Annotated in this window: 39 protein-coding genes; 18 read left to right on the top strand and 21 right to left on the bottom strand. The window is 66.6% G+C overall.

Features of this window, described 5'->3' with window-relative positions; genetic code table 11:
• Positions 1–41: 41 nt before the first annotated feature.
• From glpK to H9658_RS16470, 5 genes are all read right to left on the bottom strand, one after another.
• Positions 42–1541: a glycerol kinase GlpK gene (gene glpK / locus H9658_RS16490; protein WP_191826185.1), complete on the bottom strand. Its 1500-nt coding sequence runs from the start codon at positions 1539–1541 to the stop codon at positions 42–44.
• 94 nt (positions 1542–1635) lie between these two features.
• The gene (locus H9658_RS16485) at positions 1636–2454 is read right to left on the bottom strand and encodes an MIP/aquaporin family protein (RefSeq protein ID WP_179569331.1); all 819 of its coding nucleotides are present in this window, start codon (positions 2452–2454) and stop codon (positions 1636–1638) included.
• A 181-nt stretch (positions 2455–2635) separates the two neighbouring features.
• Positions 2636–4150, bottom strand: coding sequence for a glycerol-3-phosphate dehydrogenase (gene glpD, locus H9658_RS16480; protein ID WP_191826184.1), 1515 nt, complete (start codon positions 4148–4150; stop codon positions 2636–2638).
• A 320-nt stretch (positions 4151–4470) separates the two neighbouring features.
• Entirely contained in the window at positions 4471–5325 is an 855-nt protein-coding gene (locus H9658_RS16475) for a DeoR/GlpR family DNA-binding transcription regulator (protein ID WP_191826183.1), read from the bottom strand.
• Between the two features lie 58 nt (positions 5326–5383).
• On the bottom strand, positions 5384–6046 hold the full coding sequence (locus H9658_RS16470) for a hypothetical protein (protein ID WP_179569337.1): 663 nt from the start codon (positions 6044–6046) through the stop codon (positions 5384–5386).
• A 247-nt stretch (positions 6047–6293) separates the two neighbouring features.
• Between H9658_RS16470 and H9658_RS16465 the strand changes: the two genes are divergently transcribed.
• Together H9658_RS16465 and H9658_RS16460 are read left to right on the top strand one after the other, a co-directional pair.
• Positions 6294–6767 (top strand): YehS family protein, encoded by a 474-nt coding sequence (locus H9658_RS16465; RefSeq protein WP_179569339.1) that lies wholly within the window; start codon positions 6294–6296, stop codon positions 6765–6767.
• A 46-nt stretch (positions 6768–6813) separates the two neighbouring features.
• On the top strand, positions 6814–7245 hold the full coding sequence (locus H9658_RS16460; protein ID WP_225210053.1) for a hypothetical protein: 432 nt from the start codon (positions 6814–6816) through the stop codon (positions 7243–7245).
• 71 nt (positions 7246–7316) lie between these two features.
• Here H9658_RS16460 and H9658_RS16455 read toward each other — a convergent pair whose 3' ends face one another.
• Positions 7317–7811: a hypothetical protein gene (locus tag H9658_RS16455; protein WP_191826182.1), complete on the bottom strand. Its 495-nt coding sequence runs from the start codon at positions 7809–7811 to the stop codon at positions 7317–7319.
• Between the two features lie 625 nt (positions 7812–8436).
• Between H9658_RS16455 and H9658_RS16450 the strand changes: the two genes are divergently transcribed.
• On the top strand, positions 8437–9255 hold the full coding sequence (locus tag H9658_RS16450) for an HDOD domain-containing protein (RefSeq protein ID WP_191826181.1): 819 nt from the start codon (positions 8437–8439) through the stop codon (positions 9253–9255).
• A gap of 135 nt (positions 9256–9390) precedes the next feature.
• On the opposite strand, the gene H9658_RS16445 is transcribed toward H9658_RS16450, so the two are convergent.
• The 3 genes from H9658_RS16445 to H9658_RS16435 all read right to left on the bottom strand — a co-directional run bounded on the left by H9658_RS16445 (position 9391) and on the right by H9658_RS16435 (position 12613).
• Entirely contained in the window at positions 9391–10779 is a 1389-nt protein-coding gene (locus tag H9658_RS16445) for an FAD-containing oxidoreductase (RefSeq protein WP_191826180.1), read from the bottom strand.
• Positions 10776–11240 carry a DUF4126 domain-containing protein gene (locus H9658_RS16440; protein WP_191826179.1) on the bottom strand — a complete coding sequence of 155 codons (465 nt, stop codon included), beginning with the start codon at positions 11238–11240 and terminating at the stop codon, positions 10776–10778. Before H9658_RS16440 ends, H9658_RS16445 begins: the two co-directional genes overlap by 4 nt.
• Before the next feature lie 152 nt (positions 11241–11392).
• Positions 11393–12613 (bottom strand): exodeoxyribonuclease III, encoded by a 1221-nt coding sequence (locus H9658_RS16435; RefSeq protein ID WP_191826178.1) that lies wholly within the window; start codon positions 12611–12613, stop codon positions 11393–11395.
• A gap of 76 nt (positions 12614–12689) precedes the next feature.
• Between H9658_RS16435 and H9658_RS16430 the strand changes: the two genes are divergently transcribed.
• The 3 genes from H9658_RS16430 to H9658_RS16420 all read left to right on the top strand — a co-directional run bounded on the left by H9658_RS16430 (position 12690) and on the right by H9658_RS16420 (position 14665).
• Positions 12690–12887, top strand: coding sequence for a hypothetical protein (locus tag H9658_RS16430; RefSeq protein WP_191826177.1), 198 nt, complete (start codon positions 12690–12692; stop codon positions 12885–12887).
• 146 nt (positions 12888–13033) lie between these two features.
• Positions 13034–13519 carry a hypothetical protein gene (locus H9658_RS16425; protein ID WP_191826176.1) on the top strand — a complete coding sequence of 162 codons (486 nt, stop codon included), beginning with the start codon at positions 13034–13036 and terminating at the stop codon, positions 13517–13519.
• A 789-nt stretch (positions 13520–14308) separates the two neighbouring features.
• Positions 14309–14665, top strand: a complete 357-nt coding sequence (locus tag H9658_RS16420; RefSeq protein WP_179569355.1) for a DUF1428 domain-containing protein — start codon at positions 14309–14311, stop codon at positions 14663–14665.
• Positions 14666–14770: 105 nt separating this feature from the next.
• Here H9658_RS16420 and H9658_RS16415 read toward each other — a convergent pair whose 3' ends face one another.
• Together H9658_RS16415 and H9658_RS16410 are read right to left on the bottom strand one after the other, a co-directional pair.
• Positions 14771–16921 carry a TonB-dependent siderophore receptor gene (locus H9658_RS16415; RefSeq protein WP_191826175.1) on the bottom strand — a complete coding sequence of 717 codons (2151 nt, stop codon included), beginning with the start codon at positions 16919–16921 and terminating at the stop codon, positions 14771–14773.
• Positions 16922–17211: 290 nt separating this feature from the next.
• Complete coding sequence (locus H9658_RS16410; protein WP_191826174.1) at positions 17212–17601, bottom strand: ribonuclease domain-containing protein; 390 nt, start codon at positions 17599–17601, stop codon at positions 17212–17214.
• Between the two features lie 264 nt (positions 17602–17865).
• On the opposite strand from H9658_RS16410, the gene H9658_RS16405 reads away from it, so the two are divergent.
• The 4 genes from H9658_RS16405 (at position 17866) to H9658_RS16390 (ending at position 21296) form a co-directional block, all read left to right on the top strand.
• The gene (locus H9658_RS16405; RefSeq protein WP_191826173.1) at positions 17866–18699 is read left to right on the top strand and encodes a lysophospholipid acyltransferase family protein; all 834 of its coding nucleotides are present in this window, start codon (positions 17866–17868) and stop codon (positions 18697–18699) included.
• A 341-nt stretch (positions 18700–19040) separates the two neighbouring features.
• On the top strand, positions 19041–19277 hold the full coding sequence (locus H9658_RS16400) for a hypothetical protein (RefSeq protein WP_191826324.1): 237 nt from the start codon (positions 19041–19043) through the stop codon (positions 19275–19277).
• Between the two features lie 15 nt (positions 19278–19292).
• Positions 19293–20735, top strand: a complete 1443-nt coding sequence (locus H9658_RS16395; RefSeq protein ID WP_191826172.1) for a DUF692 domain-containing protein — start codon at positions 19293–19295, stop codon at positions 20733–20735.
• A 150-nt stretch (positions 20736–20885) separates the two neighbouring features.
• A complete protein-coding gene (locus tag H9658_RS16390; RefSeq protein WP_191826171.1) occupies positions 20886–21296 on the top strand; it encodes a hypothetical protein in 411 nt (136 codons plus the stop codon).
• A gap of 466 nt (positions 21297–21762) precedes the next feature.
• Here H9658_RS16390 and H9658_RS16385 read toward each other — a convergent pair whose 3' ends face one another.
• Complete coding sequence (locus H9658_RS16385) at positions 21763–22497, bottom strand: hypothetical protein (protein WP_191826170.1); 735 nt, start codon at positions 22495–22497, stop codon at positions 21763–21765.
• Positions 22498–22720: 223 nt separating this feature from the next.
• On the opposite strand from H9658_RS16385, the gene H9658_RS16380 reads away from it, so the two are divergent.
• From H9658_RS16380 to H9658_RS16370, 3 genes are all read left to right on the top strand, one after another.
• Entirely contained in the window at positions 22721–23440 is a 720-nt protein-coding gene (locus H9658_RS16380) for a ThuA domain-containing protein (protein WP_179569367.1), read from the top strand.
• Positions 23441–23538: 98 nt separating this feature from the next.
• Positions 23539–24039, top strand: a complete 501-nt coding sequence (locus tag H9658_RS23330) for a PepSY-associated TM helix domain-containing protein (protein ID WP_191826169.1) — start codon at positions 23539–23541, stop codon at positions 24037–24039.
• A 2-nt stretch (positions 24040–24041) separates the two neighbouring features.
• Positions 24042–25367, top strand: a complete 1326-nt coding sequence (locus H9658_RS16370) for an alpha/beta hydrolase family protein (protein ID WP_191826168.1) — start codon at positions 24042–24044, stop codon at positions 25365–25367.
• A 131-nt stretch (positions 25368–25498) separates the two neighbouring features.
• Here the strand turns inward: H9658_RS16370 and H9658_RS16365 are convergent, their stop codons facing one another.
• From H9658_RS16365 to H9658_RS16350, 4 genes are all read right to left on the bottom strand, one after another.
• On the bottom strand, positions 25499–26161 hold the full coding sequence (locus tag H9658_RS16365) for a CPBP family intramembrane glutamic endopeptidase (protein WP_191826167.1): 663 nt from the start codon (positions 26159–26161) through the stop codon (positions 25499–25501).
• Positions 26162–26217: 56 nt separating this feature from the next.
• The gene (locus H9658_RS16360) at positions 26218–26832 is read right to left on the bottom strand and encodes a pyridoxamine 5'-phosphate oxidase family protein (RefSeq protein ID WP_191826166.1); all 615 of its coding nucleotides are present in this window, start codon (positions 26830–26832) and stop codon (positions 26218–26220) included.
• Between the two features lie 306 nt (positions 26833–27138).
• A complete protein-coding gene (locus H9658_RS16355) occupies positions 27139–27552 on the bottom strand; it encodes a hypothetical protein (protein WP_191826165.1) in 414 nt (137 codons plus the stop codon).
• Between the two features lie 25 nt (positions 27553–27577).
• A complete protein-coding gene (locus tag H9658_RS16350; protein WP_191826164.1) occupies positions 27578–32152 on the bottom strand; it encodes a DUF6531 domain-containing protein in 4575 nt (1524 codons plus the stop codon).
• Positions 32153–32398: 246 nt separating this feature from the next.
• Between H9658_RS16350 and H9658_RS16345 the strand changes: the two genes are divergently transcribed.
• A complete protein-coding gene (locus H9658_RS16345; protein ID WP_191826163.1) occupies positions 32399–32698 on the top strand; it encodes a hypothetical protein in 300 nt (99 codons plus the stop codon).
• Between the two features lie 67 nt (positions 32699–32765).
• Here the strand turns inward: H9658_RS16345 and H9658_RS16340 are convergent, their stop codons facing one another.
• Positions 32766–32972 (bottom strand): SymE family type I addiction module toxin, encoded by a 207-nt coding sequence (locus H9658_RS16340; protein WP_318241397.1) that lies wholly within the window; start codon positions 32970–32972, stop codon positions 32766–32768.
• Between the two features lie 153 nt (positions 32973–33125).
• Between H9658_RS16340 and H9658_RS16335 the strand changes: the two genes are divergently transcribed.
• Entirely contained in the window at positions 33126–34037 is a 912-nt protein-coding gene (locus tag H9658_RS16335) for an alpha/beta hydrolase (RefSeq protein WP_191826309.1), read from the top strand.
• 235 nt (positions 34038–34272) lie between these two features.
• Here the strand turns inward: H9658_RS16335 and H9658_RS16330 are convergent, their stop codons facing one another.
• On the bottom strand, positions 34273–34668 hold the full coding sequence (locus H9658_RS16330) for a SymE family type I addiction module toxin (RefSeq protein ID WP_191826308.1): 396 nt from the start codon (positions 34666–34668) through the stop codon (positions 34273–34275).
• A gap of 449 nt (positions 34669–35117) precedes the next feature.
• Between H9658_RS16330 and H9658_RS16325 the strand changes: the two genes are divergently transcribed.
• Positions 35118–36071: a toll/interleukin-1 receptor domain-containing protein gene (locus H9658_RS16325; RefSeq protein WP_191826162.1), complete on the top strand. Its 954-nt coding sequence runs from the start codon at positions 35118–35120 to the stop codon at positions 36069–36071.
• Positions 36068–36859 carry a hypothetical protein gene (locus H9658_RS16320; protein ID WP_191826161.1) on the top strand — a complete coding sequence of 264 codons (792 nt, stop codon included), beginning with the start codon at positions 36068–36070 and terminating at the stop codon, positions 36857–36859. Before H9658_RS16325 ends, H9658_RS16320 begins: the two co-directional genes overlap by 4 nt.
• 288 nt (positions 36860–37147) lie before the next feature.
• Here the strand turns inward: H9658_RS16320 and H9658_RS16315 are convergent, their stop codons facing one another.
• From H9658_RS16315 to H9658_RS16305, 3 genes are all read right to left on the bottom strand, one after another.
• The gene (locus H9658_RS16315; RefSeq protein ID WP_191826160.1) at positions 37148–37987 is read right to left on the bottom strand and encodes a TSCPD domain-containing protein; all 840 of its coding nucleotides are present in this window, start codon (positions 37985–37987) and stop codon (positions 37148–37150) included.
• Between the two features lie 91 nt (positions 37988–38078).
• Positions 38079–38783, bottom strand: a complete 705-nt coding sequence (locus tag H9658_RS16310) for a hypothetical protein (RefSeq protein ID WP_191826159.1) — start codon at positions 38781–38783, stop codon at positions 38079–38081.
• Between the two features lie 194 nt (positions 38784–38977).
• The gene (locus H9658_RS16305; RefSeq protein WP_191826158.1) at positions 38978–41131 is read right to left on the bottom strand and encodes an adenosylcobalamin-dependent ribonucleoside-diphosphate reductase; all 2154 of its coding nucleotides are present in this window, start codon (positions 41129–41131) and stop codon (positions 38978–38980) included.
• Between the two features lie 473 nt (positions 41132–41604).
• Here H9658_RS16305 and H9658_RS16300 point away from each other — a divergent pair, with 473 nt between their 5' ends.
• Positions 41605–43050, top strand: coding sequence for a Do family serine endopeptidase (locus tag H9658_RS16300; RefSeq protein ID WP_191826157.1), 1446 nt, complete (start codon positions 41605–41607; stop codon positions 43048–43050).
• Positions 43051–43196 lie beyond the last annotated feature (146 nt).

Raw genomic sequence — 43196 nt, 5'->3', positions numbered from 1 at the left:
CCCCCCGCTCCTACAGGAAGCAACGGAAGGGTTGGCGACTGTTAGCGAATGCGGAACCCCATCGTCGCTTCCACCGCCTGCTGCCAGCCAGCGTACAGTTCCTCGCGGCGGTCGGCCGGCATGCGCGGTTCGAAGCGGCGGTCCACCGCCCACTGCTGCGCGATCTCCGCACGGTCCTTCCAGAAACCCGTCGCCAGGCCGGCCAGGTAGGCAGCGCCCAGCGCAGTGGTTTCCGCCACTTCCGGGCGCAGCACGGGCACGTCGAGGATGTCGCTCTGGAACTGGGCCATGAAGTCGTTGCTGATCGCGCCGCCGTCGGCGCGCAGTTCCTTCAACTCGATGCCCGAATCGACCTGCATCGCGGCCAGCACGTCGCGGGTCTGATACGCCATCGACTCCACCGCGGCGCGGATGAAATGTTCCTTGGTGGTGCCGCGGGTCAGCCCGAACACCGCGCCGCGGATGTCGCTGCGCCAGTACGGCGCGCCCAGGCCGACGAACGCCGGCACGAAGTACACGCCGTCGTTGTCGCCGGCGCGCTCGGCGTACTCTTCCGAGTCGCTGGCCTTGCCGAGCATGCGCAGGCCGTCGCGCAGCCACTGCACCACCGAGCCGGCGACGAAGATCGCCCCTTCCAGCGCGTACACGACCTTGCCGTCCACGCCCCAGGCGATAGTGGTGAGCAGGCCGTTCTTGGATTCCACCGCTTTCTCGCCGGTGTTCATCAGCATGAAACAGCCGGTACCGTAGGTGTTCTTGGCCATGCCCGGCTCGAAGCAGGCCTGGCCGAACAGCGCCGCCTGCTGGTCGCCGGCGATGCCGGCGATCGGCACTTCATGGCCGTAGAAATACTGGCCCTGGGTGGTGCCGTAGATCTCGCTGGAAGAGCGCACCTCCGGCAGCATCGAGGCGGGGATGTCGAGCATCTGCAGCAGCTCTTCGTCCCAGCGCAGTTCGTGGATGTTGTACAGCAGCGTGCGCGAGGCGTTGGTGTAGTCGGTGACGTGGACCTTGCCGGCGGTGAGGTTCCAGATCAGCCAGCTGTCGATGGTGCCGAACGCCAGCTCGCCGCGCTGCGCGCGTTCGCGCGCGCCCTCGACATGGTCGAGGATCCACTTGACCTTGGTGCCGGAGAAATACGCATCGATCAGCAGGCCGGTCTTGGCCCGCACCATGTCCTCGTGGCCGGCGGCCTTGAGCTGCTCGCAGATGTCCTTGGTCTGCCGCGACTGCCAGACGATGGCGTTGTAGATCGGCTGTCCTGTGGCGCGGTCCCACACCACCGCGGTCTCGCGCTGGTTGGTGATGCCGATGCCGGCGATCGCGCTGGCGTCCACCTGCTGGTTGTTCAGCAGTTCGGTGATCGTGGTGTAGACGCTGGTCATGATCTCGCGCGGGTTGTGTTCCACCCAGCCCGGTTGCGGGAAGATCTGCCCGAACTCGCGCTGCGCCATGCCCACGATGTGACCCTTGCGATCGAACAGGATCGCGCGCGAACTGGTGGTGCCCTGGTCGATGGCCAGGATGAATTTCTTTTCCATCGGTGACTCCTGCGGGGTCGTAAGGCGCGCGCCGCGGCGCCCGGAATGATTGGGAAGGTGCCGGCGACGCCGGCACCGGATACCGCGCGCCGGCTCAGGCCCGGCGCGACGCCGCTTCTTCCTCGAGCGCTTTCACCCGCGCCGGCAGGAACGGATAGATCAGCCACTGGTAGGCGGCGCCGCCGATCACGCCGCCGACCAGCGGGCCGACGATCGGGATCCACCAGTAGTTGTCGGCCGACGGCAGCGCCGAGGACCCCCAACCGGCGAAATAGGCGAACAGGCGCGGCCCGAAATCGCGCGCCGGATTGATCGCCCACGCCTCCAGGTAGCCCATCGAGGCGCCGATGGTCGCCACCAGCAGGCCGATGATCAGCGCGCCGGCATTGGCGCCGGGCGCGGCCTCGTTGTAGCGCTCGGTGATGGCGAAGATGCCGAAGATCAGGAACGCGGTCATGATCACCTGGTCGCGCAGCGCGTGCATCGGCGTAATCGCCAGGCCCGGCGCGGTGAAGAACACGCCGGCCGCCCCGCCCGCCGCGCGGGTCAGGTGCTGGGTCTGGTTGTAATGGTCGATCACCGGCGCGAACAGCAGATAGACGATGGCCGCGCCGAGGAACGCGCCGACCACCTGCGCCGCCCAGTACGGCAGCACCTTCTTCCACGCAAAACCGCGAAACAGCGCCAGCGCCAGGGTCACCGCCGGGTTGGCGTGGGTGCCGGAGACCGACGCGGTGACGTAGATGGCGATCGTCACCGCCAGGCCCCAGGCCATGCACACGCCCCAGTAGGCGTGCTGGTAGGGGCTGGGGTCGTACAGCACGTACATGCATGCCACCGAGCAGCCGAAGGCGATGATGATCACCATCGCCACCGCTTCGGAAATCAGCTCGCCGAGCAGTTGCCGGTTCATGGCCGCGGCTCCCGTGTCGCTGTCGTCGCATTGCCGGCGATGCCGGTCGTCGGTTTGCACATGCCTGCCACCCTCCACGGTCGTTTCCAGGTTCGCGCGCGGCGGCGATGGCCGATGCGCGCGGCGATTGTGCACGCACGGCCGGCGCCCGATGGCGGGCGGGCCGGCCGCGGTGCGCGGCTCATGCGGGCGCGGCGGCCACCGCGGCCGGCGCCTGCTGCAGATAGTCGATCAGGCGCTGGCGGCCGGCGGCGTCGATGCGCAGGCCCAGCTTGCTGCGGCGCCACAGCAGGTCGTCGGCCTGGGTCACCCACTCGTGTTCGCGCAGGTAGTCCACTTCGGCCTGGTACAGATCGGCGCCGAAGTGTTGGCCCAGTTGCTGCACCGATGCCGCGTCGCCCAGCAGCTGCACCGCACGGGTGCCGTAGTTGCGTGCCAGCCGCCACGCGGTCGCCTCGCTCAGCCACGGCCGCGCCGCGCGCAGCTCCTGCGCCAACGCGCGGATGTCGCGGCGCTCGCCGCCGGGCAACGGCGCGCCGCGCGCGGTCCAGGCCGGCGCCTTGCGCCCGGCCTGCGCGACCAGCCGGTCCACCGCCTCTTCGGCCAGCTTGCGATACGTGGTGAGCTTGCCGCCGAACACGTTGAGCAGCGCCGCGCCGCCGTCCGTGTCCAGTTCCAGCAGGTAGTCGCGGGTGACCTCGGCGGCGTTGTCCTCCTCGTCGTCGAGCAGCGGGCGCACGCCGCTGTAGCTCCACACCACGTCGCTGGGCGCGATCTGCTTGAGGAAATAGCGGTTGGCCGCCTCGCACAGGTAGCGAGTCTCCTCGGCATCGATCTTCGGCGCGGACGGATCGGCGCGGTAGTCCACGTCGGTGGTGCCGATCAAGGTGAAGTCGTGCTCGTAGGGGATCGCGAACACGATACGCCGGTCGGGCTGCTGGAAGATGTAGGCATGGTCGTGCTCGAACAGCCGCGGCACCACGATGTGGCTGCCCTTGACCAGGCGCAGCGCGTGGTCGTGGCCGACCTTGGCCACGTCGTCCAGGAACTGCACCGCCCACGGCCCGGCGGCATTGACCAGCGCGCGCGCCTGCACGTCCTGGCGGTGCCCGTCGGCATGCTCCAGTTGCACCTGCCATACGCCGCCGACGCGGCGCGCCGCGACGCAGCGGGTGCGGGTCAGGATGCGCGCGCCGCGTTGCGCTGCGTCCATCGCGTTGAGCACCACCAGCCGCGCGTCCTGTACCCAGGCGTCGGAATACACGAAGCCGGTGCGGAATTCCTCGCGCAGCGGCGCGCCGACCGGATCCGAACGCAGCGCCATGCGCCTGGAGCCCGGCAAGGTGCGACGGCCGCGGCCGAGATGGTCGTACAGGAACAGGCCGGTGCGGATCATCCACGCCGGGCGCAGATGCGGCTGGTGCGGCAGCAGGAAGCGCAGCGGCCAGATGATGTGCGGGGCCAGGCGCAGCAGCACTTCGCGCTCGGCCAGCGCCTTGCCGACCAGCGCGAACTCGTATTGCTCCAGGTAGCGCAGCCCGCCGTGGATCAGCTTGGTGCTGGCGCTGGAGGTATGCGAGGCCAGATCGTCGCGCTCGCACAGGCACACCGACAGGCCGCGGCCAACCGCGTCGCGGGCGATGCCCACGCCGTTGATGCCGCCACCGACCACCAGCACATCGTAGATCTCGCGCATTGCCTGACTCCGGAAGCGTCGTGTCCCCGGGCGAGCGAACGCTCGGGTCGACGACGAAGGACGAAAAGATCGTAAAAGAACATTTTCGAACATAGCACGCTGCAGCGCAGCGTGGAGTCAACGCAAAGCCTTGCCGTTCGCGGCATAGGCGCATGCAAACCGCCCCATTTCCGGCACCAGACCTCCCGCCGACAGCGACTTTCGGCAGAGTTTAACGTCATAGTAACGAAACAATACGAACATAAACGCACACGAAATACGGGGTCGCCGTGTCGTTCGCCGCGGTCGCTGGGCCGCCCGGCCTCCTCCCGATGCGGCGCTCAGTCCGGATCGGCCTGGCTGCCGGCCGCCACATCCGCTTCGGCCTCGCCGTCGGCGCCCCCCTCGGCGACGAACACGCGGGTGCCGGCCTCGGCCAGCACCGCGGCGAGTTCCGGCGGCGGCGCACGGTCGGTGAACCAGGCCTGGACCCGCGCGATCGGCCCGAGCCGGACCATGGCGTTGCGGCCGAGCTTGCTGTGGTCGGCGGCCAGGAACACCTGCCGCGAGTGCTCGATGATGGCCTGCGCCACCCGCACCTCGTGGAAATCGAAATCCAGCAAGGTGCCGTCCGGATCGATGCCGGAAATGCCGATCACCCCGAAATCCACCTTGAACTGGCGGATCAGCTCGATCGTCGCCTCGCCGGTGACGCCCTGGTCGCGGCCGCGCACGCGCCCGCCGGCCACCATCACCTCGAAGCTCGGATTGGCGCTCATCATCACCGCCACGTTGAGGTTGTTGGTGATCACCCGCAGCCCGCTGTGCCCCATCAGCGCGCGCGCCACGTCCTCGTTGGTGGTGCCGATGTTGATGAACAGCGACGCGTCGTCGGGGATGTGCTGCGCCAGCAGCGTGGCGATGCGCCGCTTCTCCTGCGCCTGCAGCGCCTTGCGCGCGGTGTAGGCCAGGTTCTCCACGCTCGACGGCAGGCTGACCCCGCCGTGGTAGCGGCGCAACAGGCCGGCCTCGCACAGCAGCGCCACGTCGCGGCGAATGGTCTGCGGGGTCACCTCGAAACGCGTGGCCAGCCCTTCCACTTCGGCATAGCCCTGCTGCCGCACCAGCGCCACCAGCTGTTCCTGGCGCGGATTGAGCGCCGGCATCGCGCCCGGCTTGGGAATCGTGTTGTCCATGCGCCGATGATGGGGCGCATGCGCGCGCGGATGCAAACGCCGCCGGCGATCCAGCGGATCAGCGCACGAAGCTGGTGACCTCGTCACGCTCCATGCCCAGGAAGCGCGCGAGCGCACCGCGGTGCGCGCTGCTGGTCTTCAGCGTGCATGGCGTCGGCGGGTCGATGCTGAGGTCGAAACGGGTCAGATGCGTCGCGTCCTGGATGACGTGGTAGCGCCAGACGATGCCCTGGTCGTACACCTCGCCGCTCGCAAGGTCGACCAGATAGTTGGCGAAGCGGGTTTCGGTCGTGCCGCTGAAGCGGCCGGCCTCGATCGCGGCGTTGAACTCGCGCGGCGTGTCGATCAGGCTGCACTCGGTGGCGCCGGTACTGCGCACGGGCTGGCCTTCATAGTAGGCCGAATGCGGGCCGACCAAGTGGTCCGGCTCGCCGTACAGGCAACGCAGCATCGGCCGCTGCGCCGGATCGGCCGCGCGCTTGTCCACGTTCCAGCTTCCGATCACGGTATGGGTGAACACCCGGGTCTGCGGAAGAATCAGCTGGATCAGCCCCAATTCCCCACTCTGCGGCGCGGCACGGCTGAAGCGCAGGCGGAAATCGGCGCCGTATTGCAGCGCCGCGAGTGCCTCGAACACGTTGTCCGGCGGGGCCACGTAGGGATACACCTCCAGCTCGAACTTGCCCTGGCGGTAGCTGCGCTGGGGGAGATAATTGCTCATCGTCGACTCCTGCGATCCATGGGGACGGAGCGCATTCGCTCCAGCCCTAAAGACGCAGCCCGGCCACGCCTGTGAAACAGCGGGCTGTGGAAACGCGGAGATGCGGCCACGTGCGGGCAAGGGCGCAGCGGGGACGCCAGCGACCACGGCGCGCGGATCGGTCCCGGCAGATGGCGGCCTGCCCGCGATGGATGACACGGCTAGACTACGCACCCAGCCGGACGCGACCGGCAGCACCGGACCGGCCATGATCAACAACGACGTACTGCGCTCCATCCGCTACATGCTCGACCTGAGCGACCAGATGATCGTGGACACGGTCCACCTCGCCGATCCCGCCTTCCCGATCGACAAGAGCGAAGTGCCGGCCTACCTGAAGAAGGAAGACGAGGACGGCTTCGTCGAATGCAGCGATCTGGTGCTGGCGCACTTCCTCGACGGGCTGGTGTTCCACTACCGCGGCCGCGACGACAGCCTGCCCGCGCGCCCGGTGGAAACCCGGGTCACCAACAACGTGGTGCTGAAGAAGCTGCGCGTGGCGTTCCAGCTCAAGGACGTGGACATGCACCAGATCTTCGCCGACGCCGGCTTCCCGGTGTCCAAGCCGGAGCTGTCGGCGCTGTTCCGCCAGCCCGAGCACAAGAACTTCCGCCTGTGCGGCGACCAGCTGCTGCGCAACTTCCTCAAGGGGCTGACGCTGCGCATGCGCGCGGCGGGGTGAGCCAGGTCGCGCCGCGGCCGATGGCAGGACACCACCCGGAGCCAGGATGAAGAAGGTGGCCGCCTACAGGATCGAGGGAACCGTCCTGCTTCAAGCGATGTCGTTGACCGACACCGGCCTGTGGATCGCGCATGGGGAGGTTCTGTCCATCCGTGCGGACGATCCAGCGGGGCTGGCGCGCGCGATCAGGCAAGCGCTGGAACATTCGATCGAAGGCGTCGCGCATCCGCCGCAGTCCGAATGGAAGCGCATCCAGCGGCCGATCCTGCACGCCGCCGGCGTCAAGCATTGGGCCGCACTCGGCAAGAAGGCAACAGCCGTGGGCGTCGAATGGACCGGCGATACAGTGGCCTTCATCCCATCCGTCGATTTCCGCCACCACGGCGGGGAGGACAGCGACGAGCACACCATCCACTGCGGCATGGATGACGCGCGGCTGGGCGCCAAGCTGCTCGAGGCCTTCGAACACGCAACTTGATGGCGATGTCGCTGGGTCCCTCCAATGCCGGCACGCCCAGCCAGGCGCCGCGTGCGGTACGCCGCAGGCGCTCAGCGGATCCGGTAGACCCGCGCCTTCGGCAGGTCTTCGTCCACCTGCAGGAACCAGCGTCCGGCGATGCCGGGCACGACCTTGATCGCCGGCGAGGCCAGCGCGGTGCGCAGGGTCATGCTGCCCTTGAGCACCTTCCACTGCTGGCCGTTGTCCAGCACGAACACGGTGCCCGGCGCCCAGCCGGCGACTTCGCCCTGCACGCGGGCGCTGATCGGGCCGTCGTCCAGGCCGATCATCATGCCCTGCCCGGCCTGAGGATCGCCGGCGACGGCCGCTGCAGGCGCCGACGCGGGCCGCGCCGGGGCCTGTGCCGCCTCGCGCGTCTCGGCGTCGCGCAGCAGGCGGTTGAGCGTGGCCAGTTGCGCCGGAGTCAGCCCGACCTCGCGCAACTGCTCGGCGCTCAACTTGCGCTCGATCTCCACATACCCCGACTGCGCCAGCGCCGCCGGTGCCGCCAGGGCGCATGCCAGCGCCAGCACTATGTATTTCATCGTTCGATCCTGCCGCGTTCGCGGATGAGAAAGGCCGCACGGTCGATGGGACCTGCTCCCCAGTTCGGCAAGTTTGGGTCAATTCGGTGACACTTGGATGACGCGCCGCACCGGCCGCCATCGTGGACCGCCTGCTCGGCAGCGAACGATGCGGCCGGCCGCCGCCGCTCGGCGAATCGTGTTCACGACCGGCCACGGCGATCGCATCGTGGCGCTGCCGGTGTTCGCGCCCGTGCCAGCCCGACCCCTGGGCACTCGTGTCGCGACGGGCGAGAAGCACCGCCACGGGGGACTACCGGACGACCGACGCTCGCGGTCCGGCGCGGGCGCACGCACGCGTTCGAGCGCCACGCGACGCGCATCTTCCGGTCCAGGCATCGACGGTCGGCGCCCGCTTGCAGCGGCTAGCAACGGAAACGCTTGCCGAGGCCGCCCAGCGCCGCTCCCGCAACGCGTTGTCCACACGTCTTGCGGCATGTCCAGCCGGCGCCATCAGGACGGACCATACCCCCAGGTGTGCACGCCGCTCGGCGCGATTCGGTCTACGATGCGCGGGATTCGCTCCCATGGCGAGCGCCGCCGCCCGCGCGGATGGCGCCCCCTCCTGTTCCGTTTTGAGGTCCCCATGAAACTAGAGGTGCTGTTCGACCAGTTGCACACCCTGCCGACCATCCCCAAGGTGGCGCAGGAGCTGATCCTGCAATTCGACAATCCCACCACCAGCCTGGACAGCGTGGCGCGCAGCATCGAGCGCGACCCGGTGATCGCCGCCAAGGTGCTGCGCCTGGCCAATTCGGCGCGGTTCCGCGGCGCGCGCGATTCGACCAGCGTCGAGGACGCGGCGCTGCGCCTGGGCTTCAACACGCTGCGTACGCTGGTGCTGGCCTCGTCGATGACCGACGCGTTCCATGCGCCGGCCCATTTCGACCTGCGCGCGTTCTGGCTGCACAGCTTCGAGGTCGCCGGCGTGTGCCGGCTGCTGGCCAGGCAGAAGGGCCTGGATGCGGAGACCGCGTTCACCTGCGGGATGATGCACAACATCGGCGAGCTGCTGATCCAGACCGGCGCGCCGGACTATGCCGCGCAGCTGCATCCGGATGCCTCGTCCAGCGGCCGCGCCGCCGACGAGACCGTGCAGTTGGGCTTCGGCTACCCGGAAGTGGGCGCCGAGCTGGCGCGGCGCTGGCACCTGCCGGAGGTGATCCAGACCGCGATCGCCTTCCAGGCACGGCCGCTGCAGGCGCCGGAAGACCAGCCGATGCCGCGCGTGGTGGCACAGGCGGCGCTGGTCGCCGATGCGCTGGAGCGCCACGGCGGCGCGACCCCGGAAGCGCGGCAGGCGGTCAGCGGCCCGCTGCTGGACGACGTGGACCTGGACGCGCTGTTCGCCGCGCTGCCGGACGTGATCGAGGCCGACCGCGCGTTCACCGAGATGCTGCGCTAAGCGTTTCTCGTCGCGCCTTCGGCAACGAAGGCGATCGGATCCCCTGTAGGAGCGGCTTCAGCCGCGACCGGACGTTAGGGTAACGCCCGGTCGCGGCTGAAGCCGCTCCTACAGGTTTGATGGCGGGCGCGTGCGCTACGCGCTGGCCGCCTCGGCCTGCAGCGCGCCAACCACGGTCGGCCACAGTTCCGACACGGTCGGGTGGATCGGCACCGCCCATTGCAGCGTCTCGAACGGTTGCCCGGCGTTGATCAGGTCGAGCACGCCATGGATGGCTTCGTCGCCGTTGATGCCGAGAATCGCCGCGCCGAGGATGCGGTGGGTCTGCGCATCGGCCACCAGTTTCATGAAGCCGGCGGTCTCGCCGTTCTCGCGCGCGCGCCCGACCTGGGTCATCGGCCGCTTGGCGAACAGCAGCGGACGGCCGCTGGCGCGCGCCTGCGCCTCGGTCATGCCGACCCGGCCCAGCGGCGGATCGGTGTACAGCGCATAGCCGGGCACGCGCTGCGACACCCGGCGCTGGCCGCCGTCGAGCAGGTTGGCGGCGACGATCTCGTAGTCGTTGTAGGCGGTGTGGGTGAACGCGCCGCGGCCGTTGCAGTCGCCCAGCGCCCACACGCCCGCGGCACTGGTCGCCAGTTGCTCGTCGACGACGATGTAGCCGCGTGCGTCGGTGGCGATGCCGGCGTGCTGCAGACCCAGATCGTCGGTATTGGGCTGCCGCCCCATCGCCAGCAGCACATGGCTGGCGATCACTTGCGGCGCACCTTCGTGGCAATCCACCTGCACCGCCACGCCCTGCGCATGCGGCGCGAACGCGATGCACTGCGCGCCGGTCCGCACCGTCACGCCCTCGCCTTCCAGCACCGTGCGGATGCATTCGGAGACGTCCTCGTCCTCGCGCGCGATCAGGCGCGGCTGCTGCTCGACGACTGTCACCTGCGCGCCGAGGCGGCGGAAGATCTGCGCGAATTCCAGGCCGATGTAGCTGCCGCCGATCACCGCCAGGTGCCGCGGCACGTCCTGCAGCTGCAGGATCGAGGTATTGGTCAGGTAGTCGATCCGTTCCACGCCCGGCAGCGCCGGCACATGCGCACGTCCGCCGACGTTGAGGAAGATCTTCGGCGCACTGATGCACTCCTCGCCCACGCGCAGCCGCTGCGGCGCCTCGAAGCGGGCATGGCCGCGCAACACGGTGAGCCCGGGCATGCCGCCGAGCCACTGCTCCAGGTTGTCGCGCGCGCTGTGCGTCACCGCATGCGCGCGCGCCATCACCCGCGCGATGTCGATGCCGACCTCTCCCTGCACCTGCACGCCGTAGTCGGCGGCGCGCCGCGCCAGGTGCGCCACGCGCGCGCTGGCCACCAGGGTCTTGGTCGGCATGCAGCCGGTGTTGACGCAGGTGCCGCCGAGCAGCTGCCGCTCGACCAGCGCCACCTGCATGCCAGCCGCGACCAGCCGTCCGGCCAGCGACGGTCCGGCCTGGCCGGCGCCGACCACGATCGCGTCGAAGGGACGGCTCATCGCAGCAGCGCCATCGCCAGCACGCCCAGGCCGATCGCCGCCGCGTCTTCGAGCAGCGCGGCGGGAAGATCGCGCCCGAAACGCTGCGCCATCGCCGCACGCGCCGCGGCACCGCCATAGGTGCCCAGCACCGCACCGAGCGCACCGGCGACCATCGCCGCCACCCACAGCCCGCCGCCCATGCCCACCGCCGCGCCGCACAGGCCGCCGGTCACGATGCGCGTGCCGAACTGCAGCGGCACCTTGCGGCTGGGTGTGCCCGGCAATTGATCGGTGACGAGTTCGCCGATGGCCAGCAGCGAGACGATCCACGGCGTGAAGCGCCAGCCCAGGAACGCCAGCGGCGTGCCGATCAACGGCAGCACGCCCAGGCTGGCGGCCCAGCTGACCACGGCCGGCGCGGTCATCGCGCGCAGGCCAGCGACGATTCCGATCAACAGCGCGACGACGAGCAGGCTCATGGCGGCGACTCCGGAAAGTGGCAAAAAGAAACCCGGGACAACCTGGCAAGCGCGGCGTACCGCACGGCAGGCGGCAGCGGCCCTCGAGTATAGGCAGCCCTGCACCGCGCCCGCCATGCCGGGCCGATTTGCGCACGCACATGCAATGCCGGTCAGGGCGTTCGGGCCGGCCTTGCTCGCTTGGTTGGATTTGCTCGCTTGGTTGGGTTCGCTCGCTTGCCCGGCTTCGCCGGCTTGGCCGCCTTGGCTGCCTTGGCTGGCGTGCCTGCATTGGGGGCTTTGGCTGGTTTCGCTGGTCTGGCCTGCCCGGCCCGCTCGACCGTTTTGCTGGCCTTGGGCAACTGCACGGCTTTGGCCGCCCCGGTCGCTTTCGCTTTGGTCGCTTTGGTCGCTTTGGTCGCTTTGGTCGCTTTGGTCGCTTTGGTCGCTTTGGTCGCTTTCGTCGGCGCGAGCGGCTTGGCGATTTTCCCGACTTTCGCCGGCTGCGTTGGCTTGGCCGGCTTCGTCGCCTTCGCGGTCTTCGCAGACCGGCCGGTTTTCGCCGAGCCGGTTGCCTTGTCGGTCGAAGCGGCGACGCCGCCGCGCGGCGCATCTGTCTTCAGCGCGATCCAGGTCGGCGCGTGATCGCTGGCATGCGCCAGGTCGCGCACCCACCGGTCCACGCCGGCGTCGTGCAGGCGCGCGGCCAGCGGCGGGTTCAGCAGCAGGTGATCGATGCGCAAGCCGGCATCGCGCTTCCAGTGCTGGCGGAAGTAATCCCAAAACGTGTAGATCCGGCGCTCGCCGTGTACCTTGCGCAGGCTGTCGGTCCAGCCCTGCGCAAGCAGGTCGGCGTAGGCCTGGCGGCTTTCCGGCTGCAACAGCGCATCGCGGCGCCACGACGCCGGGTTGTAGATGTCCGCGTCGGTCGGCACCACGTTGAAGTCGCCGATCAGCGCCACCGGATGCGGCAGTGCGACCAACTGCTGCGCATGCCGCTGCAGCCGCGCGAACCAGTCCAGCTTGTAGTCGAACTTCGGTCCCGGGCGCGGATTGCCGTTGGGCAGGTACAGGCAGCCGACCAGCACGCCATGCGCCATCGCCTCCAGGTAGCGGCTCTGCGTATCGCGCGGATCGCCCGGCAGGCCGCGCCGACTCTCCACCGGATCGCTGCCCTTGGCCAGCACCGCCACCCCGTTCCAGGCCGACTGCCCCATCCACAACGCGCCATAGCCGGCAGCGTGGAGTTCCGCGAGCGGAAAGCCCGCATCCACGCTCTTGAGTTCCTGCAGCCCGACGATGTCCGGCGCCTCGCGCTGCAGCCATTGCAACAGCTGCGGCAGGCGGCTGCGGATGCCGTTGACGTTGTAGGTGGCGATCTTGAGCGTCTTCATCGCATGCGCCGTTGCAGAACCGGCCATCACCTTGGCCCAGCTACGCTCGGCGCATCGTGAAAACCGGCAGGCGCCCATGACCCCCCTCGACAAACCGCTGCGCCGCGAACTGGAGATCGACGGCAGGCCGTATACGCTGACCGTGGACCCGGACGGCCTGAAACTCACCGAGAAAGGCCGCCGCAAGGGCCTGGCGTTGCGCTGGAGCGACCTGGTCAACGGCGACGCCGCGCTGGCCGCTGCGTTGCAGGCCTCGATTGCCGCCGGCAAGTGAGCAAGCGGCGCGGCATGCGGCGGCTGTCCTGCTGCATGCCGCGTAGACAATGGGTGCCTGCCGCAGCCGGCGCCGCGCAGACCGCGTGCCGCCCGTCCAAGCCGATGGTATTTTCGGCCTAACGGCCATCGGCAAGGAGCGGACGCATGCAGTCGAACAACGGCACCGATCAGGCGGCAGGGGTTGGCCAGCGGCCGAAACGGCTGGCAAGCCTCGCCGTGCTGGCGCTGGCCGCACTGGCCGGCAGCGCGAGCGCGCAGCAGGACGCGCTGCGGATCGTGACCAAGACCGTCTATGCGAAGGACACGCCGGAGTGGCGCCAGATCCGCGCGTGGCTTGTGCAGCATCCCTCGACGATCGACGGCAAGCGCCTGGGCGATCCCGACCAGCTCAGCGCGGTGAGCCTGGACTACAGCGTGAGCCTGCCTGCCGCCACCCGCGCGGTGCCGCGGCCGCTGCCCTTGCCTGCGACCGGCACGCCCGGCGACAGCATTGCCATCGCATCGTGCGCGCAGGGTTACCTGCAGGCGTGGCACTACGTGCCGGACGATAGCCCGCAGCACCGCTGGGACCTGCAGTCCTACACGCTGAAGCTGACCGCCGCATGCCCGGGTGGCGCCAGCGGGGGCTGACGTGCCGCCCTGCGCGGAGATGGCGGCCCGGGTGCGGATCGGCGCGTTTCCGTCGGCCTTTCGCTCGCGGCAGGAGCGGTTTCAACCGCGACCGACGAAGCAGCGCAACCACTGCCCCCGGCGACGCGTCGAAGCCGATGGCTCGAGACTGCCCAGGGTTCCTTCCGCAGCGCACCCAGCGGCAATGTCCATGTAGGAGCGACTTCAGTCGCGACGCGCTTTCCCGGCAACGCCCGTCGCGACTGAAGTCGCTCCCACAGAGGGCGTCCTGCGGATCGGAATCCCCTGACCGCATCGATCGCTGGCGTGGCATGCATCGCGGCCCGAGCGCCCCAATGCGGTTCCAGCCCGGTCTGCCATCCACGCCTCGCGGCCGCCCGCCACCCGGGCGACGCCTGCGCATACCGGCGAACCGCGTCCATCGTCGCAGCGTGCGTGGCCGGTCCGCACGGCTTCGCGCGTTCGATGGAAGAACGCCACTGCGCCAGGCACGCCGCCGGCGCGCTCCCGCCTTGATGCAATCGCAGGGGCGCTCCGTCCATGCGACCCAATGAGCTAGCGAACCGGCGGCGGCGCGCTCGTGCCCAATTGCCTCGCGCGCGCCGTGCGCGAACGCCACGCCAAGCCAGGCAGGCGCACTCATCGCCTCGCGCATCGCACGGCTTCACATGGCCACAGGGCCATGACGGACAAGATCTCCCACTCGGCAATCGCTTGTCGATTTCCCGCCTTCTCGCACGTCGTATGCAACAAGGCGCCCATCCCGGCGCGCCGCACCCGGAGGTTCCCATGTCGTACGTCGATGGTTTCGTGCTGGCCGTGCCCACGGCCAACAAGGAGAAGTTCCTCGAACACGCCCGCATCGATTCGGTCTTCATCGAATTCGGCGCGCTGCGCGTGCTCGAATGCTGGGGCGACGACGTGTCGCGCGGCCAGCAGACCGACTTCTTCCGCGCGGTGGACGCCAAGGACGACGAAACGGTGGTGTTCTCGTGGATCGAGTGGCCGGACAAAGCGACCCGCGATGCCGGCATGAAGAAAATGATGGAAGACCCGCGCATGGATCCGGCGGTCAATCCGATGCCGTTCGACGGCAAGCGCATGATCTACGGCGGCTTCGTGCCGGTGCTGGAACTGAAAAAATAGGCGCGCAAGCGGTCGGCATGCGACGGGCGCTGCGCCGCGACAGCGCATGCCGCCCGCGCATGCCGCTCCATGCCGCGCTGCGACGACGGCGCAGCGCGGGGCGGCTCAGAACCTGTAGCTGAAACTCAACGTCGCATTGCGTCCGGCGGCGTAGTACAGGTTGCTGTACTCGTCCAGCACGAAATACTTGCGATCCAGCAGGTTGTTCGCGTTGAGCTGCAGCGACGCCCGCGCACTGAAGGCGTAGCGCGCCATCGCGCTGAGCAAGGTCACCGAGGCCTGGTCCACGCGCTGCGGGCCGTTGGGGCCATCCACCGCGGCACGGCTGGCGGACTGCCAGTTGGCGCCGCCGCCCACGCTGAGCCGGTTCCAGGCACCGGGCAGCCGGTAGGTAGTGAACAGGCGCACCAGCGTGCGCGGCAGCGCGGTGCGCAGGTCGGCGCCGTCCGGGCCTTCCAGTTCGAAATGCGACCAGCCGAACGACGCGCTCCAGTCTTCGCTCAGCTCGCCCGACGCTTCCAGTTCGAAGCCGCGCGAGCGCGTGCCGTCCACCGCCACGTAGGCCTGGGTCAGGCCGTCGGGCAGGGTCTTGCCGACGTCGGCTTCGGCCACGTTGTCCTGGCGGGTGTCGAACAGCACCAGCGCGGTGTTGAGGCGACCGTCGAGATGGCGGCCCTTGAGGCCGATCTCGCGGCTGCTGCCGAGCACCGGATCGAGGAAGCTGCCGTCGCTGCGGCGGTTGTCCTGCGGGTCGAAGATCTCGGTATAGCTGACGAACGCCGAATACACCGGGGTGATCGCGTAGATCAGTCCGGCGTAGGGCACGGTCTTGCGGTGGTCGTGGCGGAACACGCCGCTGTACAGGTCGTCGGTATCGTTCTTCCAGCGGCTGTAGCGGGCGCCGGCGACCAGCGTCAGCGGTTCGGCCAGCGACAGGCGCGCGGCGGCATACGCGCCCTGCTGGTCGGTGCGGATATCGGTGACCTTGTCGGCGTCGGCCGCGAACTGCGGATACGGATAGTCGCCGTTCCACTGCAGGAAATCGCCGATCGGTGCCAGCGTCTCGGTGGCGTTGACCCACGACCGCTTGGTGTAGCGCGAACCGCTCAGGCCCAGCACCAGCTCGTGTTCGCGCCCCCAGGCCTGGAACGGCCCGGACGCGTACACGTCGAGCATGTTCTGGCGGCCGCAGTCGCGGCTGCGGTAGGCGTACGGCTCCAGCGTCTCGCCGGTGCTGCGGTTGGGGAATCCATAGACGTAGAACAGCGCCATGTCGCCGTCGGTGGCGCGGTGACTGGCCAGCGCCCGCAGCTGCCAGCCATTGCCGAATTGGTGCTTGAGATCGGCGAAGGCGGTGGCGGTGGTGGTGTTCCAGTAGGTCCAGTCCGCAGCGCTGCTGAAGCCGCGCGGCCATTCGAGGAAACTGCCGTCGTCGTAGAACACCGGGTAGGTGCCCCAGGTCACGCCCTTGGGCCGGTTCTTCTGGTAGTCGTACCCCACGCTCAGCGTGGTGGCCGCGCCGAGGTCGGCATCGACCACGCCGTACAGCACGGTCTTCTTCTTGCTGTAGCGGTCCAGGTAGGAATCGCCCTGCTCGTAGGCGCCGACCACCCGGCCGCGCACGCTGCCGTCGGCCGCCAGCGGCGCGGCGACATCGGCGGTACCGCGCAGGGTGTTCCACGACCCGGCGCTCAGCGCTGCGTCGGCCTGCAGCGTGCGGCTGTCGGCGCGCTTGCGCACGAAGTTGATCGTCGCCGACGGGCTGCCGGCGCCGGTGAGCAGGCCGCTGGCCCCGCGCAATACCTCGATGCGTTCGTAGATGGCCGTATCCAGGCTGGCATCGGCGGACCCCGAGTTGATCCCCGGCGCGACCGGCACGCCGTCGTAGGCCATGTTCTCGACCAGGAAGCCGCGCGCATAGAACAGCACGCGCTCGGTGTCGTAGGCGTTGGAGGACACGCCGGTGACGTTGTCGAGCACGTCGCGTACCGAGGTCAGGTGCTGGTCCTCGATCCGCTGCGCGGTGACGATGCTGACCGACTGCGGCGTCTGCTGCGGGGTCAGCGCCAGGCGCGTCGCCGCCGCGGTCTGTTCGACCGTGTAGGAACCCGCGCGTTCGGCGTTGACATTGATCGCGTCCAGCGTGGTCGGATCGTCGGCGGCAGCCGACTGCGCCGCGGCCGACACCGCGATGGACAAGCCGACGGACAGCACGCTCAAGCGCACGGCAGCGGCACGAAGCGGGAAAGCGGACATGGAAAACCCCTGAATGAAGTGAGACACAGGCAGGCGGCCTGTGCGGATTCTCACGACTGGGGCTGGCAGGAACACGGCTTGCGCGTCGTCAAGTCCGCGCAGTTTATCCGAGCGTCGCCGCCGGGACGAGCACGCCGCGCGCCCAGCGCAAGCGCCGTTTGCGGATGCGCATGGGCGTCTGCGCAAAAAGACATCGGCGCGCGCAATTGCATCGCTTGCCGCCGAGGCCGCGCCGGACAGCGTGCCCGGTCGGACCGGGCACGCAGCCTGGCGTGGCGGCAGGCCGTCGCTCAGGAAATCGTGCAGAAGGTGACGTAGTGATCGGCCGGGTAATAGCGCTTGTCGACGACCGACTTTTTGGCACCGTCGGTGACCAGGAACACCAGCCGACAGGTGCCGGCCTGTCCGCCGGGATCGTGCCGTGCCTTGCCCTCGTCATAGGTCTTGCCGCGGCCAGCCTGGGGCAGGCGTCGCTCGTTGTTGCCGAACACCTGCACGTCGACGGCGCCCGCGCCGCAGGCGGCGATCGGATTGGGCATGGTGATGCAATCGTTCAGGTCGCGAACGGCCTCGCGCACATAGGTGGGCAGCGTGCCGCAGCTCGGGGCCTTCTGCGCCTGCGCCTGCGCAGCCGAAAGGGCCAGAACGGCCAGCAGCGTGAATCTGATCGAGGGATACATGGAGGACTCCTTGGGAACGGATGGAAGGAGTGCCGCCGATGCGGACAGCACGCAGGCCGCGCACCGGACTACGAGAAGAAATGCCTGCGCCGCCCGTCCGCGAACACCCGATGTCCGGGTGCGGCGACCGCCGGCGCGTTCGCCGCGCGCACGCGGGCCGGCAGGTGCCGGACGCCACCGCCTCGGCTACCATCGGCGGCGCGCCGAAGCCGGCGCTCGTCTTTCTGCGCACACGCCTGCCTCCCGCCGCCCATCCGCCCCCCCATGAACCACGCCGCCCCGCCCCGCCCTGTCGCGGGCACTGCCCTCGCTGCGCTGCGCGTGGCCGCCAAGCTCGCCGCATTCGTCCTGATCAGCGTGCCGCTGCTGCCGCTGCAATGGCTGCTGATGCGCGTCACCCGCGGACGCGGCGCCTTCGTGCTGCCGCGGCTGTGGTTCGCCTGCCTGCGCAAGGCGATGGGCATCCGCGTCGAGGTGGTGGGTACGCCGCGCCGCGGCGGCGGCACGCTGTTCGTCGGCAACCACATCTCGCACTTCGACATCGTGGTGCTGGGCAGCCTGCTGCACGCGCGCTTCATCGCCAAGAACGACATGGAGCGCTGGCCGGGCATGCGCCGGCTCGGCGCGCTGGCGCAGACCCTGTTCATCAGCCGCCGGCGGATCGACGCAGCCAACGTGGCCGCGGCCGTCGCCGCGCAGATCCGCCCCGACCACGACGTGGTGCTGTTCGCCGAAGGCACCACCTCGTCCGGCGAGCGCGTCGCCCCGTTCAAGTCCAGCCTGTTCTCGCTGTTCCTCGGCGGCGACGCCAACGCCCGGCCATGGACGCTACAACCGTTCACCATCGACATCCTGTCCGTCGATGGCCGCCGCCTGGCGCACGGCGGCGAGCGCGACGCCTACGCGTTCTACGGCAGCATGCAGGCCGGCGCCCACGTCCTGCGCTTCCTGCGCGCGTCCGGCGCAGCGGTCAGGGTGACCTTCCACGCCCCGCTCGCGATCGCGCCCGGCACCGACCGCAAGGCGCTCGCGCAGCAGGTACATGGCATCGTGGCGTCGGCGCTGGCCGCACAGCCGTCGCACGACGGAGCGCGATAGGCCTGCGCCGCACCGACACCGCGCAGCGCAAGGCGCATGTGTGTGACGCCTGTCTCGGCCTCTAGGGCTCGATGGGCTGGCTGCACGAACAGGTGGCGATGAAATAGGGAGCGCCACTGGCCTGGGCGTAGTTGAAGAACAGCCCCCGCGCGGCCGCGTCCGCACCAAGCGTGGCCGCTATGCGGCACTCCCCGCGTTGTTATCGGCAGGCAACAGCGACCGGCGCGGCGTCTTCCCGACCCGCACAGGATTTCCGGCGCGGCTGCCTGCCTGTCGCAGCGCGCGTCCGCACACGGACGGTGTCCGCACAGGTCCATCCCAACAGTTCATGGAGAACGCAAATGAAGAGCACAAGGGCAGTATCGTCGTTCCGGTCCCCGCACGCGGTCACCGTCGCGGTGCCGGTGGAGGTCGGCAACGACATCGAGAAGATGCACAAGATCACCCGGGAAATCCTCGGCCGGCTTGGCTGCGCGGCCTGCCATTCCGGCTTCGACCTGCGCTTCGTGATCGAACGCGACTTCCGGGTCAATCCGGCGCTGGAGATCGAGGGTTTCGCGCCGCGGATCGGCCCCTGACCGGAGGCATCGGCGATGCATGCCCTGCCCGATCTTGGCGTCGGCCTGGTGCTGTGGCCGGAGTTGATGCCGGTGCTGGCCGAGGACGACGGCGCGATCGGGGTGGTCGAGATCGAACCGGAATTCTTCTGGTTCGAGACCGGCAACGCGCAGGCGCCGATGCGCATCGACACCGGCATGGTGCGGCAGCTCGCCGAGCTGCCGCAGCACAAACTCGTGCACGGCGTGGCCTCCCCGGTGGGCGGCTCGCTGGCGCCGGAACCGCAACGTCTGCAACTGATGCGCGAGGTGGTGCAGGCGCTGGAGGCGCCGTGGGCCAGCGAACACCTGAGCTTCAATGCGGTGCCGGTGGCCGGCGGCCCGGTCGATTCCGGTTTCCTGCTGCCGCCGCTGCAGACCGTGGCGAGCGCGCAACAGGCAGCGGCCAATATTCGCACAATGGCGCAGGGCCTGCGGGTGCCGTTCGCGGTGGAGAACAACGTCAACTATCTGCGCCCGGTCGCTGGCGAACTCAGCGACGGCGCGTTCATCGCCGAAGTCGCGACCCAGGCCGACTGCGGCATCCTGCTCGACCTGCACAACCTGTGGACCAACCAGAAGAACGGCCGCCAGCCGGTGCGCGAGGCGCTCGCCGCGCTGCCGCTCGAGCGCGTCTGCGAACTGCACCTGGCCGGCGGCTTCGCGCACCGCGGCTACTGGCTCGATGCCCATTCCGGGCTCGTCGATGAAGAATTGATGCGACTGGCCGCCGAGCTGATGCCCGCGCTGCCCAACCTGCACGCGATCGTCTTCGAGATGCTGCCGACCGCTCTGGCGCACGTCGGCATCGCCGACGTACGCAGGCAGATCGACCGGCTGCACACGCTATGGGCGCTGCGCCGGCCCGGCGCACGCGCGCCGCAGGCGGCAGCGGGTCTCGCGCGCGGCGATGGCGGCGTCGCACCCTCGCCCGCCGACTGGGAACGGACCCTGGGCGCCCTGGTCCGCGGCGACGCGCCGGGCGCGCATCCCATCGCCGCACTGCTGGCGGATCCCGGCGTCGCCCTGCTGCGGGAATTGGCCAGCAATGCGCGCGCCGGACAGATCGCCAGCGCGGCGCGGCTGACCACGCGCATGCTGCTGGCGCATGGTGGCGAAGCGGCCTTCCGCAGCTTGTTCGAGGACTACGCCGCCGCGCAGCCACCGCGCCAGTTCGCCAGCAGCGAGGCGCTGGGCTTCCTGGAGCACGTGCAACTCGCGGCGCCGGCGATTCCGCAGCTGGCGCAGGTGGCGATGTTCGAAAGCGCCGTGATCCACTCCGCGCTGCAGGGCGACGCGCGCGTCGTCGCCTTCGACCGCGACCCGGTGCCGCTGCTGACCGCGCTGGCCGAACGGCGCGCCCCGCCGCCGGCGCAAGCGCCCGGCAGGTTCGCGATCGAGCTGCAGGGCGGCGCGGTCATCGCCATCCGGGCAGGTTAGCGGCTGTCTCCCCAAACCGCTGCACGAATGCACGCCATCGGCGCGCGCGGCTGCATGTCACGCAGATGACATCGCGATTTCCTAGCCTGCGACCAGGGCTGGCGGCCGGCGCCGCCAAGGACGGTCGCCATCGAAATCCTGCTGTGGACCGTGTTCGCCGTGGTGATGAGCGCCGTTCTGCTGTTGGGCGTCTCGGTGGTGATCGTCGCCACCCGCGAAAATGGCCTCTACTCCGCCGAAGAGAAGACCTGGCAACGCCTGAAGCACAGCGGCGTCCCTGCCGAGGCCGAGATTCGCGCGCTCAAGCGCTCCGAGCACGGGCTGTCGCGCGGCGGCAGCCAGGGCCAGACCGTGCATGCGGTCGAGTTGACGCTGGACGTTTTCGACGGCGCGGGCGGCGTGTGCACGGCAACGCTGCGCACGCTGATCGACGAAGCCCTGTTGCCGCAGTTCTGCATCGCCGGCACCCGCGTGCATGTGCTGCGCGATCCGGACGACGCCTCGATCCTGGCAGTGGACCGCGCGCGGTCGCCGCTGGAGATTCCGCGCGCAGGCGGTTGATGGCGGCTCTGCGCGGGATGCAGGATTCTCCCGGGATACCGCTCCCTGCAGGAGGGGCTTCAGCCCCGACAGTATCCGAAGCCGGAGCATCCACCGCTGCGCTCGTCGCGGCTGAAGCCGCTCCTACAAGAGCTTGCGGCTAGCCCGCCGGATGCACTGTAGGAGGGGCTTCAGCCCCGACAGTATCCGAAGCCGGAACACCCGCCGCTGCGCTCGTCGCGGCTGAAGCCGCTCCTACAGGAGCTTGCGGCTAGCCCGCCGGATGCACTGTAGGAGGGGCTTCAGCCCCGACGGCATCCGAAGCCGGAACACCCACGGCTTCGCTCGTCGCGACTGAAGTCGCTCCCACAGGGACTTGCGGCTAGGCGGCCGGGTGAACTGTGGGAGAGGCTTCCGCCCCGACAGTATCCGCGCCGAAACACGCAGTGCTGCGTTCGGCACGGCTGTAGCCGCGCCGACGCGGCCGTTACGGCTTCGCCGCCTCGCACAGCTTGCGGTTGAACCAGGTGGACTTGGCGATCGGCAGATAGCTGTCCCAATCGGTCGGCGGCAGCATGCTGCCGTTCTTGTCCAATTCCTCCTGCAAGGAGTCCTCGTCGCGGCTGGCGCCGGCGATGGTGGTGTCCAGCGCGGCCAGGCACTCCTTCGGACGGCCCAGGCGCAGCAGGGCGATGGCGCGGTCGTTGGCGAAGCGGTCGCGCTCCAGCCAATTGAAGAACGTGCCGCACTCCTTGCCGAACGCGTCCATCCCCGCGAGCGCGGCCGCATAGCGCTTGCCGCGATAGTCGGCCAGATACGCCGCGCGCCGCCGCGTGCTCGCCGCCGCAGTGCAGCCCGCCGGCAACGCCAGATACTCGCCCTCGAAGCCGGCGCGCGCGCCGCAATAGTCGCGGCAGCTCTCCTCGGTCAGCGCCTTCACCTCGAACCCGCCGGGCGTGCGCTTGAACGACACGCGGCACGGCGTGTCGCTGCCCTCGGTGACCTCGGCGATCTCGCCGCGCAGCGTGCCCGACAGCCCGCAGCTGTGGCCGTTGGCGCCCATCGCGTCGATCGTGAACTGGCGCACGTCACCCTGCCCGCTGATCTGCAGGCTGCCCCAGCCGTCCTTGGTGCCGTACTCGCCGGGCGCCGGCGCAGCCGCGGCGGCAGCGAACGCCGCACCGCACCCCAGCAGCAAACTCCAACTCCATCGTCCTGACATGGCGGTTCCAAATTCGGCAAGGGAGTGCAATTTTCCCCCATCTCGCGGGCCGTCGACCAGTGCGGCAGACATCTTCCGCAGCCGCGGCCCCGGTGCTGCATGGACAGCGGCGACGCCGGCTCCGCGCACCTGGGTGCGCCATGCGCGGTGCCAGCAGGTCCGCGCCGACGTCCAAACCGCAATTGCGCTACCCGCCAGCCAGCATCCGGGGCAGAACCCCCCCATGACGCCACTCGCCTTCTCGCTCGCCGCCATGCTGGCCGGCGTCGCCGCAACCGCCCCGGCGCCGGAGCGCATGCTGATCTTCAGCAAGACCGCCGGCTTCCGCCACGACTCGATTCCCACCGCGGTGGCGACGCTGCGCCAGTTGGCGAGCGAGGAAGGCCTGGCCGCGGACCATAGCGAAGACGCGAACGCCTTCACCGCCGACAACCTGGCCCGCTACCGCGTGGTGGTGTTCGCCAGCACCACCGGCGAGATCCTCGACCCCGCGCAGCAACAGGCATTCGAAAGCTTCGTGCGCAACGGCGGCGGCTTCGTCGGCGTGCATTCGGCGGCCGACACCGGCTACGCCTGGCCGTGGTACGGGCGCCTGGTCGGCGCCTGGTTCCAGGGCCACCCGCCCGGGCTGCAATCCACCCAAGTGCAGCCCGAACGCGACGGTCGCGCCGACGGCACGCCCTGGCCGATCCACGACGAGATCTACAACTACCGCAGCAACCCGCGCGCGCAGGTGCAGGTCATCGCCACCGTGGACGAACGCCTCTACACAGGCGGCACCATGGGCGCGGATCACCCGATCGCCTGGTGCCACGCCTTCGACGGCGGCCGTGCCTGGTACACCGGCCTGGGCCACGACGCGGCGGTGTATGCCGATCCGCATTTCCTCGCGCAGCTGCGTGCAGGCGTGCGCTACGCGGCGGGGCGGCAGGCGCGGTGTTGAACGGGTGCGGGAGCTGCGGCTGCCGCTATCCCTGAAGGCAACAGCGTGCGGCGATCGCCACCTGGGCTGCGCCGCGGAGATGGAGTGTGCGACCGCCCATGCCAAGGACGTCTTCCCCGCGCCGGTCGCCCCCTGCGTGCTCTACGCCGCCGGACCTGTACGGCGTCGCGTTCACCGACGCCAACCGCGACGGCCATCCGCTCGAGAGCATGGGGCCGTCCTGGCTGTACGTCGCCGCATCCGATGGCCGCGTCGTGGCACCGGATCCGATGGGCCGGGGCACGGCAGGCGACGCATTCGTGCAGTCGCAATTCTCGCTGCACTCCGATCACCTCCTCGGCATACCGCGGCGACTGCTGGTCGCCCTGAGCGGCCTGATCGTGGCGATGCTGTCCATCACCGGCGTCTACCTTGTGGTGGCGCACGCGGCGCAGCCAGATGATGGATGCCGAACGATGCGATGCAGCGCAACGGGCGCGGTCGCGTTGCATCGTCCCCATCGCCGATGCGAGAGGCGCCCAACCGTCCCCCCTACCTTAGGCACGTTATCGGCAGCACCCGAAGCTGCGAGTGTGCGGCTTCGACACGACAAGGGCTGACCATGCTGGCGTTCCTGACTGCGACGCTCGTCGCTGCCGCGCTTTCCGCGGCTGCGCCACTGGATGCCGTCCCGCAAACCCGCCTGGACCCCGACCTGCGCTGCCTGTTGGGGGTGTATGCGCTGCCCGAAGGGCAGTCGGTGACCATCACCGGCGACGGCGGGAAGCAGCGCGAACTCCACTACACCCTGTCGAACGGCCGGTTCGGCCGCTTGCGGGTGGACGCCAGCGGCGGATACGGCGCAGACACCGTGTACATCCGTTTCGCCCCCTGCCGGACCGGTACGCTGCAACTGACACGGGGCGAGGCCACCGAGACCGGCACCCGCCTGCGCCTGGTCGAGAAGGAAACCACCTTCAGCAGCGACGGCATCGCGCTGCACGGCAAGCTCGTGCTGCCCGCCACTGGCCGCGCGACGGCGGCGGCCGTATGGGTCGAAGGTTCGAACAACGATCCCAGCACCGACGATAGCGTCTGGCAATACGAACTTGCGCGCAGGGGCATCGCCGTCTTCGTCTACGACAAGCGCGGCACCGGCGCGTCCGCCGGCGCCCTCTCCTCCGATTTCCAGGCGCGTGCACGCGACACGGCAGCCGCGGTCAAGGAAGCCCGGCGGCTTGCGCCGGGCGTGCGCCGGATCGGCGTGATCGGCGGCAGCCAGGGCGGATGGGTCGCGCCGCTGACCGCCACGCTGGTGCCAGTGGATTTCGTCGTGGCCGCCTTCGCGATGGCGGAAGGGCCGATCGCGCAAGACCGCGAGCTCGTGGAGCAACAGCTGCAGCGCGCTGGGTTCGACGAGACCACGCTGGCCGAAGCCAGGAAACTGACCGCCATCACCGAACGGATCGTGCGTTCCGACATGCGCGACGGCTTTGCCGAGCTGGACGCCTTCAAGTCCAGCCATGCCGACGCGCCGTGGCTGGCCGCCATCCAGCCCCGCTCGTACACCGGCCTGTTCCTGAAATTTTCGAGCGCCGAACTCCAGGCCAACGGACCCGCCCTCGCGCAGGGGCTGAGCTTCGACTACGAGCCGCAACCGGTGATCGAAGCGATCAAGCCCCGCCAACTGTGGCTGCTGGGCGGGAGCGACCGCCAGGCCCCGAATGCCGCCACCCAAGCCATTCTTCGGCAGCTCCAGCAACGCCGGGCGGACCTGGCCGTGGTGGTGTTCCCGAACGCGGATCATGGCCTGATCGAGTCGATCAAGACCGCCGACGGCGTGGCGAAGACCTATTCCGCGCACCTGTTCGACGTGACCGCGGACTGGATCGACGACCGCAAGCTTCCGGCGGCAGGGAGGTTCATCGTGATGCCGGCGGCGGACTGAATGGCCCAGACCGATTCCCCGCCGGGGAATCTCTGCGAGTAGCGATCTCCCAGCACCCTGTCTGCTACGCGATCGGAAGAATGCTTCGGCACGGCGCATTGAGCGCCATGTCTTTCATGCAATCGGACACGTTATGCATAGGCCATCAGTGCGAGCAGGTCCATCAGGCCGTGCGCGATGATCGCGGGCCACAGCCGGCCGGTCCGCGCGAACCACCAGCCGAGTATCAGCCCCACGACGACCAGCGAGATCGCGCCGACAGGTCCCTGGTACAGGTGGTACGAAGCGCGGATCGCGACGCTGACGTTCACCGCGAATGCCGGGCTGTGGCTGCGCTGCAGCACGCGGATCACGTAGGCGCAGACGAACACTTCCTCGAAGATCGGATTGAGCAGCGAAACTGCCACCACCGCCGTCAGCGATAGCTTCCCTGCCACCATGGCATCCATCGAAGGATTCACCTCCTCGGCCATGCCCGCGCCCAGCCAGTTCAGGGGATAGCAGGCCACGATGCACGCGATCAGCAGGCCGATCGCCGGTCGGATATCGCGCCCCTGCCAATGCAGCCCCAAGACCTGCGGCGTCCATCCGCGGAACCACAGCACCGGGACGAGCAAGGCCAGGACCAGCAGCTCGTAGAGGACCATGCCCCACAGGCTCGCCTCGGAAAACGACGGCTCGCCCGTGGGCGCCAGCACGGCCGAGAAGCTCCAGTAGATGGGCAGTCCGAGTGCGATCGCAACGACGGCCAGTAGCTCGCCCCATCCCGCAGATATCGTGTCGCGTCCTTGCATCGATCCCCTTTGTGGTCCGGTTGTCCGCCGCGAAGGTGGCTGGCGCGGCTGACGCGCTAGTACAGCATGTCCTGCGTGCGCTTTGGCAATTCGAGGTCGTAGGCGGCGGCATCGAAATCGCCGTCCGCCAGGTGCGCGTGCATGGTGCCGGCACTGGGCAACTGCTCGCGGGGCACGTGCCGCGCCGGATCCCACAGGGCCGAGCGCACGATCGCCTTGGAACAGTGGAAGTACGCGGCGTCGACATGCACCACGATCACGCTGCGCGGCTGCCTGCCGCGGATCTCGAAGCGGGCCAGCAAGGCTGGATCGACGCTGATCTCGGCACGCCCGTTCACCCGCAGGCTCTCGCCGATGCCGGGCACCAGGAACAGCAGCGACATGCGCGGGTCGTGCAGCAGATTGCGCAGATTGTCGATGCGGTTGTTGCCCGGGCGGTCCGGCACCGCCAGCGTGCGCGCATCCAGGATCTGCACGAAGCCGGCCGAGTCGCCCTTGGGCGAGCAGTCCAGTCCGTCGTCCCCGGCCGACGCCAGCACCACGAACGGCGAGGCGCGCACGAACGCCTGGTAGTCGGCGTTCAGATGATCGATCTCCTTGCGCAGCGAGCGCTCGGCAGGCTGGCCATACAGCGCTTCGAGCGCCTCGAGGGTGGCGATGCGATGGGTCATGCTGGTGTCCTGACGTTGTTGGTGATGCGGGCATCACTATAGCGGCCTGGGCGAAGGCGTCCGACTCTTTGCGAATGCCTGGTAGAGCGAAGCCGCCCGCTCATCGGCCGCGACGCGTTCGACACCGCTCAGGCCCTGCAACGCCATGCCTGCCGACGCCCTTGCATCCCCAACAGGTAAGCCAGACGCAAGCAGACCGCACTGGCGACTAGGTTCCTTTTTCAGCCGCGCGCCGCAACGACCGGCCACTGCCGTAGGACCAGCGTTGGGGCCGAACGGGTAGTAGCTAGCGATATTCAGGCATGGCTATAGCCAATTGCTCTCCTGAGGTGGATTTTCCGTAATCTTCAGGAGCTCTTCTTTGTCATTGGTGTACTTGATCGTCGCAAAGGTTTCCATGTAGATCATGGTTCTTCCACCAGGGACTGCAAAGAAAACAAAGAAATTGTTCTTGTCGGCTTTCAATCCAATCTTACCTAGAAAGAATCGTATGTTTAGCAGCTGAGAAATCTTGGTATCGGGGCTGGCCAAGACGACTGTCTTGCGGGCACAGGCACTGAAAAATTCATCGAACGCAGCTCCCGACTTGGGCACAACGTCATTGACTTTCATCACCTCCTTCCCTTTAACCACATCAAGCTCCACGACGACCAAATCCCGGGTATCACAGGAACTGGCAGCGTTCGCAGGAGCGAAGACTAGGAAGCCGATCAGCACCATTAAACATCTCGCAAGTGATTTCATTTCATTCACCCATGTATCGCAGAATGGTCATATTGACAGGATCAGGAAACGCATCAACACCGATAGGTCCCACATAGACCTCATGGGCTCCCAATGTCGATACACCACCATTTCCACCTGGAACCACTATTGCCGTATGCCCGGTGGAATTCGGCCCGACGTTCCTGTAGGCCGCAATGTCCCCCGGCATTCTTTCCTCATATTGGCCAAGTCGCCTCCAGTTGGGAATGGTTCCCTGGGCAAGCTCGGCGGCAGTCGCGCAGCGGTCGGCTGGCACACCATTCCTTCCCTTGACTGAAACCATGGTCGAGGCTCCTGCAGCTGAAGCAGCATCGCACACGAACGAGGAGCACTTCCACGAACCCGCAGGATATTGGACCGACCTGGACTGATAGAACCCGTAGGCGGTGGAGCCGACCTTTTGCATGGCCCAGTCAGATATCCTCCCTCGCTTCTGCAAATTGCTAGGACTTCCCTCTACGAGGCCCAGGGGGTCAACTTTCCAGAGCGGAGCACTTCCTGCATAGGTGAATGCGCTGATCCCCCCCAACAGTCCCATCGGATCGCCTTGGCTGTACCGCCCCGTACTGGTGTCGTAATTCCGGAAGTAGTTCTGGTTCAACCCCGTTGTACTGTCATAACGCTGCCCCGGGAAGCGCATGCCGAACACGAACGCCGTGCCATCGCGATCCGCGTCCTGGTCCGGGGGCGTGTTGCCGAACGCTTCGCCCTTGATGTCCCACTTCCAGATCGCCACGTCGCGCGCCGGGTCGATGACCGTGCGTGGCGCGCCGAGGTGGTCCGGCTGCACGTAGTTCAACGCGGTGCCGGCCAGCACACCGACCGGCAGGTCGTCGAGCCAGATGACTTGCTGGAGCGCCTTGCCGTTGCCGTCGTAGTCGCCCAGCCAGTGGCCGACTTCGTTGTAGACCGTGTAGGTGTTGGTCGTGCCCAGGAAGCGGCGCACCTGTTCGCCGCGGTCGTTGTAGCGATACTCCATCGCTAGCGTGCCACTGCGCTTGGCCTGGCTCATACGTCCCGTCGCATCGTAAGCGAACTCGCGCGCCGTCCCGTCGATGGCCGTGGTGTTGCCGGCGGCGTCGTAGCTGCGTGCAGCGCCAGCTACGCTCGCCAGGCGGTGGCTGTCGGTCGGGTAGCTGTAGGTCTGGGTGCTGCCATTGACCTGGGCGCTGAGCCGGTTGCCGGTGGCGTCGTAGCTGTAGCCGTCGATCACGGTGCCGGTCGGGCCGTCCTTGAACGCGGTCAAGCGGTCCAGGTTGTCGTAGCCCAGGCTCACGACCGGAGCGGTGTTGCCCGGCGCGGTCAGCGCGGTGAGGTTGCCGACCGGGTCGAAGGCGAAGCCGATGTTGAGGCCGTCGCTGCGGCTGTCCTGGATCGCTTGCGGGCGGTAGTCCTGGTCCAGCACACGCTGCATCGGCCGCCCGTTGCCGTAGGACCAGCCGGCGCTGGGGCCGAACGGATAGTAAATGGCGCCGCCGAGCAGCTTCTGCCGGGTGCCGCCTGCGACCGTGACGCCAACTTCCGTCGCCTGGCCCAGCGCATTGCGCACATAGTCCACCACCGCGCCATCCGGATAGGTCACTCGGCTCAGGCGGCCACCCTTGGTGTAGGCGTAGCGCACGGTCAGCGCCTTGCCGTTGGTGGTCTGCACCTTGCGCACCACGCGCCCGAAGCGGTCGTAGCAATACTGGGTCAGGCCGCTACCGTCCTGCAGCTTGCTCAGGCGCCCCAGCGCAAAGGTCTCGCCAGCCACGCAAACGGCCTGGCTCGCATCGTAGGTATAGGTCGCGATCAGCGCCTTGTCGGCGTAGGTCGCCTTGGCCAGGCGGCCGAGCGCGTCGTAGACGTAACTGGTCTTGGTGCTGCGCGCATCGGTCTGGGTGACCAGGTTGCCGGCGCTGTTGTAGGTGTAGCTGGTCACGCCGGTGTCGGGGCTGGTCAGCTTGAGCAGGTCGCCCAGGCCGTTGTATTGGTAGCTCGTGGTCAGGCCCTTGGGATCGGTGACCTTGGTGGTGCGGTCCAGGGCGTCGTAGTCGAATTGGGTCTTCGCGGCGATGCCGCCGACGTCCTGCAGGGTCTGCTTGACCCGGTCCAGCGGGTCGTAGTCGGTCTGCGTCTTCCGCTTGAGTGCGTCGGTGACCAGCTGCACGTTGCCGTTGAGGTCGTAGCTGAAGTCGGTGGGATCGGCCTCGGCGGTGGCCTGGGTGGCCAGCTGGCCGAGCTTGTTGTAGATCCGCGACAGCGTGTGCTTGAGCGTGCCGGACGCGTCCTTGGTGTCTTCCTTGAACCGGTTGCCGGACGGGTCCAGCGAGTAGTGGATCGTGTTGCCGGCACCATCGGTCACGTCGGTCAGGCGATGCGCGGCGTCGTAGCCGTAGACGACGAACGTGCCGTCCGGATCGGTGACCTTGCTGACGTTGCCAACCTCATCGTAGGCGACGAGCGTGGTCTGGTCCTGGTCCGACGACGTGCCGTCGGCATTCGCGCGCAGCGTGCTCGATGCCGCCCAACCGCGCGGGGTGTAGGTGAGGTCGCGGATCAGGCCGTTGGCATCCTGGGTGCGCGTCGGCCGGCCGTTGCGGTCGTAGGCCACATAGGTCGTGGCCCGACCCAGTGCATCGACCACCTGATACAGATCCCCTGCGCGATGGCAGGCGCCGCCGGCATTGGTGCAGCCGGATTCGTCGGCGGTCAGGTAGTAGCGATAGGTCGTGGTGTCGGCCACATCGGTGCGCGGGCCGTCCTGGCTCAGCACCAGGCCGATCAGCGGGCATTGCGTGCCGTCGACGGCATCGCAGTAGCTGGTCAGCCACTGGCGCACGCCGGACGGCGCGTTGGCCGCGCTGCCACAGCTGTAGCTCATGGCAGCGGACACAGTTGGATCGACGTCGCAACGCGCCGTTTGCTGGCCGCGTGCGTTGTAGGCCCAGACCGATTTGGCGGCCGTGGCGCCGGAGGCGTCGAGCACGATCCGGGTCAGCGGCACGCGCAGACCGGCGTTCCACGTCGTATTGGTCGTGCGCTGCTGTGTAGTCCCCGAGGCATCGATCTGTTGGGTCAGCAGTCCATCCGCCGTATAGGTCGTCTTGGTGATCGTCCCCTTGAAGTCTGTCACCGACGCCGGATAGCCGTTGGCATCGTAGGTCAGCGACTTCCATGGTTGGTTGCATTGGTCGCCGCACGGAACGCTGGCGCCAAAGGACCGCAGTGTGCCGAAGCCGGTATTCGTGAAAGAGAGTGTTACGCTACTGCCAAGTGGACCGGTGACCTTCGCATTGTACCCACCATTCCTGATGATGCTGTCGTATTCAAAACTGGTCAGATCCACATTTCCGGCAAAGGCCGTGGATGCCACACGCCTCGTGGTATTTCCCTGGTACTTGATCGTTTCGTAGCGGACGCCTTTCTCATCAATTATTCCGGTCAGAACACCTGGAAGATTATTGTTTCCGGTGTAAGCGCCCTCGTTGTAGACATAGGAAAGCGTCTTCCCATCGGGATAGGTGACGCTAGCGAGATAGCCTGCGGCATTGTAAGCGTAACCCAGGCTTCCGCCATCCGGCTGAATGACATTGATCAGCCGCGCTGCACTGTCATAGCGCAAATTGAGAGTTCGACCGAACTGGTCGGTCACCGCAATCAACAACCCAGCCTTTGGCGCAATACTGACAGGCGTGCTGCTGTCGCTGTAGGCAAATGCAAGAACCTTCTGCCCAGCTTGATCGCTCACCTCTTTGATCAGTCCGCCTGCGTCGTAAGACTCGGTTTGATGGTTCGCCGAAAGCTGGAGCGCGTAGCCAGCGCCAGCCGGAAGCTCGACAAGCTTCTCGGCAACATCCTGGTCGCCTTTCCAGACGCCGTCTGCAAGCACGAAGCGAATCACCCCGCCATCCGGCCGAAACGAATTAATAATTTGCTGACTATCTGCCATGTCAGAGCGCTGAATTTCCAGGCGCCTGTCATAGGTGTGCCTCCACTGCGGACCCAGATTGGAAGACGCAACAATCGCAGAGCTGTTATAAAACCTGCGGAACACGAGGTCGGAGGCAGAGCTGAAATCTGTTTCCTGTCGATACAGATTTCCCGTCGATGCATTGACTGGATCCCCTTCGAAGGGGCTTCCTGGATTTTCGCCATTGGCCAATGCCGCATTTTCGCGACTGCCGCGCGGGCCGGTGCCGTCTTTATCCGCCCCAAGCCCGGCTGTGCAGCGAGTATGGCACCCCCCCAGGTTCTTCTGGGGCACGCCGCCGCCTCGACTCAATGTGGCATGGACGTTCGTGTCGGCCGATCCATTCAAATAAATGACCGCAACGATATCGCCCGTTCCGTAGCGAACCGAGATCTGAGGTGGGTTGGTGCAAGTTCCGTTGCACAGATCATTTATCTTCTTGGTGACGAAGCCCACGGCCTCGCCAACGGTGGCAAACGAGCCCACCCCATGTATGGACTGGATGGTATAAGGCGCGCCATAGTCGCCGGTTTGCCCAAACACCCTCGCAGGGAGAAGCGCAAGGACGCTCAAAGCGATAAAAACAGCGAGGCGTTTCAACATAGCTTCATCCTTGAGCTTCGATAGCGTTGTAGGCGGACAACCGCAGGGCACAGGCAGTGCCTGGCCCCACAAAGCTTACCGAACTTTGTTGCAAATTTTGAGACGGCCGGAACTTTTTTGCAGAAGCCGGCCTGACCCGCCATCAGCACACAGGGGTGGTCGCGCCTCAGCCAACGCGCCATCCAGCAACTTGGATCTTGATGCTATCCAGGCGCACAATCAAAAAACTAGACACGGGATACCGCGATGCATGGAACGTGGATCGCAGTCGTCGCAGGCCTCATCGCGCTGACACTGGCACTCAATGGATGGATCCTGGCAAGGACACGCATGAACCCGGACCATGGCGCGAGGCTCGCCTTCTTAAGCGCACTCACGTCGCTTCTCGCGCTGCCCATTTGTCTTGCAAGCTTTGGCGTTTATGCCGTAGGCCTTTTCCAAGATCTTCCGAACCCATCCGGCATCACGTTCCTGGCAAGCGCGGCCGTGGTGATGCTTTCCACCATCACGGCCGCAGTCAAATCCCGGCGCAATTCCCATTCCTAGGCAACCGACGATCGTGCTCGGAGCCGATCAGCGTCGGCTGACACAGCCGATCGGCCGACATGCTTGCTCAGCGCACCTTCGCTTCCGGCATGGGCGTGATCACCAGCGCGCCATCGACGATGGCGATACGCGGCTTGCTGCCCGGCATCAATCCCAGCGCTGCCAGCCATTGACCGCTCAGGCGCAAGGTGGGAATGCGCTGGCTCTGCCGGTGGCCGTCTACCATCACGTCGTGGCAGGTGTAGCCAATGGTGCACTGCGTGGGTTGGTGCACTGATAGAAAATCCACTCCGACCCCGCATTCGGCGGCTCCCCGGCATTCGCCACAGGCTACGCGCCGGTGGAAAAGCTACTCTACCTCCCAGCTCACGACTAGGATGCGGCTGTGAAATTTTGGACCTGGCTAGCGGTTTCATTTCTTCTTGGCATGAGCAGCATTGCACATGCGCAATCGCACAACTGGCAACCTGCCGAGGGGCACACCCAATTGCCTTTGTGGCCTGGCACACCGCCCAACGCGCAGCCCGTGCCGGGCGAGGAAGTGGTTACGTCGCGAAGTGACCCTGAGGTCGCGGGTAAGCCCTGGGCGGCGGTTACCAACGTGACCCGTCCTACCATTACGGTCTATTCCCCCAAGGGCAGGAATACTGGGGCAGCCGTCGTCGTATTTCCGGGCGGCGGGTTCCAGGTTCTAGCGATGGATCTGGAAGGCACGGAGGTGTGCGACTGGTTGAACAGCCAGGGGATAACCTGCGTATTGTTGAAGTATCGCGTGCCCAGCGCGCCCTATAGTTGGCAGTGCGCGTGCTACCCGGACCTCTACACGGAATCCACGGTGGCCTTGCAGGACGCGCAGCGAGCAATTGGACTGGTGCGGCTCCACGCCAGGGAGTGGCGTATCGACCCCAAAAAGGTCGGGGTAGTGGGGTTCTCCGCAGGTGGTTACCTGGTGGCGGAAACCAGCACCCGCTTCAAGAAGCGGCTGTACGAACCGGTGGATGCAGCGGACCAGGAAAGCGCTCGGCCCGACTTCGCGATTGCCATCTATCCGGGGCGCCTGGCCACCAATGACGACAAGTTGAACCCCAACGTTCCGGTCTCCGGCGACGTTCCCCCTACGTTCCTGCTGCAGGCGCAAGACGACCACACAGACGGCGTGAATCAGGCCATGGTGTACTACTCGGCGCTCCGGAAAGCGAACGTGCCGGCTGAAATCCATCTCTATGCAGCTGGCGGCCATGCGTTCGGTCTGCGCAAATCGAAGTTCGCCATCACCGATTGGCCCAAGCTGGCCGAAGTGTGGCTAAGGTCGATTGGCGTGCTTCCTGAAGGCTCCTAGCCGCCCAGGTTGTGGGCGGCGTGTGACCCATTCGCCCCGGCAGGCCCGCGCTCTGAAAACTGCCACCTGTCGGTGCAAGGACGTTCGTGGAGCGCAAAGGCAGCCCGACCGGAGGCCTCCGCACGGGCTGCCTGGACTATCGGCATGCACGCCTGCGCCACCGTCTCATCAAACCCCCGTTGGCGACGGTGACGCGAAGCGTGCTACCGAACTGCTAGTCCACGCGCTGCGTGTATCAGGTGCGTGCCTTTGGCGCGGGCGTGATCATCAGCGCACCATCGACGATGGCGATGTGCGGCTTGCTACCCGGCGCGAATCCCAAGGCTTCCAGCCACTGTCCGCTCAGGCGCAAGGTGGGAATGCGCTGGCTCTGCCGGTGGCCGTCCACCAGCACGTCGTGGCAGGTGTAGCCAATGGTGCACTGCGTGGGTTGGTTCGAACGCGGCGCGCGCTTGCGCGGCAGTTCGTCTTCCGTCAGGACCGGATTGAACAGCGTGGTGTACGTCAGGTCGCCGAGCGAGACGTGCGGCATCGGGGCGGGGACGAAAGGCGCGGCGGGCGACAGCGTGGCATCGCGAATGCGGCGACGGGAGGACGGATTGCTCGTAGGTGCGGTTGCTTTGCGGGACATACGGAACTCCTTTGAGAAGGAAGTCCGCTCCCCGACGCCAATCGGGGTGGCGGACGGTGCACGATTGGCGTACCGGTCAAAGGCTCCGGCGAGCCCGAAGGCTCCCGCGCACCGCCCGCCGTAAATCGGCAAGCATTCGCGCCGTCGATGCGGCCAACAAAAAAGCGCCGGACATCGAAAGATGGGCGCTGATTGCGCCTTCGAACACGGGACGCCAATCCCGACTGCGTGATTTAACGCAGTGATTCAATTTTGTTCTTTACCAAAGCCGGCGTCAACGAGTATTTGTAGACAGAAATGCAAGCTATGCGCCAATCAAACACCAGGTCTGACCCAGCACCCGCCCCCCCCAACATCCCTGGCTCTCCGCCATCGCCTTTAGGTGCTGCAGTGCGCCCAACCTCAGCTTCGGAGTTGGATAACGTTCATGGGTGTGATAAATAGGTTAAATGACATCCAAGATCCCAGCCAAGAAAGCGGCACACAAAGCCAGGAAGACTGCAGCCCGAGCTCCAACGTCTCAACGTTTCGAGGCTGCGAAGCTTGACCCACTGTTCGTGGTTCTTGATGCAATCGCCTGGATGGATTCACCTACAGCAGCAGAGATTGCGCAGTTTGCTAGTATTGATCCCAGGACGGCAGGAAAGCTCCTGAAAAACGCGGCCCAGCTCGGCCTCGTAGATTCAGTTGGCAAGGGTTACGTACTCCAGCTCCCATATCCCTACAAGGGCTCTCAAGAGCAAAAGCAGGCCGTTGTGAAGGAAGCGCTCGTGCGCTTGCCCCTTCTTACCAGCGTTCGCCAGTTCTTGTTACTCGGCGACAAGGCCGATGTGGCTCTCAGGAAGGCTGCCACTTTGGCTGGAATTGTTCCTTTCAATCCCGCCGATCTCAACCCGTTGCTGGAATGGGCCCAGTCGCTGGGCGCCCTCAAACCGAATCTGCTTGCCGAGGACCTACTCGACGACGCAGAAGCAAAGAAGGTGGAGCGGCATCAATCGGAGAAGAGTAAGCGCATTGCATTCCTTTCGCACAGCTCCGCGGACAAGCCATTTATCCGTCAACTTGCCGCAGACCTTACCTCGGCGGGCATTGACGTGTGGCTAGACGAGCAGCGCATACGCGTCGGCGATTCCATCCCCGAAGCGATTGCTCAAGGCCTGGCCGAGTCCGACTACTTCTTAATAGCGATCAGCCACAACTCCATCGACTCGCCGTGGGTGCAGAAAGAGTTGAACAACGCTCTGGTCACTGAGGTGCAGCGTCGCAACGTTCACATCCTGCCCTTGAAGCTTGATGACACCGATATGCCGAAAATCATTTCGGACAAGCTCTATGCCGACTTCTCTCGCTCTTATAAAGCGGGACTTGACAAACTTCTGGCAGCTCTTAGGAAAGACGTATGAACGAACCCAAGAAGAAAGTCATGCCGAGAGGCGGCCGCAAGGGCGGTTCAATTTTCCCTCGAGTCAGCCTTATCGATGCGCTAAAATATTCCAAGAAACTCGTCACCAAAACTCACGTCGCTCGAATTCCTCAAGACGTCGTATATTCGGGAGTTGTTGGGGCGAAAGGCGGCGTCGGTGCGGTGCGCACGTCCGCACTGAAACAATACGGATTAATTGAGGGGGACAATAAAAGGGAATTTTCTGCCACTTTATTGGCCAAGAAGATCGCATCCTCTCCCGACGATGAAGTGACCATACTTTATCGTGACAGCGCATTGAAGCCCAATATTTTTAAGAAACTTTCGGAGACATTCCACGGAGATGATGTCAGCCGAGCCAAACTGAAGCAACGCGCAGCGGAGCTAAAAGTTCACCCGGATGAAACTGAGGCATGCATTGATATCTATTTATCAACGATGCAAACCGCAGGACTGGTTCGTCCAGAAGGGGATTTTTTCCGACACCTGACTGCTCAAGAACTGGGGACCGTCAATCCTGCAGACGCAGAGAAGAACGAAGAGCCAGAAGATTCTGATTTAGAAGATTTGGAGGCTCCAGACGCGGCAGAATCAGCAGAGAATGAAGAAGCTCCCGAAGAGGAGGAGGAGGGCATGTCTGTCCGAAAATTACCGAAAAGATCCTCACCACGCGCCTTGTTTACAGTGAACGTCCAACTGGATGCGAGCCTCGATACTGAAAAGCTTGAAAAGCAGCTGGCGCTCCTGAAGAAATACGGAGCTCTATAAACGCTCACTCACACCACTCCCAGTTTTGGCGGTGAAGAGGACTGGCTAGCGTAAGCGCGTTAAAGTAGCCTAAGCGAAAAAGAAAAAACATTGCTCCATGTATTAAATGAGTCGCCCCGACCAAGGAGCGAGAAGGATCGAAGCAGCGGCTGCAATGCCTTCCTTATTTCTTTGTGTTTTTACGAATCCACAAAAAACAGAGGCCGCGCCAAGGCGCGGCCTAAGCACTTTAATTAATGGCTTCCCAAGTTGCACTTGACCGAGCAGCACTGATTAAGAATCAGGCACTCACCCGCACTTCGAATACCCACAATTCAAACAAGTAGCACACCCGTCCATGATCACCAGGGCCTTGGTGTTGCACTTGTGGCACATCGTGGCCGACGGCGGGAAGCTCGCGCCGTCGCCGGTGACGGCGATGTCTTCTTCGTGGTCGGCGGTGGAGTCGGTCGAACCCGTACCCTCATCCGCCCTGCGGGCACCTTCTCCCGCAGGAGAAGGCACGGCCGGCTTCACTTCACTGTTTTTTTTTGAGCGGTCTTCGTACTGCTTGCGCTTTTCGTTGATCAGCGCGCGCTGGTGGTCGCTCATCTCCGGGTCGTGCAGCAGGCCGATGGACTTCATGTGCTCTTCGACGATGCTGCCCAGTTCGGCCACCAGCGAGGGCATGTACACGCCGCCGGCCTTGAAGTAGCCGCCCTTGGGGTCGAACACGGCCTTCATCTCGTCGACCAGGAAGGTGACGTCGCCGCCCTTGCGGAACACGGCGGACATGATGCGGGTCAGCGCCACGATCCACTGGAAATGTTCCATGGACTTGGAGTTGACGAAGATCTCGAACGGGCGGCGCAGTTCGTGCTCGGTGCCGGCGTTGAGCACGATGTCGTTGAGGGTCACGTACATGGCGTGTTCCACCAACGGCGATTTGATCTTGTAGGTGCTGCCGATCAGCACGTCCGGGCGCTCGATGCGCTCGTGCATGTGGATGATGTTGTCCACCGGCACTTCGGCCTCGGCGGTGGCGCGGTCGATCGACGCGGCGGGCACGGGCGGTGCGGCGTCGCGCGCCTTGTCTTCGGCGGTGACGACGGCGTAGCCCTTGATTTTCTTGTCGATCTTGACGGCCATGATGCGTTCCTGATGTGCGTGTCGTGTTGGGCGCGCGTCCCGCGCGCTGCCTCTCTCCCGCGGACGGGAGAGAGGGTGCAGCTGGGACGGCTTACTTCTTGGCGCGGGTGGCCGCGGCCTTCTTGCCGGCGCTCTTGCGCACGGCGGTCTTCTTCACTGCGGCGGTCTTCTTGGCGACCTTGGCGGTGCTCTTCTTGGCGGCCTTGGCGACCTTCTTCACGGCCTTCTTGGCGACGGCCTTCTTGGCGCCGACGCTCTTCTTGACCGCGGTCTTCTTGGCGGCCACCGACTTCTTGGCCACGGCCTTCTTCGCGGCGACCTTCTTGACCGCCTTCTTCGGCGCGGCCTTCTTCGCGACCGCCTTCTTGGCCGGCGCCTTCTTCACTGCGGCCTTCTTGGTGGCCGTCTTCTTGGCGGCGGCTTTCTTGGCCGGCGCCTTCTTCGCCGCCGCCTTCTTGGCGGTCTTCTTGCCGGCCTTCTTCAGCGTGGCGGCTTCGGACTGGGCGTTGGCCTTGGCCGCTTCCAGCTTCTTGCGCGCGTTGGCGACGGTCTTCTTCACCGACTTGCCGGCCTTCTCCGCCCGCTTGGCGACGGCCTTCTCGGCCTTCTTGACCGCCTTGCGGGTCTTGGCGACCTGGTCCTGCACGCGCTTCTGCACGTTCTCGGCGGTCTGCTTGACGCTGGCGACGGCGTCGCTGGCGGTGGCGGCGATCGCTTCGCCCATGTTGCTGGCGGTCTCTTTTACGTTTTCGGCGACTTGCGTCAGCGTCGCCGTCACACCATTACCGTTGCTCATAAAAAACCCTCCTCAGGGTGTCAGTGTTTATGTAACGCGGGCGATGCTATACCGATTGAGGTGAAGCGTGGAACCGGATGCGACGGCAATCGACGCGCGGTAGGGAAGCGTTCGGGAAAGCCGGCATGGCGCCGTCCCGATTTCCCCGCCGCCGCCGCTCCCTTCGTTGCCGGCGAAGGGAGCAAACACTCGGCTTAGAACTTGCCGTAATACCCTTCTTTCAGGGCGTCGAACAGGTTGGCGGCGGTGTGCATTTCGCCGTCGTATTCGATCTGCTCGTTGCCCTTCACTTCCACCACGCTGCCGTCTTCCAGTTCGAAGCGGTAGGTGGTGTTCTCCAGGTCCGCTTCCTTGACCAGCACGCCCTGGAAGGCGGCCGGGTTGAAGCGGAACGTGGTGCAGCCCTTCAACCCCTGCTGGTGGGCGTAGCGGTAGATGTCCTTGAACTGCTCGTAGGGGTAGTCGGTGGGGACGTTGGCGGTCTTGGAGATGGAGCTGTCCACCCACTTCTGCGCCGCGGCCTGCACGTCCACGTGTTCCTTGGGGTGGATGTCGTCGGCGGAGATGAAGTAGTCCGGCAGCTGCGCGTCGGCGGCCTCGGCGAACGGCATCGCCTTGGCGTTGACCAGGTGGCGGTAGGCCAGCAGCTCGAAGGAGAACACGTCCACCTTCTCCTTGGACTTCTTGCCTTCGCGGATCACGTTGCGGCTGTAGTGGTGGGCGAAGCTGGGCTCGATGCCGTTGGAGGCGTTGTTGGCCAGGCTCAGCGAGATGGTACCGGTGGGGGCGATGGAGCTGTGGTGGGTGAAGCGCGCGCCCACTTCGGCCAGCTCGTCCACCAGCTCCGGCGCCACTTCGGCGATGCGCTGCATGTAGCGGCTGTACTTGGCGTGCAGCAGCTTGCCTTCGATCTGCTGGCCCACGCGCCAGCCGTCCTTCGCCATTTCCGGGCGCTGGCGCAGCATCGCCGCGGTGACGGCGAAGGTCTCCTGCATGATCGGGGCCGGGCCCTTTTCCTTGGCCAGGGTCAGCGCGGTTTCCCAGCCGGCCACGGCCATCTCGCGGGCGATGGCTTCGGTGAACTCGCAGGAGGCGGCGCTGCCGTACTTCATCTGCAGCATGGTCATGGTCGAGCCCAGGCCGAGGAAGCCCATGCCATGGCGGCGCTTGCGCAGGATCTCGTCGCGCTGCTGCTGCAGCGGCAGGCCGTTGACCTCGACCACGTTGTCGAGCATGCGGGTGAACACGCGCACCACTTCCTTGTATTCCTCCCAGTCGAAGCGCGCCTGGGCGGTGAACGGGTCGCGCACGAAGTTGGTGAGGTTGATCGAGCCGAGCAGGCAGGCGCCGTAGGGCGGCAGCGGCTGCTCGCCGCACGGGTTGGTGGCGCGGATGTTCTCGCACCACCAGTTGTTGTTCATTTCGTTGACGCGGTCGATCAGGATGAAGCCCGGCTCGGCGTAGTCGTAGGTGGAGACCATGATCATGTCCCACAGGTGGCGGGCGCGGATCTGCCCGTACACCTTGCACGCGACCAGGCCGTCGTCGCGCACGATGTAGTTGCTGTGGGTGGGCCAGTCGCGCCAGACCACGGCGCTGGCGTCGGCCAGGTCGATGTCGGCCTCTTCCTTGCGGTTCACCGGGAACACCAGCGGCCAGTCGGCGTCGGTCTCCACCGCCTGCATGAAGCCGTCGGTGATCAGCAGCGACAGGTTGAACTGGCGCAGGCGCCCGTCCTCGCGCTTGGCGCGGATGAAGTCCTTCACGTCCGGGTGCGACACGTCGAAGGTGCCCATCTGCGCGCCGCGGCGGCCGCCGGCCGAGGACACGGTGAAGCACATCTTGTCGAAGATATCCATGAACGACATCGGCCCGGAGGTGTAGGCGCCGGCGCCGGCCACGAACGCGCCGCGCGGGCGCAGCGTGCTGAACTCGTAGCCGATGCCGCAGCCGGCCTTGAGGGTCAGCCCGGCTTCGTGGACCTTCTCCAGGATGCCGTCCATCGAGTCGGTGACGGTGCCCGACACGGTGCAGTTGATGGTGCTGGTGGCCGGCTTATGTTCCAGCGCGCCGGCGTTGGAGGTGATGCGCCCGGCCGGGATCGCGCCGCGGCGCAGCGCCCAGGCGAAGCGCTCGAACCAGTAGGCGCGCTTTTCCTCGGTGGCCTCGGCGTCGGCCAGCGCGCGCGCCACGCGCTGGTAGGTGCCGTCGATGTCGGCATCCAGCGGCTCGCCCTGCTTGGTCTTCAGGCGGTACTTCTTGTCCCAGATATCCTGCGACGCAGGCTGCATCGGGATGGGGTTCTGCTTGGACTCGGTCTGGACGACTTCCAGGCGCACCGTGCTCATTCTTTTCTGTTCTCCTCGAACCTGTCCCGATGGGGCGGATGGGGGTGGCCGTCCGCCGTGTCTCTTATTTGTATGCGGTTTGCGCTGCGCGACGACGACAGCCGCGGCAGCGCGCGCGGCGCCGCCCTTCGGCCGAATGGGAATGCGTAGGGCGTTCGACCGCCCGTCTCACGTTCACGCCATGCGTCACTGCGTGCGCCCCCTGGGGTATCGACCCCAGCGAAAACCCCAGTAGTTGGGTTGCTTTGACGTCTTACCGCTACATGTAGTGGCAAAACGAAGTGCCCAAGCTAACCCTGGGCGGGCCCGCTGTCAACGCCGAAACCGGGCGGTTCGGCGCCTCCGTACGCCGCCGCGGGTTTCGCTTGCGCCGGGCTTTCACTGGCGGTTAAACGCCGCTCGTTCATCTTGATTTATGCGCCCCGGCGCCCATCTGCCTTGCGTCTCCCGCCGCGTCATCCGGAACCCGACCCATGCGACCGCTGCCCACGCTGCTGACCCTGACCGCCGCCGCCGCCTTCGGCGGTTTCGCCGCCACCGCGATCAACGCGCACCTGGACAACCGCGCCGAGGCCGCGCCCGCCCCCGCCGCGCCGGTGGCGCAGACGGTGGCCGGCAGCGCCGCCTTGCCGGCCTCGGTGGCCGGCCAGCCGCTGCCGTCGCTGGCGCCGATGCTGCAGCAGACCATGCCGGCGGTGGTCAGCATCAACACCAAGCAGGTGGTGCGGGTGCGCAATCCGTACTTCAACGACCCGTTCTTCCGCCGCCTGTTCCCGGACATCCCGCAGGAGCGGATCAACGAGTCGCTGGGCTCGGGCGTGATCATCGACGCCAAGAACGGCTACGTGCTGACCAACCACCACGTGGTGGAGAACGCCGACGACGTGCAGGTGACGCTGGCCGACGGGCGCAGCTTCAAGGCCGAGTTCATGGGTTCGGACGCGGACACCGACGTGGCGCTGATCCGGATCAAGGCCGACAAGCTCACCGAGATCCGCCTGGGCGACAGCAGCAAGCTGCGCGTGGGCGATTTCGTGGTGGCGATCGGCAACCCGTTCGGCTTCACCCAGACGGTGACCTCGGGCATCGTCTCGGCGATGGGCCGCAACGGCATCCGCGGCCTGGGCTACCAGAACTTCATCCAGACCGACGCCTCGATCAACCCGGGCAACTCCGGCGGCGCGCTGGTGGACCTGCACGGCGAACTGGTCGGCATCAACACCGCCAGCTTCAATCCGCAGGGCAGCATGGCCGGCAACATCGGCCTGGGCCTGGCGATCCCGTCGAACCTGGCGCGGGCGGTGGTCGAGCAGTTGCTGAAGAACAACGGGGTGATGATCCGCGGCACCTTCGGCATCGAGACCCAGAACCTGACCGCGCAGATGGCGCAGGGCCTGGGCCTGGACGCGCCGCGCGGCGCGCTGGTGACGCGGGTGCTGACCGGTTCGGCGGCGGCCGGCGCGGGCCTGCAGCCCGGCGACGTGGTGGTCGGCGCCAACGGCGAGCGGCTGGACAGCGCCGAGGCGCTGCACAACTACGAAGGCCTGCAGCCGGTCGGCAGCACGGTGACGCTGGACGTGCGCCGCGACGGCAAGTCGCTGCAGATCAAGGCGACCTTGAAGGAGCAGCCGCGCGCGGTGAGCGGCGAATCGCTGGACCCGCGGCTGGGCGGCGCCAGTTTCACCGACCTGCCCGAGTCGCTGCGCCAGTCCGGCATCAACGGGGTGCTGGTCGGCACCGTGGCGCGCGGCAGCCGCGCGGCGCGCAATGGACTGGCCAGCGGCGACATCGTGATGGCCGCCTCCACCGGCGAATTCGCCGACCTGGCCAGCTTCCGCGCCAACTTCGCGCGCAAGCCGGCGCAGTTGGTGCTGCGCGTGGTGCGGGGCGGGGCGCAGGCGGATTTGTTGATGCAGTGAGGTGGGGCGGCGGTGGCACCGAAAGGCTCCGGGATCGGCCGGGCGTATGGCTTCGTTCGTCGCGACTGAAGGGCACCTCGAACAACCGGTCAGATCATCGCGATGGCCTCTCAGCATCCGGCGCCCCAGTCTGAGAGCAGCATCGG

Origin of the sequence: Xanthomonas bonasiae (assembly GCF_014836395.1) — a bacterium.
GTDB classification, from domain to species: domain Bacteria; phylum Pseudomonadota; class Gammaproteobacteria; order Xanthomonadales; family Xanthomonadaceae; genus Xanthomonas_A; species Xanthomonas_A bonasiae.
This window is presented reverse-complemented; position numbering and strand designations above follow the sequence as displayed.

Coding starts and splice junctions, on each gene's coding strand:
- glpK (WP_191826185.1), bottom strand. CDS start 1,541: ATGGAAAAGAAATTCATCCTGGCCATCGACCAGGGCACCACCAGTTCG.
- H9658_RS16485 (WP_179569331.1), bottom strand. CDS start 2,454: ATGAACCGGCAACTGCTCGGCGAGCTGATTTCCGAAGCGGTGGCGATG.
- glpD (WP_191826184.1), bottom strand. CDS start 4,150: ATGCGCGAGATCTACGATGTGCTGGTGGTCGGTGGCGGCATCAACGGC.
- H9658_RS16475 (WP_191826183.1), bottom strand. CDS start 5,325: ATGGACAACACGATTCCCAAGCCGGGCGCGATGCCGGCGCTCAATCCG.
- H9658_RS16470 (WP_179569337.1), bottom strand. CDS start 6,046: ATGAGCAATTATCTCCCCCAGCGCAGCTACCGCCAGGGCAAGTTCGAG.
- H9658_RS16465 (WP_179569339.1), top strand. CDS start 6,294: ATGATCAACAACGACGTACTGCGCTCCATCCGCTACATGCTCGACCTG.
- H9658_RS16460 (WP_225210053.1), top strand. CDS start 6,814: ATGAAGAAGGTGGCCGCCTACAGGATCGAGGGAACCGTCCTGCTTCAA.
- H9658_RS16455 (WP_191826182.1), bottom strand. CDS start 7,811: ATGAAATACATAGTGCTGGCGCTGGCATGCGCCCTGGCGGCACCGGCG.
- H9658_RS16450 (WP_191826181.1), top strand. CDS start 8,437: ATGAAACTAGAGGTGCTGTTCGACCAGTTGCACACCCTGCCGACCATC.
- H9658_RS16445 (WP_191826180.1), bottom strand. CDS start 10,779: ATGAGCCGTCCCTTCGACGCGATCGTGGTCGGCGCCGGCCAGGCCGGA.
- H9658_RS16440 (WP_191826179.1), bottom strand. CDS start 11,240: ATGAGCCTGCTCGTCGTCGCGCTGTTGATCGGAATCGTCGCTGGCCTG.
- H9658_RS16435 (WP_191826178.1), bottom strand. CDS start 12,613: ATGAAGACGCTCAAGATCGCCACCTACAACGTCAACGGCATCCGCAGC.
- H9658_RS16430 (WP_191826177.1), top strand. CDS start 12,690: ATGACCCCCCTCGACAAACCGCTGCGCCGCGAACTGGAGATCGACGGC.
- H9658_RS16425 (WP_191826176.1), top strand. CDS start 13,034: ATGCAGTCGAACAACGGCACCGATCAGGCGGCAGGGGTTGGCCAGCGG.
- H9658_RS16420 (WP_179569355.1), top strand. CDS start 14,309: ATGTCGTACGTCGATGGTTTCGTGCTGGCCGTGCCCACGGCCAACAAG.
- H9658_RS16415 (WP_191826175.1), bottom strand. CDS start 16,921: ATGTCCGCTTTCCCGCTTCGTGCCGCTGCCGTGCGCTTGAGCGTGCTG.
- H9658_RS16410 (WP_191826174.1), bottom strand. CDS start 17,601: ATGTATCCCTCGATCAGATTCACGCTGCTGGCCGTTCTGGCCCTTTCG.
- H9658_RS16405 (WP_191826173.1), top strand. CDS start 17,866: ATGAACCACGCCGCCCCGCCCCGCCCTGTCGCGGGCACTGCCCTCGCT.
- H9658_RS16400 (WP_191826324.1), top strand. CDS start 19,041: ATGAAGAGCACAAGGGCAGTATCGTCGTTCCGGTCCCCGCACGCGGTC.
- H9658_RS16395 (WP_191826172.1), top strand. CDS start 19,293: ATGCATGCCCTGCCCGATCTTGGCGTCGGCCTGGTGCTGTGGCCGGAG.
- H9658_RS16385 (WP_191826170.1), bottom strand. CDS start 22,497: ATGTCAGGACGATGGAGTTGGAGTTTGCTGCTGGGGTGCGGTGCGGCG.
- H9658_RS16380 (WP_179569367.1), top strand. CDS start 22,721: ATGACGCCACTCGCCTTCTCGCTCGCCGCCATGCTGGCCGGCGTCGCC.
- H9658_RS23330 (WP_191826169.1), top strand. CDS start 23,539: ATGCCAAGGACGTCTTCCCCGCGCCGGTCGCCCCCTGCGTGCTCTACG.
- H9658_RS16370 (WP_191826168.1), top strand. CDS start 24,042: ATGCTGGCGTTCCTGACTGCGACGCTCGTCGCTGCCGCGCTTTCCGCG.
- H9658_RS16365 (WP_191826167.1), bottom strand. CDS start 26,161: ATGCAAGGACGCGACACGATATCTGCGGGATGGGGCGAGCTACTGGCC.
- H9658_RS16360 (WP_191826166.1), bottom strand. CDS start 26,832: ATGACCCATCGCATCGCCACCCTCGAGGCGCTCGAAGCGCTGTATGGC.
- H9658_RS16355 (WP_191826165.1), bottom strand. CDS start 27,552: ATGGTGCTGATCGGCTTCCTAGTCTTCGCTCCTGCGAACGCTGCCAGT.
- H9658_RS16350 (WP_191826164.1), bottom strand. CDS start 32,152: ATGTTGAAACGCCTCGCTGTTTTTATCGCTTTGAGCGTCCTTGCGCTT.
- H9658_RS16345 (WP_191826163.1), top strand. CDS start 32,399: ATGCATGGAACGTGGATCGCAGTCGTCGCAGGCCTCATCGCGCTGACA.
- H9658_RS16335 (WP_191826309.1), top strand. CDS start 33,126: ATGAGCAGCATTGCACATGCGCAATCGCACAACTGGCAACCTGCCGAG.
- H9658_RS16330 (WP_191826308.1), bottom strand. CDS start 34,668: ATGTCCCGCAAAGCAACCGCACCTACGAGCAATCCGTCCTCCCGTCGC.
- H9658_RS16325 (WP_191826162.1), top strand. CDS start 35,118: ATGACATCCAAGATCCCAGCCAAGAAAGCGGCACACAAAGCCAGGAAG.
- H9658_RS16320 (WP_191826161.1), top strand. CDS start 36,068: ATGAACGAACCCAAGAAGAAAGTCATGCCGAGAGGCGGCCGCAAGGGC.
- H9658_RS16315 (WP_191826160.1), bottom strand. CDS start 37,987: ATGGCCGTCAAGATCGACAAGAAAATCAAGGGCTACGCCGTCGTCACC.
- H9658_RS16310 (WP_191826159.1), bottom strand. CDS start 38,783: ATGAGCAACGGTAATGGTGTGACGGCGACGCTGACGCAAGTCGCCGAA.
- H9658_RS16305 (WP_191826158.1), bottom strand. CDS start 41,131: ATGAGCACGGTGCGCCTGGAAGTCGTCCAGACCGAGTCCAAGCAGAAC.
- H9658_RS16300 (WP_191826157.1), top strand. CDS start 41,605: ATGCGACCGCTGCCCACGCTGCTGACCCTGACCGCCGCCGCCGCCTTC.